Here is a 57,093-nt window from a genome sequence, read left to right as displayed (position 1 = left end):
GTGGTCCGATTGGTTCTGAGTTAGCACAAAGCTTTGCTCGTCTAGGATCGAATGTGACGCAGGTAGAGCGTGCTGAGCGAATCATGATTCGTGAAGACCAAGAAGTATCAGAATTAGTTCAAGAAAGCATGAGAGCCGATGGCGTAAACATTCTGACTTCTCATAACGCTCTGCGCTGCGAGAAAGATGGTGATGTGAAGCGTTTGATCGTTGAGAAAGATGGCGTAGAAAGCGTCATTGAATTTGATGCATTGCTTTGTGCAGTAGGTCGTCAGGCTCGTCTTGAAGGTTACGGTTTAGAAAATCTAGGTATAGAAACAGATCGTAACATCATCACGAATGATTACCTTGAAACGCTTTTCCCGAATATCTATGCAGCGGGTGATGTTGCAGGGCCTTATCAGTTCACTCATGTTGCTGCTCACCAAGCTTGGTTTGCCGCTGTGAATGCCTTGTTCGGTACATTTAAAAAATTCCGTGCGGACTATCGAGTGATTCCTTGGGCAACCTTTGTTGACCCTGAAGTAGCACGAGTTGGTTTAAGCGAGCAAGATGCGAAGGAACAAGGCATCGAATACGAAATGGTTCGCTACGAATTTGATGAACTAGATCGTGCCATTGCTGACAGTGCAACTAAAGGCTTTGTGAAAGTACTTACTGTTCCTGGTAAAGACAAGATTCTAGGTGTCACCATTGTTGGTGAGCACTCTGGTGACTTATTAGCCGAGTTCGTTCTAGCCATGAAACACGGTTTAGGTTTGAACAAAATCTTAGGCACGATTCACACCTATCCTACTTGGGCAGAATCGAACAAGTACGCCGCTGGCGAATGGAAACGCGCGCACACACCAGAACGTATTTTGAGCTGGTTGGAAAAATACCATACATGGCGTCGAGGTTAAGTAGATGAAGAACTGGCTGATTGTTTTATGTGCTGTATTGGGTTTACAGAGTGTTAGCGCAAATGCCGCTAACACCTTCGATCATTCCGCATGGAATGCGTTATTACAACAGAATGTTCATTTGCTTGAAGGTGGTAAAGCCAGCCAAGTAGATTATCAAGGGTTTGCTGATGATAAAATGTCTCTGGATGCTTATTTAGAAGCCCTAGAAAACATTAGTCAGTCTGAATTTGATGCTTGGCCGAAGGATGACCAGCTGGCATTTTTGATCAATGCTTATAATGCTTGGACAGTGGGGTTGATTCTTACCAAATGGCCTGATTTAAAATCAATCAAAGACCTAGGCAGCTTTTTTAGCTCACCTTGGAGCAAAGAATTTATTCCTTTATTAGGAAAAACGCGTTCTTTGGATGATGTAGAACATACATTGATTCGTGGTTCAGATCGCTACAATGATCCACGTATCCACTTTGCGGTAAACTGCGCCAGTATTGGTTGTCCTGCGTTATCAAACCAAGCCTTTCAAGGTGATAATCTAGATAGCTTGCTAGAGACACAGACAGAACTATTTTTAGCTGACAGCAGCCGTAACCGTTTGAATGGTAAAAAATTAGAATTGTCTTCTATCTTCAAATGGTACCGTGAAGACTTTGAAAAAGGTTGGAAAGGCTACAACTCATTAGAAGCCTTTATCAGTCATTATGCGTCTTTTATGTCGTTACCTGAAAGTGTAAAAACTGCTCTTGATAACAAAAAAGTGGATATCAAGTTCTTGGATTACGATTGGGCTTTGAATAAAAAATCATAAAGGCGGTTTATCAAGTTTCATTCTTACGTGTCATCAGATGAGTTAGAAAAGCATTTCATCATTTCCCAAAAAAGGTTGGATTGAGAACTTTGAGTCTGATGGCGTAGACGAATCATGAAAATAGGAACTTGGCTTTGAGATGTGAAATTTTCGACTTCAATCGGAATCAATTGACCATTTTCAAGTTCTGAGCCAATAATGTGTTTGGGCATCCGAGCCCACCCAAGACCATGCAGAAGCATGGTTTTTTTTGTCTGAAAATCGTTCACGTACCAACGCCTTCCTGTTGGTAAAGTGTATCTGTGTCCATTTTCTGCTGAGTTTACTGCAGTATTGCTCACTAGAATTTGTGGCAATGAATAAAGTTGCTGTTGTTTGATCTTTGCACCGCAGGCATTATTTTTTGAAACGCTAATTTGGCTATTGAGCGAAGCCAATACATCAGGACAGACAACCGTAATCATATCAATCCTATAAAGCTCAACAAAAGCGTGGCGATCATCTAGCCCATATCTTGGACCAATGGCAATTTCACATTTGTTCTTGGTGAGGGCTTCCTGAACGCCGTACAAATGATCAGTTGTGATGTCTAAAGATGTTTCTGGATATTGAGTCTGAAAAGCTTTGATTCTCATCATACAATTCTTGTTTACACCCATCTGACTGAGACAAAGGTGTAATGGCGCTTCTATACCTTTGGCAAGATCGTGACCAAGATTTTCCAATTGCTGTGCTTGAGAAATGAGCTTTTTGCTTTGCTGGAAAAAAGCATGACCTTCTGCCGTTAACGTCGGACGATAACTATCGCGATCAAACAATAAAATTCCATACTGAGCTTCCAGTGTTTTTACCGCGGCACTGATACCTGGTTGGGTTTTATGTATGGCGTCTGCAGCAGAGCGGAAACTCCCCGTTTCGACAACGGCAATAAAAGCTCTTAATTGATCTAGTTTCATAAAATTATGCAGCTTAATGATTAGTATTTATTATCGTTTTAATAATAAAACGAAATTATTTATTTTTCATTATATGTCTTATGATTCTATCCATTGAACGAGCACTTGAAATTACTCATTTTCAAACGACCGTTATTAAATTGTTATCAGGGTATGAAAGGAGGAATTAGTGGATCTCACATTGGTTGTGTTGTTTTTGGCGGGTTTGATTACCGGCTTTTCAAAGTTTTCAGTTGGCGGTATGGGCCTGCTGGTGTTACCGATCGTAATGATCGCTTTTCCTGGCCCTGAAGCACTGGGGATACTGTTGCCGCTTTATATTGTGACAGACTTAATGGCAGTGGCCAGTTATAGAAATAAAATTGCTTGGGGCGTGTTAGGACGATTTTTACCCTTAGCTTTTTTAGGTGTGTTTATCGGAAGTCAATTTCTGGCGAACATAGATGCGGATCAATTCTTAACGTTTCTTGGTATCACTATTGTCGCAATGATTGCATTAGGCCTTTATCTCGATTTTCGTCCAGCTTCATTCATGCGCAAACCAGTTACCGCTTATCTAATGGGGTTCTTTGGTGGTGTTATCAGCGTTATTGCTAATGCTGCTGGACCATTGTTCAGTTTGTTCCTACTAGAGCAAAAGCTCGACAAAGGTACTTATGTCAGCACACGAGCATGGGCCTTCTTCATTATTAATCTATTGAAATTCCCTTTATACGTTGGCCTTGGGTTACTATCTGTAGAGAGCGCAGAAACGAGCCTTTACGCCCTGCCGGGTCTAGCGCTTGGCTCGTTCATTGGCTATTACTTCTTGAAAAAAGTAAACCCAATTCAATTCAAATGGATGATTCGGATTATGTCTACGCTGGCGGCTTTTAAGTTGTTCTTATTTTCTTAAACCACTATTTTCCGAGTTTAGATAGCATTTCAGGTCGCATAAATTTATGAATGATCACCATAAATAAAATAGAAGGTATCAACAATATTAAAGCGGTAATGGACGCAATCTGATAATTCCCTTCCATGCTGGCGGTATAAAGCAAAAGTGGCAAGGTACTGATATTTGGAGCTCCTACAAAGAAAGTCCCGGTAAATTCATCCAAGGATTCTAGGAAGACAAAAATACAGCTGGCGATAAGGCCTGGAGCCGCTTGAGGAAGAACGATATGGAAGAAGGTATAAATTGGTCCTGCGCCTAAATTGCGAGACGCTCGCTCTAACATAGGATCGGTTGAGCTAAACGCCGCCACGCTAATCCAAATTGAAAACATTAAGCCATGTACGCTGTGCACTAATATCACGCCCAGTAGAGTGCCATTCAATCCAAAGTCATAAAAAATACGGGCAATGTTCATGTACACAGTAAGGTTTGGAAACGCCTGTGGAATCAAAAACAGTAACATCCAGAAGGCACGAAAGGGCATGCTTTGTTTTGCAAGCGCATAACCCGCAGGCACTGAAACCAACAAACACACGATGACGGTTAACACAGCAATTAATAAGCTGGTCAGTAACGAGCTGGAAACATCGCTGTAGGGGTTAAAGACTTGGTGCCAGTATTTGAATCCCCATTGTGTTGGCAAAGAATGGGGAAAATACCAACTCTCTGTTACTGTCCAAATTAAGAGGTTTACAATTGGACCAAACAAGACCAGTGCGAGCAGCAATATAAACAGGCTTTGTAGCCAAAAATTGAGTCGCAAAGAGCGGACTTTTATGTGACTCAATAGACTAGATGTTGGTGTAGAGATCATCAAATAGCTCCTTTTTCTTTTAGATTTTGGCGAAGATAGAACCAAGCCAAACCTGCGCAAATAGCATAGGAGACCAAACCAAGTGCATTTGCCACGTGATAATCGCCATAGGAGTTAATTCGAAATGCCATGTCCGCTGTCATCATGGTTGGTGTGCCGGTTCCTATCATCAAGGGAACGGAAAGTACGGACATAATAGTGACCGTCGATAACACCATAGCGACACCAATACTTGGTGTGATTTGAGGCAATATAATCTGAGCCAAAATACGAAAACGTGAAGCGCCTAAGTTACGTGCAGCGCGTATTTGTGAATCATCTAGTGCGGCCATAGCACCAGATATTAACAGTGTCGAAAACGCCATTTGTTTCCAAACAAAGGTGATAATAATGCCAGTCCAACCAAGGAATGACACGGTTTCCATAGGTGTTAACAGACCGGCTTCAATAAAGGCATTATTCATCAATCCGTTCTTTGCCAAAAAAGTTCGCATCATTTGGGCGGTGACAATAAAGGGAATAAACAAAGGCAAACGATAAAGAAAACTCAGTAATCTAACGAGTGAGCGAAATGGCGACAAGGTAATTAGCGCCGCAATTGTGATCGATAAAACCGCTAGAATTGATACAGAAATCAGTACAATGAAAACGGTAAAAAGCATGTCTTTAGAATACAACTCAAACGCTTTCAGTAGATGCGACAGAGTAAAGCCGCCTTCGTCTAAGGTAACGGCTGAATACAATGAGAAGCACAAAGGGTATAAAAAAAGATACCGACCATGAGCGCAGCAGGTGCAACCAACCAAAGATTGTGTGATGTCGTTTGACGCATGTTTCTTTTTCCAATAACGAACGCAGGATAAAATCGCCCTGAACAATTCTCCTCAGGAATCTTGCTCAGGGCGCTAGTCGAGTAAAACTTAAAAGCTAGTTAGAGACTTTACGCTCGTAACCTTCTTTGATGTCATCAAAGTAGGGTCCGATTGGGAAGCCTTTGCCGTACTTGGCCAAATCGCTTGGCGTAATTTCAGCAAACAGTTTTTCCCATGTTGCGCGGTCTAACTTGTTTTTTACGTGTTCTGCATCGATGCCTGGATACCAGTTAAAGCGTTCTACAATGCCTTCCGCTTGTATTGCTGGACTGGTTGCCAGTTCGATGAATTCACGAGCAAGTTCTGGATTGGCTGCTTTCGTTGGCGTGACGTAATACATAGGTTGTCCAGGCATGCCTGGTGCGATCAAAGACAGTTTCATGGATGGTGGGATTTTGCCTTGGGCTTTCCAGCTGTAGAACATGTCTACCCATACTGGCCCCATGAAAATTTCGCCACGGTTTAACATATCTAATGTGCCTGCGTTACCCGGTGTAAAAGTAATATTCTTGTTGAATTCTTTCAGCTCAGAAAAAGCTTTGTTCCAAGATGTGGCAAGATTTTTATCGTATGGTGCAGAGGATAATTTATCTGCGTTTGAGCCGTAGGCATAAATCCAGCCAGTGACAAAACTCACACCTGACATACCGTTTTTAATGCCGTTGTAACCAAAAGATTTTGGGTGTTTTTCAGTCCAAGTCACAAGTTCGTCATAAGAGGTTGGTGGATTACTGACAAAATCACTGTTGTAGGCAATCGCAGTTTGGCTATGGAACATAGGCATCACATAGCCTTCGACGTTAACGCCAAGAGCATTCTTCGCGCTATCGCGAGTCGCCATTTTTCCAGTGTTAATATCTGTGCGATATTTGGAAAGCAGACCACCTTCCACCATTTCACCGCCAATTTTTTGGTGAACCACGGCAACATCAATATCCCAAGTGTCCAAATTACTGCTGTTTTGAGCGGACAGTTTTTCTTTTATTTTATGGGAGCCTGCATCGCCAGGACCTGTGCCTACGACGTTCACTTTTACACCCGGGTGTGTCGCCTCAAATTTTGGGGCTAGGTACGATTTTACGTAATCCACCATGTTTTGATTGCCTGCAGTGACCACATTTAATGTAGTGTCTGCCTGCGCAAAACCTGAAAATTGGGTAAGACCAATGGCGGCAAGTACAGCTATCTTCGTTTTATAGAACATGATTTATCCTCATTGATTTGACTGAAATGGCATGGTTGTCTGAAACACTGAATTTTCAACGTCTTGTGCGTAAATATGCAGTGCATTGGGTAGAACACGTAAAGTTACGGGAGTCTGTTCAGGCAGATTTTTATCGTGTTCTGCCTGTATGGTGTGCTTCCCGCAGCGCACACTAATTCGGTAATTGTTGCCAAAGAAAGCACTTTGCTCGACGACGCCTTTGATGAGTAAGCCTTGTTCGCCACTTTGGGGTTCTTGAGTTGAAATACGAACATTTTCGCTGCGAAAATACAGACTGGATCGTTCGGAAGGTAAATCGATTTGGCTACCAAGGTTTAAGACAAATGCTTCATCGGATGTTGGCCATTCGATGTGATTATCTGCCCCCATGAAGTCGGCCACAAAAGGCGTGCTCGGATGATGGTAAATTTCTTCTGGTGTACCTATTTGTTCGATTCGTCCTTGGTTTAATACGGCAATACGATCTGCCATGACTAACGCTTCTTCTTGATCGTGGGTGACGATCAGAGAGGTAAAACCAAGTTGCTTTTGTAAGGCTTTTATTTCATGTCGTACGCTTAATCTTACTTTGGCGTCTAGGTTAGAGAGTGGTTCATCAAGTACTAATACATCAGGGCGAATGGCTAACGCTCTTGCTAAGGCGACGCGTTGGCGTTGTCCGCCAGACAAAGCGGTTACCTTTTCATCTTCTAATCCATTGAGTTTTACAATGTTTAATAATTCAGCTACGCGAGCGTCTATTTCTGCGCGTTTTACTTTTTTCACTTTCAAACCGTAGGCAATGTTTTGTGACACTGTCATGTGCGGCCACAGTGCGTAACTTTGAAACACCATGGTGATATTGCGTTTTTCAGCGGGCAGTTGGGAAATGGCGCGTTGACCTGCAAAAATTTCACCCTGACTCACAGGGACAAAACCACATAGCGCATTGAGTAAGGTAGTTTTTCCGCAGCCGGACGGCCCAAGTAAGGCGATCATTTCCCCTTGCTCGACGTTCAAGTTGATGTTGTTCAAGATCAACTTATTCCCGTAGCCAGCTTGTAAGTTTTCTATATGTAAGTGCGCCATGCCTTGCTCCAAGTGCGATAAAACGTTTGCCGGAGATCTTTTTTCACTTTTTTATGTAAAATGAACACGTGTTCACAGTTCTGTAAAAAAATGCAATCTATAACCGACATGATGGAGGCCTACTTTGTCGGATCTTTGTGACAATTTAATTAAACAAAAAAAATATCTTGGTGGGACTGTATGAAAATTGACGTGATTGGTTGTGGTAGTGCGTTTTCTCAACGCAACAACACTTCTTCCATTAGGATTATCGATTCACAGCAAAATCAATGGCTCATCGACTGTGGCCCAACGGTCCCAAGAGCGATTTGGCAGCGCAATATTGGTGTAAATGACATACAGGTGATTTATTTCACACACATTCATCCAGACCACAGCTCTGGATTGGCGGCACTGATAAACCAATGGAAAAGCTTTCAACGCACTGAATCATTGACGATTTTTTGCCAAGCTGAGCAGAGAAAATCATTAGAAGCCTTGGTGGCATTATCCGTCTGGCCCGAGACAGAAGTGTGTTTCGAGATTCATTGGCAAGATATTCAGGATGCTTTCGAGTGGAAGCATTGGCAGATCCGTACTGCCAATACACAGCATGAAATGGCCAATCGCGCGATTCGGGTCGAGATTGATCAACATACTTTGTTCTTCAGTGGTGATGGTCGACCTACTTCTGAGAGCCAAGCGTTAATGCAAAACGTAGACATGGCTTTTCAAGAATGTGCGTCTTTTGATTCATTGCCTGCGGATTCTTCTCATGGTGATTTACCTGATTGTGAGCGCTTACTTAAAGAAACGGGTGCGAAAGCCTTAGGGATTTATCATTTCTTTGATGGTGCGATGTCGAGCCTTTATGACGCTGCACAACAAATACCGAATTTATTTTTAAGTCGAGATGGTTTAGTGATTGATTTAGAAGATGAAGATTATCTTCAGCGAACATTTAACACGACGTTAACGGATGCCCTTTCTACGAGACAAGGAGCAAAACATTGAAGAATATTCGAAAACGGGGTTCGGTTACGGCGGAAGACGTCGCCAAATTGGCTGGTGTTTCCCGTGCAGCGGTTTCTAGAACATTCAGTAATAACGGCAGCGTTGCCAGAGAAACCCGTGAGAAAATACTCAAAGCAGCCAACGAGCTTGGCTATCAAGTAAATTTCTTAGCGCAAGGGTTAAACCGTAAGCGCAGTCAATTAATTGGTGTGGTTGTTGCCCGTTTAAGTGATCCTTTTCGCAGCAGTTTGTTGGAAGGTTTGCTTAGCGAAATCCAACGAAAAGGCTACCAAGCGTTAGTGACGGAAGTACGTGATGCCGAAGAGTTAGAAATGACCATTAGACGTTTCACGCAATTTCGTGTTTCTGGCGTTGTAGTGACATCCGGTCAGCCGCCCGCAGATCTAGTCAAAGAATGTGTGCAGCATAATATTCCTGTGGTCGGTATCAATCGACATATGGATATTCCTGACGTGGATTTTGTTTGTTCAGATAACTGTATGGCGGCGACCTTGGTCTCTGAGCAATTGATTAGCTCAGGCTGTACCCGTGTAGGTTGGTTGAATTATAAAAATTCAACTTGGTCTGGTATTAATCGTGGTGAAATTTTTCGTCGAATAATGCTTGAAGAAAATAAGATTGATGAGTCTGATTTCTTAGATATCACCACGGAGATAGATGGTTATGAAGGCGGTAGAAAAGCGGCTCATGATTTTTGTGCAAAAGGTGAAAAAGTAGAGGGTGTTTTTTGCGCTAATGCTCAGCTTGCGTGTGGGTTTTTGGATGGTATGCGTGAAAATGGTTTTGACGCACCAACGGATTTCCACATTATTGGTTTCGACAATACGCTTCAAACAGCGCAATACAGTTATCGCTTAACCACGATTCATCAGGACGTGGAACAGACCGCTCGACAGGTATTAGCCTGTTTAGAATCAAGAGGGCAAGAACCCCATATTCAGCAGCGTTTCGAAGAAATTCCTGTGAAATTAGTGATGAGACACACTTCGCCAGACCTTGCATTGATTAGTAAAAGGAATCCATAGAATGGAACATGAACACCAAATTTTAGAGTTGGCGATTAAACAGGCGGGAAAACGTGCTCAGGCAATTCGTGAAGCCGGACTGTCCGTCACGATGAAAGGAAGACAAGATTTCGTTTCTGAAGCTGACGTCAGTGTTGAAAATGAATTGAAACAAGTAATCCACTCATTGTTTCCTAATGATGGTTTTTTAGGAGAAGAAAGCGGTTTGGTTGTTGGTAATGAAAATCAGGTGAGCGGTGTTTGGGTAATTGATCCAATTGATGGCACAACGAATTATCTTCAAGGTATGGATTACTGGTGTATTTCTGTTGCGTACGTGGTTGAAAAGAGCATTCAAATTGGTTTTGTTTATGCTCCAGACAGAGACGAATTTTTCTTTGCTCAGCGTGATAAAGGTGCTTACTTAAACGGTGTAAAGTTAACAATTAATGACCCAGATGAAGGCTATGCCATCATAGGTGTTGGTCGTTCTAATCGTAGACCACTACAAGAGTATTTTGACCTTCTCTTAAAGTTAGATGAAAAGGATATTGAGCATCGGCGGTTTGGTGCTGGCGCGTTAATGTTAGCCCATGTTTCATCTGGTTTAGTGCATGGTTATTATGAGTCGCATCTGAATAGCTGGGATGCTTTAGCTGGATTGCTATTGATCGAAGAAGCAGGAGGTAAAACATCTAATTTCCTTACAAATAACGGTCTACTGGATGGTAATCTTACTTGGGCTGCTACTCCTAAGTTATGGAAAGCTTTGAATGATTTAATTGGTTGATATGGTAACCACATTCGTTAATCTTAGTGAGTGAGTGGTATAAGCAACGTACAAAAAACATACAAAAAACCTTCAGTTCAATATTGAATCGAATGGTCGATTACTTATTAATTGGAGGGCGAGCGATAAGATTGGATTTTGTATCGCAATAAGAATGCTTTTCGTGGAAATTTGTATGGAACACAACACAATAAACAATGACATTCGATTAGAAGATATTTTAAATACGACGCCGATTGCCGTTGGGTGGTCGAATGTTTCTTCTGGTCGAGTGGAATACATTAATAAGAGGTTTAATCAGTTATTCGGTTTTACGCTGCAAGACCTTCCTGATATTCGTACCTGGTGTTTACGAGTTTCTAATGATGATAATTTTTTTCAAAAGGTAATCCAGCCTTGGGTCCTAAGTAGTAATAGTGACTCGTCTGCTGAAGATCTAAAGACACAACTTCTTTGTAAAGATGGATCCATTAAACAGGTCAGTATGAGTTTCTCCACCGTTGGTGAGAAAAGATTGTGGTATTTCAACGACGTTACAGATTATTGGATTGCTGAAAAGCGATTACGAACACAAAGCGATATGCTTGAAATGGTTGCAAAAAGTTCAGCATTGAAAGATATCTTAAACGTCATAGTGAAGCAGATCCAATTAGAAAGTCCCAATTCCCTTTGTAGTGTGTTGTTATTTGATAAAACTGAGCAATGTTTAAGACTTGGTGCCGCACCTGATTTTCCTGATTTTTATAACGAAGCTGTCGATGGCTTAAAAATTGGTGTAAATGTTGGTTCCTGTGGTGCTGCGGCGTATCTAGGTAAGCGAGTTATCGTTGAAGATATTTCGACACATCAAAATTGGATACAGTTTGCTGAGTTGGCTAAAAAAGCAAATGTTGCTGCTTGTTGGTCTGACCCCATTATGTCCTCGAAGGGGGATTTATTAGGTAGTTTTGCTATTTATAAACACGAACCATCTTCTCCTACAGAGAAGGATTTTGAGCTTATTAATTTCGCGAGTAACTTGGTAAGCATAGCGATTGAAAGTTTCAAGGCGCAAGAAGAGCTAGAAAAGAGAGCTTATTTTGATCATCTTACAGGGTTGTCGAATCGAGGCAGCTTTCTCCAGCAATGCGAGAGTATTCTAAATAAAACACTTTTTGATAGCACGCCTTTGTCTATCATCATGATGGACGTTGATCACTTTAAAGATGTAAATGATGCTTATGGTCACAAGGCTGGTGACTCGGTGTTGCAAAAATTAGCTGAAGTCAGTCAATCTGTTTTGAGACAGAACGATATTATTGCTCGGATTGGCGGTGAAGAGTTTGCTATTTTATTGCCATCGACAAGGAAAGAAGGCGCCATGAAAGTGGCTGAAAAACTTAGGGTGGCAATAGAAGAAAGTATTGTATTGAGCTCTGATAACCAGGAAATTCATATTACGGTGTCTTTAGGGATTGCTTACAAAGAAAGCGGATATTGTTCCGTCGATGAGCTATTAAGCCAAGCAGATAAGGCTTTGTATCAGTCAAAAGATGCAGGGCGGAATTGTGCGCTTTCTCTAGAATGTCATGGTAATAAGTCGTTGATTTAAATGCAATTCAAAATTAATGTACTATTTTTTAGTGCAGCTTTGGGTGACAAGTTCGTAATTCAAAGAATACATTTAGTAATGTGAATAGCAGGAATCATGAGCCAGAAAGACCTGTCTAACGGCATACGAAGTTACCTCAATGGATACAGTGCTCAAGTGCAAAAGCAAGCTCAGGATTTGTTGGCCTCAGGGTCATCAGGAAACTGGCTTCTTAAAAAGTACCCTAAAGCACATAATCTTAATGGTACCCGTGGACTATATGAATTCGCTATGGATCTTAAAAGTGAGTTTATGCGTAGTTCCCCACCTATCAGCAAAGTTATTTACGACGATAAAATTCATATCATCAATAACGCGCTTGGGTTACATACTTATGTTTCGAGAAAACAGGGTAGTAAGCTAAAAGCCAAAAATGAGATTCGTATCTCATCTTTATTCCGAAAAATCCCTGAGCCTTTACTTAAAATGATTGTGGTTCATGAATTGGCACACCTTCGAGAAAAGGATCACAATAAAGCTTTCTATAAGCTCTGTTGCTATATGGAACCAGACTATCATCAATTAGAATTCGATCTAAGGGTTTATCTCAGTCACCGAGATCAATACGGTGACCTCTGGGACTGAGATTTTTCGATTAACAGCAAGCCGAGTTTGATTTTATACGTTAGACAGCTTTACTGTGGTGATTTTTTTCGTTAAATAATTAAGCAGAATGCCGTACATTGGAATGAACAAGCCAAGGCTGATAATTAATTTGAAGGCAAAGTCATTCACTGCAATTTCTTGCCAATGCTGAGCCATAAAAGGATCAGGGCTTTGGTAAAAAGCGATGCCGAAGAAAGCCAAGGTATCTAATCCATTTCCCAATAAGGTTGATGCCGCTGGTGCAATCCACCATTGTTTTAGTTGGCGAAGGCGATCAAACACTTGAATATCAAGCACCTGACCAAGTAAATACGCCAATAAACTCGCAATCGCGATGCGTGCCACAAAGTCATTCAATGACGAAAGTGGTTCAAAGCCCTGAAACTCGCCCTGAGCGAATATCACAGACAATACGTAAGAAACGATAAGCGACGGAATCATGACCCAGAAAACGATTCTACGAGCCAATGACGCGCCAAAAATTCGTACAGTCAGGTCGGTTGCAAGAAAGATAAAAGGAAAAGTGAATGCGCCCCAAGTGTTATGAAAACCAGCCACTGTAAAGGGAATTTGAACCAGATAATTACTTGATGCAATGACCAGTAGGTGGAACATAGCAAGGTAGCGCAGAGCTTTCGCTTTCTGCACAGGTGTGAAATTACTCATATTGTGACCTTTTTCGTTTGATTGGGGTGAGGGAACCCAAATAGAAATACTCATAACAGTTTAAGAATGAGCTTTCTTTCATTTTAGTTAAGTGTGTTTTGCACATCATCTGACCTCGCGGTCAAACTTGGAGCGGGATTATACATACTCCCATTGATAATTCAATTTCAATGAACAGAAAACTACATAGTAGTTTTCTCGAGTTTTAACTAAATCGAATAATGGTAGTGAATGAAGTGTAATGAATAATGCGGTTAATCGATCGTGCCTTCATTAACCGCATTATTGGAAAAGGTTATTAGAGATATACAAACAGCTAGACGAGGATTTTAGTCTTCGTCATCTGTTGCATTGATGCGAGCCAAGCGTTCTTGCTCTTCTTCAAACGCCTCTTTAATTTCTGTAAGAACAGAATCAACATCAGCCTCTTCTTCTGGTTCATCGAATTGACCTGTTAGTTCTGTTTCTGGGGTTAATTTACCAGCTTCAAATAGCGCCCAAATTTCTTTGGCGTATTTTGTTTCAAGTAACTCAGGAGCAGACATACCGTAATAATTGCGCATGTTATTAATGTCTCGCTCTAGCATCCATTCAGCATTGTTGTTTGCTGCGGCATCAACGGCTTGAGGTAAATCAATGATAACCGGACCGTGTGAATCAACTAGCACGTTAAATTCAGACAAGTCACCGTGAATTAAACCTGCGCAAAGCATACGGACAATGTCTTTTATAATGGTGTCGTGGTCGCGTCTAGCTTGTTCTGCGCTTAGAACCACGTCATTTAAGCGAGGTGCAACTTCACCGTCATCATCTGTGACAAGTTCCATTAATAAGACACCATCAAAGCAGCCATAAGGTGTTGGTGCACGCACTCCTGCCGCTGCTAAGCGATACAAGGCATCAACTTCAGCATTTTGCCAAAGATTCTCTTGCTCGTCTCGACCGAATTTAGAGCCTTTCTCCATTGCCCGTGAGCGACGGCTATTACGAACTTTTCGGCCTTCTCTGTATTGAACAGCTTGTTTAAAGCTTCGTTTCCCAGCTTCTTTATAGACTTTTGCGCAGCGGATTTCTGATCCACAACGTACCACGTAGACGGTTGCTTCTTTGCCACTCATTAACTGTCGAAGGACTTCGTCTATTAATCCATCTTCGATGAGCGGTTGTATTCTTTTAGGGATTTTCATGCGGCTCGTTATACAGTGATTAAATGAAAAATGAAACCACCAGAAATATTAATATGATTTCTATTGCTGGCGATGCGAAATCCTTTTCACCTTGTGGTGAACAAGTCTATTCGTGGTTATCACGTTTTTTAAATTCATTTCTTATTAGATACTCAATCATTTCATTGATCTTCATACCATTTTCTTCAGCTAACGCATTTAGTTTTTGTTTTGTGTTGAGTGTCATACTTATACTGTAAGGTTTTCTGCCACTCGACTTCTCGCGAAATTTTTTCTGACTCCATGCCTTCTTCATTTTATCAATGACGAGGACTTTACGGTCTACGTTATCAGATAAATCGATAGTAGCAATAACCGCTGCTTTTTTTTCTGCGTCATTAATTGGCATCCATGCTGGTTCAAGTGGCCTTTGGGTAATGTTTTGTAGATATGACCAAGCCCAAGTCCAATGGGCCGGATTGTTGTCCTCTAGCCAATTGACTATGGCTTCGTTTGAACGCACTTCTTGCCATTTTACTTTTAAGTGGTCAAGGATGTCTTCTTGTTGCTGGGCATCGGCTTCTCCTCCATAAAAAGCATTTAGAATGTCAGTTAGTCTTTCATCAGTAGTACTTCTTTCTATATTAAACGCTTTTGTCGCTAAGAGGCTCATATTGACCATGCGATCTTCTGAGTTATTCGCCTTAATGAAAACCGGTTCTTGTCCATCTTCTGGTATTTTTGTTGCGCTTTTTAGGTAACACCAAACCCAATTACACAAACGCTCATTCTTTAAATCAATCCAGCGAAAATCACTCAGAGGAAGTTGAGTCGAATTAAATGCTGCACGCATTTGAGTGGGGAAAATTTTAGGCGCTCGATTTTTTTCAATCAAACTTTCTAATTCATCATTCAGGTTTTTTAAACGTTCTGCTAAGGAGTTACCGCGTAGGTGTCTTGGTGATGCAGCTCGTATATGTTGCAACAAATAATCCGAATAAAAAGCCAACTCTCTTTCAGATCTTGCGTCCAATAAATCTGTTTTGCTTTTACTCATATCTTCATTCCTTCCTAGTGTCTTCACAATTAATAACTTATTTATATTACTGTGTAGAGTGTTCAGTAAATATTACGTGTATTTGTGTGAATTGACAATAAATTTACAGTGGATTTATTGATTTTTTAAATAATAAATAAACACCTTTAATAATAAATTTTTCGTTTTAAAAAAACAGAAAATGACTGAATTAATAAAAAATTAAGAGAGATTTATGTGTTTATGAGGAGACAAGGAAAAATGAGAGGTGAGGATAATAGCGATAAAAAATAGAAGGGGTCAGCAGATAAGGAATTATAGACGGAAGGTATTTCATAGAGTCTGTCTAATTAACAGAGCTCTATGAAATATACGATACTATGGTTTGCTATTTTTATAAGGGCGTTTACTTTTTGGTTTCTTGCTTTTGTTAGAGTGAAGACCAAGTGCTTTCGCTCTAAGTTCTTTCTTAGAAGGCTCGCGCTTTTTTTGAGAACTACTTTGCTTGTTTAAATCTGGTTCGAAGCCTGGAAGCCATTGTGGTACGAATTGCTCGCCAACTAATTTCTCAATATCAGTTAATAAATAGCGTTCTTTTTCGGTAACTAAACTAATGGCCAGTCCGGTTGTTCCCGCACGGCCAGTTCTTCCTATCCGGTGAATATAATCCTCAGCGTTGTAAGGGAGTTCATGGTTGATTACATATTGTAGTTGCTCAATATCTAGGCCTCGTGCAGCGACATCGGTTGCTACCAATGCCCGCACTTTGCCTTCCTTAAATTCCGCTAATACTCGGTCACGAGCACCTTGGGACTTATCTCCATGAATGGATTGAGTAATAATACCATCTTTTTGCATTTCTTTGGCGAGTTCATCTGCACCTTGCTTTGTACGTGTGAAAATCAGGACTTGCTTCCAGTTTTTTGAACCAATTAAGAAAGAAAGTAATGCACTTTTCTTATCTGCATCGACGGCGTAAACCGTTTGCTCGACCTGAGTTGCTGTGGTGTTACGGCTGTCTACTTCAATTAATTGTGGTTTTTTTAATAAGCTTTTGCTTAGGGAAAAAATATCGTCGTTGAAAGTTGCTGAAAAGAATAAGGTTTGACGTTCATTAGGGAGTTTTTTAAGGATACGTTGAATATCAATGATGAATCCCATGTCTAGCATGCGATCTGCTTCATCTAATACGAGCGTTTGCAAAGAGCTTAAATCGATGAGGTTTTTCATAATCAGCTCAAGCAATCGACCTGGAGTTGCAACTAAAACATCACAACCTCGTCTTAAAGCATCAATTTGTACATTAATACTGGTGCCTCCGTAGACAACAACCGACTTAATCTCTAGGTCTCTGCTATATTCTACAAAACTGGAATGAACCTGCTGGGCTAGTTCACGGGTTGGCGTAAGTACTAGAACTCGAATTTTAGATACGTCATCGTCTCTTTTTTCTAGTAAAATATTATGGATAAGAGGCAAAGCAAAAGCAGCGGTTTTCCCTGTTCCGGTTTGAGCGCCAGCCATAAGATCTTTATTGGCGAGAACCGCTGGAATCGCTGCTTTTTGTATTGGTGTCGGTATTTCATATCCTAATTGAACTACAATATTAGTAATTTCTTTAAGAAGTCCTAAAGAGGCAAAGCTCATATATGTTCTCTTTTTCTATAAACAGGTGATCTAAGTACACCTTCAATTAAGGCGTTTGAATAATAGTGCCAGTGTAACTGATTGCTAAGGCCTAGGTAAGAAAGTATAGAAGTGAAAGCATTAGGGGTTATTTTCCGACAAGCGTAAGGAATACATACTTGTCTGTCTTTTTTGGTGATAGTTAAAAGGGGTTCTTCCGGACATGGCGATTAAATCACGCTTCTTAATTTTTACGGCACTTATTTTATTGATGGCTGGTTTCTTTTCCTGGCTATCAATGCAAGTTCTGGCTGAAGGGATTATTGCCAGTTGGGTTGAGCGTTATGCAGAAAAACAAGTTAGATACGATAAAGTCCGAACCTTATTACCTTTGATTCAAGAGGTAAATTTATCCAAAGAATTTGCGCAAATAGACTCTCTTAAAGCATGGGCGCATCAGCCAAATAACGAGACTCTCGAGCAACAAGCATTGAAGGATACCGAAGCCTTCCGTTCAAGGTTTTCAGACAATTCCTATTTCATTGCCTTAAGAGGTAATGAGCATTATTACTACAGTGACGATAGCGAGTACCAAAGCACTAATAAAGATACATCTAAAAAAGATTTTTATCGCTATACATTAGAGGCGAATAAATCGGCTGATTTGTGGTTTTATGGAATTATAGATAGGAAGTTGGATCTGCATTTAAATGTAAACCCAGATATTGAGTTAGGCGTTGTAAAACTATGGAGCGATGTATTGATTCGAGACGGCGACGACATTTTAGGTGTAGTTGGTACGGGTTTGGATCTTTCGGGATTTCTATCAAAAATGGTGGAGGAGCAAGACATTTATTCTGCGATTGTTTTTACAAACCTGGATGGTTCAATTCAGCTCTATCAACAAGAAGAACTCATTGATTATGCATCCATCACTAAACAAGCAGAAAATAAAAAACAGATCTTTTACCTTCTAGATGATGATCATTCTAAGGCGCTGCTGAACGAAAGCTTTGAGCGAGCAAGATTACAGCCAGATCATGTTGAAATGGTTAGAGTGAACAAAGATGGTGTTAGTCAATTGGCTAGTGTGATCTATATCGCTGAAATTGATTGGTTCCAGGTGAACTTTATTGATATTGATAGCTTCTTACCGTTTACAGAATTTCTGGGTTTGTTGGTGGTATTTTTAATTAGTTTGATTTGTGCTCTTGTAACGATTTATTTGTTAATAACACTGATTATAACCAAACCTCTGAATGAGCTGGAACGCTCTATTTGTGCATTAGAAAAGGGTAAATATCATGCCCCTAAAGTGAGTTTTTTTGCAGGATTAGAAATCAAACGGTTGATTTCTAAGTATAAAAAAATGTCGTTATCACTTTTGGAATATCAACAAGAGTTAGAGCAAAAAGTCGCTGAGAGAACGGAAAAACTAGAGCACATTTCTAAGTTGGATCCTTTGACTAGTTTATATAACCGTCGAGGGTTTGAAGTACATATGAAAAACTATATGGATGCTTGGAATAAAGAGCGCCATTTATTCTCTCTTATTGCAGTTGATGTTAATGACTTCAAGTTGATAAATGACCAATACGGTCATTCAACAGGTGACCTTGCCTTACAAGAAATAGCGATATATTTAAAAAGTGTTGTAGGGGAAAAAGGGGAAGTGGCTCGTTGGGGTGGTGATGAATTTTTGATATTAATTAATCAAGACTGCACAAACAACACGAACATAATGGCAAAAACCTTGTTGAGTAACAAAGATGCTTTGGTTGTTAGGGCTGATGATATCGATGTACTCATTCAATTTAGTGTCGGTTGTGCTGTTGTGAAAGACAATGACACATTTGAAAATATGCTACATAGAGCCGACAAGGCTATGTACTCTATGAAGTTTTCAGGGCAAGGTTAGATTATTCAAGGACGCTTAGAACTGCGCTCGTTATTTAGGAGAGAGCAATTCTAAGAGGGTAGTTTATATTGACCAGAGAATAGCTAAACCCAATGCGGCGTAACTTAAACTGCCGACTATGACGACCATATAAATACAATTGATACCATTTGGCTTTATATAATCAGTACCGATTTGCCAGCCGGCTAAAACAGAGTTAAGGCAAATTATGATTAAGGTAATGGAAGAGTAGATCTTAAACCACATGGGTGAGAATAACCCTTTCCAATCCGCAAAAGCGGTTGTCTCTAAAGTAAGGATAAGCCCAATAAAAACAACACCCCAAAGGCAGATAGCGACATTTGATAAACGCTGGAAGATCCATTCACGTGTGCCGCTGCGCATTTTACTTGATGACATTACGCCCATACCCAAATCCCCGATACGATACAGAAACAACCCGCAAGAATAGCAACAGACAAGGCAATTTTCTTACCTGATTCTAGTTCTTCAAAATGACCGAAATCTTGGGCGATGTGTTTCACTGTTGCACACATGTAATAGCCGAAAGCAGACAATAACCCCCAGACCATAAACTGCCCTAGTGGATTCTGAGAAAATAATGAGACTAAACTGTCAAAGTTTTTTTCTGACAAAAGTGAAAAATAAACAGCAGGCAGAAAAATAGCCATGCTGGCCCATAAAATAACAGAAGATATTCTGTGCAAGATGGATACAACGGCCGTTATTGGCAAATTGATGGTCTTGATATCAAGATTAATCGGACGCTCTTTGTTCATGCTTTTCTCCTAAGGGGCGATTGAGTTATACAAGAAAACTGGTTATAGGCCATGTCAGAATACAGATAGTTATTGGGTGTATGATGTTATCTATCATTATAAAATTAATGAATTATGGGGCGATTTTAATATTAATGGGGTTCATATAATCGAGTCCCCTGCTTTCCTTAATATAACTCAACTCAGTAAAGAAAGTGCAAAAGATTGAATTGTATAAACCTAGCCTCATCAAGTGACTATCCTTGGTATTGATACCGAATTATTAAGAACCTTATTTTGGAGTTAGCAGTGAGTGCAACCGACAATATGTTATTTAACCCTGTTCAATTGGGTGATTTAGAATTACCAAACCGTTTCATCATGGCTCCACTGACGCGCACACGTGCGCCAGGTCATCTGCCAAATGCCTTGATGGCAGAATATTATTCTCAACGTGCAAGCACCGGCCTTTTAATTTCTGAATGTACTATGGTGACAGAAGGCACGTCTGCTTTTGGTGATGATCCGGGCATTTACTCTCAAGAGCAAATTGAAGGTTGGAAGCTAACAACAGAAGCTGTTCACAAAGCGGGCGGTCGCATTTTTATGCAAATCTGGCATGCAGGTCGCGCGGCTCATCCATTATTAAATGGTGGTAAAGAAGCTGTTGCACCCAGTGCGATTGCTATCGAAGGTGAAACTCATACGCCAGAAGGCAAAAAGCCTTACACAGTGCCTCGTACATTAACAGTCACTGAAATCAAAGCTATCGTAGGTGATTTCCGTCAAGCGGCAATGAATGCCAAAGAAGCAGGCTTTGATGGAGTAGAGATCCATGGTGCGAATGGTTACTTAATTGACCAGTTTTTACGGGACAGCGCCAATCAGCGTACAGATGAATATGGTGGCTCTTTTGAAAACCGAGCTCGTTTTTTAAGCGAAGTCATTGAAGCGGTTACAGATGTTATGGGCAGTGGTCGAGTTGGCCTTCGCCTTTCACCGTTAAACAGTTTCCAAAGCATGAAAGACAGTGACCCATTAGCATGGACACGCTTTTTGGCGGAACAACTTAATCGTTTCGACTTAGCGTACTTGCATTTAATGCGAGCGGATTTCTTTGGTTTGCAGCAAGCAGATGTTGTTCCTGTCGCTCGTGAAGCTTACAAAGGTCATTTGATGGTAAACATGGGTTACAGCCCAGAAGAAGCAAGCCAAGTAATTGCAAACAAACAAGCAGACAGTGTGGCATTTGGTACTGGCATTCTTGCCAATCCTGATTTTGTTGAGCGTGTTAAACAAGGTGCAGAATTGAATACACCGAATCCTGATACCTTTTATACACCAGGTGCAGTTGGTTACACTGACTATCCGTTTTTAACTCAGGCTTAAAATAGCGCTGCTATTTCTAGTGTGTAAAAGCCAAGGCAAACGCCTTGGCTTTTTTATGTCTGACACTTGAATGAATTAAATGTATTCGGTTAGTTATATAGGGATCAGCGAGATATGAGGAAAGAGTGTTGACGCTTTAGGCATAAGGTGCGACCTTTGCATACCTATTGATAACTCCAATGACTTCTTTATTTTAAGGTAATCCAGCGTGACTATTGTTTCAAAATTGCCCACTGTCGGCACCACTATTTTTACTAAAATGTCGGCTTTAGCAATGGAAAAAGGCGCGATTAATTTATCCCAAGGGTTTCCTGATTTCCCGCCTGATTCACGATTGTTACAGCGAGCATCAAATGCCTTGCTGACAGGTAATAATCAATACTCTCCAATGACAGGCCTGCCGATTTTAAGGGAAGCTATCGCTGGTTTAATTGATCGCCATTATGGTCGTAAAGTGAATGTCTTAGACGAAGTTACGGTCACCAGTGGTGCATCTGAAGCGATTTTCGACACCATCGCGACGCTTGTTCGCCAAGGTGATGAAGTGGTTTTGTTTGATCCTGCTTATGATTTGTATGAACCCGCGGTGACTTTGGCTGGTGGTGTGTGTCGACGAGTCGTATTAACCGCCCCAGACTTTCGTCCAGATTGGAATGCTTTCGAAGCGTTACTGACAGACAGAACCCGTTTGGTGCTGATGAATACACCCCATAACCCAACGGGAAGTTGTTGGTTAGCGGAAGATTTAGACAGCCTTTGGCAAGCCATTTCAAGCCGCGACATTTATGTACTATCAGACGAAGTGTATGAATTCATTCATTTTAGCAGTGACTCAGTAAGTATTCACAAACATGCAGAATTACGCGAACGCAGCTTTGTTGTCTCATCATTTGGTAAGAGCTTTCACCTCACAGGTTGGAAAGTCGGCTACGTGATCGCGCCTGCCGCACTCACAGCAGAGCTTCGTAAAGTGCATCAGTTCATCACCTTTTGTACAGCAACACCTCTGCAACAAGCATTGGCTGAGCATCTCAATGAATGCCCAAAGGAAAGTCACAAACTGGCTGCCTTCTATCAAAAAAAGCGCGATGTACTCAGAAATGCATTAGCTGACAGTCGCTTTAAGCTTTTGCCATGTGAAGGCACGTATTTTCAGTTGTTGGATTACAGTGACATCAGTGATTTAGATGACGTGGCATTTTGTGAAAAACTGGTAGATCAAATCGGTATCGCTGCGATTCCCGTTAGCGTGTTTTATCAAGAGGCGCCAAAAAATCAACGATTGATTCGTTTATGTTTTGCCAAAGAAGAAAGCACACTAATTGAAGCGGCTCAGAAATTGTGTGAGCTATCGTCTTTGTCTTAATATCTTTGCCGATTTAGCGCTTCACAGTTTTAGCATTAATAAAAAGCCAACATTACAGTGTTGGCTTTTTTATTGGTGCTTCTGTTGAGCTCAAACTGTCTAGGTAGGCATTTGCTCAAAACAAGGAATGTCGTTTAGTACTTCATCCCAATTGCCTTTGCTGTCTGTAAAAATGTGCGCTTGTGGCGTTATTGTGACGTCTGTATCCAAACAACCTGCTGGCATAACAACTATGTCTCCTGTTTTAACGTGAATAGGAAGCAATGAGCTGCAAGTCGAACAAAAATTGCGAGCGAATCTAGTGCCTTCCAATCGGTAAAAGCTGATGTTGTCTTCGCCGCTCAGCCATGTAAGTTTTGCACCTGGGGCAAACAGATTCGCACAATGAGCGGAGCCAGACATTTTTCGACAACGACTACAGTGACAGAAGAAAAACTTCTTAAATTCGCCTTCCATTTCGAATTTAACGCTGCCACAAAGACAGGATCCAGTATGGTTTTTTTCCATAGCATTGCTCTCTTATTCGTTATTTTCTATTTAAGTTCTTACCAAATTTTTCGAGAGCCGAAACCCTGAAATTATTTATAATGTACATCATATTTATCTGTAAACTAAATACACTTCAATGCTTTTAGGGTGTTTTCAATTGCAATATCTATAGGTGTTGTGGGCTCATCCGCTATAAAGGTCAGTAGTTTTTCGTTGTTCATCTGAACAGGTTCTTGCCATAGATACTGCATTTCCATTAATTCCCGAAGCGTTTCTTGGAAAGGAGAAATAAGACGCATAATCCACCAAGGGGTAGGTCGTACCCTTGGTTTTTTTCCTGTATTTTTCTGTACAACTCGGCAAATAGCATTTGTCATTTGTTGACCATCGTCATCCCAGAAACCCTTTGTATGAAAAGTTGAAAATGGGTCTAAATAGCCTCGCTTTTCAATGAGTGTGACCATAGTCTTTGCCACGTCTGGAAGGTAAGACCATTGATGACCAATATTTAAGCTTGCAGGGTTATGAATGATGTTTATAGGCTTGTTTGGTTTGATGAGTCCTTGAGAAAACCAGCTGTTAACAGCGCTTGGACCAAAGAAATCTCCTGCTCGAACGATAATAACTTGCCCTCCTGAATGGGCAAAACGTTCTAGATCTTGTTCCATTTTTACACGAATCTTTCCTTTGCGAGTGAGTGGTTTTTGGGGAGAGGATTCAGAAATAAGAGGGAACGAGTCAGGGCCGTAATTATAGATAGTTCCAGGTAAAACAATTGCTGCATTTAGCTTCTTGGCAACTGAAATCGTATTTTGCAGCATTGGTAATACAAGCCCTGCCCAGTTTTTGTAGCCTGGTGGATTAACTGCGTGAATAATAACAGAGCAACCTTGAGCAGCCCGCTCGATATCTGTTTCGTTTAAAGCGTCGCCTTGAATCCAAGTTATTTTCTTTGATTCTTTGATGTATTGATCTTTATTTAATTTTCGAGCTAATCCATTGACTTGCCACCCTAATGATATTAGTTGGCGAGCGACTTCACTGCCAATTCCGCCCGTTGCTCCAAGAACAAGTGCTTTTTTAGGGGGAGTGTCTAAATGAGTGCTTGTTAGATTCATCTTACTTCTCCAAATTGGTAGATTGATTCATCAAGCTTAGATACTCTGTCGACTAAAAGAAATTGTCGAAAACAATAGATTAGGTATACATATTTGTATGGATAAAAATATAGGATGGGAATTATATAGGTCGTTTCTTTCGGTTATGAAGGAAGGGTCCTTATCTGCTGCTGCGCGAGCTATTGGGTCTACTCAGCCTACGATAGGGAGACACATTACTGAGCTAGAACATCTTCTGAAAATCACCTTATTTATTCGTAATCGTGATGGGCTGACTCCGACAGATGCCGCTCAAATGTTACTTAAACCTGCCACTGAGATGGCAAATTTAGCGGAAAGCATGTCTCGAGCTGTGAGTATGCAAAACAATGAGTTTCAAGGGCGGGTATGCATTACAACCAGTGATCTAGTTGCGACTGAAATATTACCGGAAATACTGGCGACACTGAACCAAGAGTATGAAAAATTAAAAGTTGAGCTTTTATTATCAGATAAGCCTCTCGACCTATTAACTCGAGAAGCGGATATTGCGATTCGTTTGTTTCAACCTAAGCAAAGTCAACTGATTGCACGGCGTGTTGGCCGAATTGAAGTCGGTCTTTATGCCCACAAAAGTTATATAGAAAGAAAGGGGAGCCCCGAGTCCTTCGCTGCATTGGAACAACATACTTTTATTGGCTTTGATAAGCTGACTACTTTTATTCGAGACGTGGTGAAGAACTTACCTATTGAATTGAAAAGGGAATGGTTTAGTTTTCGAACGGACAGTAATGTGGCGCAACTCGCCCTACTTCGTGCCGGTGTCGGAATCGGTGTCTGTCAGACATTAATTGCTAAGGAAAATACTAATCTTGTTAGGGTGTTAGCAGACGATTTTTCTATCGAAATGGATGTCTGGATCACAATGCATGAAGACTTAAGAAAAAGCCCAACTTGTAATCTAGTATTTGACCGTTTAGCAAATGGGCTATTAGCGTACTTATCAGAATTAAAATGATTGCTAGCGTATGGGACGCTTAATCAAGGTGGCGCAAGATAAGACATACAAAACAATGAGTAAGGCTGAGAAAAAGCTTGGTGGAATGCCCCAATATAAGCTAATGGGGCGAATCATTAATAAGCTAATGGCAACCGGAATAATCAACAAGAACATACGACTCATACTGAGTGTAATGGTAAAACCTTCATCGCAAGATGGGCAAGGCTGTGGACGGCGAACACTTTTTCTAAGCAAGGAAAGTGACAGCTTAGATTCACAATGTGGACATTTCATAAAACAGACCTAACAAGGTTTAATACTTCAGTAAAAAGACTAATAAAACATGGCTTTAGAGTGTGCATGACTCTAACGTTTGATACAAGTTCAGGACACTTCAGGCTTGTTGGCTTTTCGTAATAGAACAAAAAATTCCTTCAAAAAAACTCTCCAGAAATAATAAATTTCGTTTTAGTGGCTTAAAAATGGGTTTTGTAACCCGTGAATGGCATGTATTATGCGGAACTTTATTTTTTGGGGCTGACATTTTGTCAGCATTTTAAACCAATTTTACTGGTTAATATTAGAGAGAATAGTATGAATACAACCTATAAAGTGTTGCTAGGGATGGCACTTGGTATTGTGGTTGGGTTAATCATTAATTTTACTGGGCTTAATACCTCAGGTTCATGGGCGAACGGTTACCTTACTAATGGTCTGTTCCATATCATTGGCACCATGTTTGTTAATGCGCTTAAAATGCTTGTTGTTCCATTAGTCTTCTTTTCATTGGTATGTGGTGTATGTGGCATAGGTGATATTAAGCTGCTTGGAAGAATTGGTTCAAAATCCTTCTTTCTTTATCTACTGACAACAGCGATTGCTATCGCGTCTGCGCTGCTTATTGCTTCCGGTTTAGGGATTGGTGAAGGTTTACATATCGAGACTGACTCTAACTTCTCAGGGAAAGTTGCTCCACCTCTTTCATCAGTTCTTATTAATATAGTGCCTTCCAACCCTATTAGTGCGATGGCCAAGGGGGAAATGCTGCCAGTTATTTTCTTCTCAATTATTTTTGGTGTCAGCATTTTATTGGTGGGTAAAAAAGCCGAGTCTGTGAGCAGCTTTATTGAAGCGCTTAATGAAATCATGATGAAGATGGTTGGTGTGGTTATGGCTGTTGCGCCTTATGCTGTGTTTTGTCTTATTGCGAGAGCCATTGCTAATCTAGGTATGGATTTGTTAGCCCAACTGCTTGGTTATGTCTTGGTGTTAGTGGGTGTGTTATTACTGCATTTGTTTGTGACATTACAGCTGATTTTGAAAGCCTTATCTGGTTTAAGCTCAATAACTTTCATAAAGAAAATGCGCAGCACACAAGTTTTCGCTTTTAGTACGTCTAGCTCCAATGCGACTATTCCAGTGACATTACGTACCGTTACAGAAAGAATGGGTGTGAAAAACTCAGTTGCTTCTTTTACCGTACCATTTGGCGCGACCATCAACATGGATGGTACTGCGATCATGCAAGGTGTGGCGACAGTCTTTATTGCAAATATTTATGGTGTTGATCTTGGTATCATAGGGTACTTAACTGTTGTTTTTATGTCTGTTTTAGCCTCCATTGGCACGGCTGGTGTACCAGGTGTAGGTCTTATTATGCTGTCTATGGTGTTCGCCCAAGTTGGCTTGCCGATAGAAGGTATTGGTTTGATTCTTGGTGTAGATCGATTGTTAGACATGATACGGACTGCTGTAAATATATCTGGAGACGCAATGGTTTCAGTAGTTGTTGCGAAGAGCGAAGGGCAATTGGATGAAAGCATTTATAATGATCCAGAAGCGGGGAATCAGTTAGAGCTTCATACAGAACATAAAGTCTAATTGGTTTGTTAAATTTATTTGGCTTTAGATAAACAGGCAGGAAAAAATAAAAAGAGCCCTAATAAAGTGTCCAACTTTAATAGGTCATTTTATAAAGGCTCTTTTTTTATGATATGAAAAGCTTATAGAACTTAGTGTTCACTAGTGAATTTTAAAGAAGTCCATCATGCGTTTAAGCTGTTCAGCTTGAACCGTCATTTCTTCACTCGTACTGGCAAGCTCTTCACTACCACTGGAGTTTTGTTGAGTGATTTCATCTAACTGCTGCATCGAGAGATTTATTTGTTCTACTCGGGTGTTTTGTTCGATACTCGTGCTGGCAATAGACTGAATTAATTCAGATGTTTGGTGGATCTGCGGAACAACTTCTTTTAATAAGTTTCCAGCATGCTCACTTATTTTGACACTGTTCAGAGTGATGTCGCTGATTTCCTGAGCGGCTTTTTGGCTTTTTGCCGCTAAAGCACGGACTTCATCTGCAACCACCGCAAATCCTCTGCCATGCTCTCCTGCACGGGCTGCTTCAATGGCGGCATTCAGAGCTAAAAGATTGGTTTGTTCTGCAATGTCTTCAATAATACTGATGTTATTGGCAATGTCTCTCATAACCGTCATTGTCTTATCAACGGCTTCGCCACCTTGTACGGCTTTATTACTGGCATTGAGGGCGATGTCATTGGTAGATGCGGCACTTTCTGCATTTTGGCTGATGCTGGTGGCTATCTTATCGATCTCAGCTGTCGTGCTTTTAAGGTTGTCTGTCATTGACACTGCGCTGGTTGATAAATTCTGCGCAGTTATGCTGACCTGAGAGCTGGCCGCTGCCATTTGATCCATGGCATTCTGGGTTTCAACGATAGTGTTTTTGAGTCGGTCGATCATCCCATTTGTGCTGTCTTTGATCGTAGAAAAATCCCCAATATAGTCTTTTGTGATTCTGACTCGTAGATCTCCTTCTGCTAATGCGGACATTTTTTCAGACAAGTCATGAACGATATCTTGAATGATATCAGCCATCTTTTTCATACTGGCTTTTAGACTGTTTTGATCGCCGGCGTTAAGCTGAATAGAAATACTGGTGTTGCCTTGTGCAATTTGATTAGCAATTTCAGCCACTTCTTGAGGTTCTCCTCCGAGAGAGCTCATAATATTTCGCAGAATCATCATTCCGACAGTAAAGACCAGAACAATGACCGCAATGGCAATGCTGACCTGAATAACAACGGCTTGCCAAATGGCGGTGAGAGCATTCTCTGCCCCGTTTTTACCTAGTTCTTCGTTAAACGCTATGTGCTCATCAAGTGCTTGAGTTAACTGCTCTGCTTCTTCTGTTGTATAAAGCAATACTTTGGTAGCTGCGGCTTGAATGTTCTTACGGGATAATGAAATGGCTTTTTCTCTTTTTTGGTTATAAACCTCAAATGCTTTAATTTCATTTTCCAATAAAGTGCCATCCTCATCACTATTCACTAAAAGCTTATAGTTCTCGAACTCTTTATATACTTCATCGACTTGACCTTGTAATTGCTCATCTATTTTGAGCTTTTGGTCTTTGTCTCTTTCCAATACATGTACATAGGATAAACGACGTACTTCACTGATGGCTTTGCTGATGCTTAGCATGACCTCGATGGAGGGAACGACCTTAACGTTGACATAGTTAGAGGAGGTATAAACATTGTTTGTTTGGTACAAACTCGACCCAACTAGTGCTATTAAGCCAATGATTGCACTGCTAATTAATATCAAAAGTTGATATCGCACACTCATTTTTTTAAGTCTCATATTCACTCCAGTGAAAACGTAAATTAGTTGATGGGCCATAGTTACCTATATGAGTCATCCAATGGTCCTAATAGGGTTTACTTGCCGAGTTTGCATCCATGCTGCCACTGTTTAAGCTGTATATAATAAGCCACATGCAGTGAATTACAAAAAGATACATAGTTTTTGAGTGAAATTTAAGTCAGAAAGATGTTGTTAGGAAGCTCTATTTTGGAATATTGTCAGGATTACTTCGATGACAAGCTTTAACTGTGCGCAATTAGGTCATTTATAGCCCGTGAGATCAGCGTTTTTTTCACTAAGGTTGGTTTCACAGGTTTCTCGAACCAGAAGTTCATTGGTTGGTCAAAGCCGATACCATGCATGTAGTTATAGAGCGCTTTACGTAAGCCTTCGCCCAGCATTTCATGGTTTGTGCCCGTTGGATCAGTGAAGTCCACATCATTTTCAGCAAACAAAATATCAGGACGTTCGGCTAGCGTAATACCGAACTCTTCAGGGTTAACGCCAATTGGGCTATGAACCGTGGCAGCGAATCGATGCCAAAATGCAGACTGGAAACACCCTTGTGCCATCATCTGGCGTACCATTTCTAATGCATCAATGGTTTCTTGCTCTGTTTGTGTCGGGAAGCCATACATCAAATAGGCATGAACCAGAATATCTGCGTCACTGAATGCCTTAGTTACTCGGGCCACTTGCTCGACACTCACACCCTTTTTCATCAGTTTCAGTAATCTGTCTGATGCCACTTCAAGACCGCCACTGACGGCCACACAACCAGAATCCGCCAACAACTGACAACGTTCTGGAGTGAAGGTTTTTTCAAAGCGAATATTGCCCCACCAACTGATGACAACGCCACGTTCGATCAGGCGAGTTGCCAATGCAAACAAGGCTTTTGGTGGCGCGGCTTCATCGACAAAATGGAAACCGGTTTGGCCTGTTTCTTCGATAAGTTCTTCGATTCGATCCACCAAAATATCTGCACCAGCGGCATCGTAACGGTCGATGTAATCTAGAGTTACATCACAAAAGCTGCATTTGCGCCAGTAACAACCGTGGGCAATAGTTAGCTTGTTCCAGCGGCCATCGCTCCAAATTCGGTGCATAGGGTTGAGCATTTCACACAAAGAAAGGTATTCGCCCAATGGCAAACCATCGTATATAGGCGTGCCCACATCCGTTTGTGGAATATCGTGAAGTTCGGCGTTTTCATTGTAATGAACGTATTGCTCGCCATTGTCATCTTCTGCGAGGAAATAGGTTCGCACTAAATCGTCTATTTCCCGCTGTCCGTCAAAGTATTCTAGCAGGGTCATAAAAGGACGTTCGCCGTCATCCAAACAAATGAAATCGACAAATTCAAAAATCCGTGGGTCTTTTAGAGCACGCAATTCGGTATTTACAAAACCACCGCCCATGACGATAGGAAGGTCAGGGTTAATCGCTTTACAGGTTTGAGCAATTCGCAAAGCGCCTAACACATTACCAGGAAAAGGAACCGTTAGTGCAACGACGCTGGGTTGGGTTTCTTCTAAATACAGCTCGACTAATTGTTCTAGAATTTCAGAGCTGAAACTGGAGTCGCCCATGAGGGTGTCGTAAAGATTATCAAAGCTCGGGTTTGCCGCTGCCAGACGTTCGCCATAACGGCTGACTTCAAAATAAGGGTCAACACCTTGAGTAATTACCGCTGATAAATCATTGATAAACAAGGTCGCCAAATACTTGGCTTTGTCCTGTAGACCTAAACTACCAAATGCCGTTTTCAGAATATCGCCAGACACAGCTTCCATCTGAGCAATAGCATCAAACGCTGGGCCTTCAGGCAAAAAACGACGAGACACAATGCGCAATGCAAGGCTTGGGTCTTTACCCTGTAGAAAACGAATCACAGGCTCAACACACAGGCGATAGCGGTCAAATTCCGCCATAAAAGTGTAGACAACATCTGGCAGTTCATCGTCTTCAAACGCCTCGAAATTATCTTCCACATGCTGACGGATAATATCCAACGCCGGCATGGTCATCATCTCAAGGAAAAGCTCAATGGCAGGGTCACGCTGCACCGCTTCATAACCACGAGAGCGCAAAAAGCCTGTTAAATACGCGGTCGCTGGATACGGCGTGTTTAGCTGCGTCATTGGTGGCGTCATTAGAAGAACGGTCATAGCTTACCTTGGTATTAAATAGAAATTAGAATGGCGAGGATTCTAGCACTTTACCTCAAAAAGAGGGCAGAACCTTTTACTCTAGAATGGCTTTTAGGTGGCCGCTGCCCAATTGTTGCATTTGCCGCTCAACCCAAATCACCCTTTGGCCAAGATAAAAGGTCAATGCATTGGCTTGTCTCGTACGAGGGCTTGGTAACATGACCGCTAATCGCGCGGCTTGGTTCTTGGTTAAGCGACTTGCTGAGCGTTTAAAGTAATGTTGACTGGCTGCCTCGACACCATAAATGCCTTTGCCAAACTCTGCTACGTTCAAATAAACTTCCAATATGCGCTTTTTACCCCAAATGACTTCGAGGCCGAGAGCTAAAACGGCTTCCATACCTTTACGTGCAAAACTTCGCCCCGGCCACAGAAAAATATTTTTAGCCGTTTGTTGGGTAATGGTACTCGCACCGCGAAGACCTTCGCCATCACCATATTTATCAAGGGCTTTACGAATCGAAATGAAATCAAGACCTGAGTGTGATGGAAAACGCTGATCTTCAGACGCCACCACAGCCAACGGCATGTGAGCTGGAAGCTCATCTATACTGATCCAATCCTGTGAAACAGGATAAGGACTTTGCAACATAAACGCCGTTGTTGGCAACGGCATAAAACGGAACAAGAGCAAAACCAGCGCTAACAGCAGTAAAAAACGCCACAGGACAAACCATACCCAACCGAAAATACCTCGTTTACGTTTTGCCATGTAGAGTCTCTTATTGAATAACTGCTGCTAAGTATAGCAAGCTGGACGTTGTGCTGTTTATGAAAGTTAGGGTATAGGAAGAACATACTGAAAATTAAACCAGCTTACATTTTTAAGCGCATAAAAGTGTAGATTTTTACTTTTTAATGCGCATAAAAGTGTTATTTAGTTGAGGGGTTAAATTGTTTTTAACAAACGGAAAGGAGTAGATATTGCAATCTAAACCATTATTAGTTATTTTACAGACACAACTTATCCTTCTTCCACGCGTGGCGACATACAGACCCCTGGAGTTGGACGATTAAGCCGACCTCGTGTCGGTTTTTTCACTTCTACAGCCATGAAAGGCATTAATAAACAATGGATACGGAAAGTCCTTACCACTCTTATTTTGTACCTTTGGTATTAGACTCACCAGTCATCATGACATCCAAGTAATTGGACAAAAAGTATGAAAACGAGAGTGTATATTGATGGTTACAACTTATATTTTAGCTGCTTAAAAAGCACGCCCTATAAATGGCTAGATCCAGTCTCACTAATACAAACTTTGTTAGTACGTTCTGACGCTCCAGAATCCGTTCTTGATGAACTGGCGGTTAAGTTTTTTACCGCTGAAATTTCTGAACGTGCGGCGTCAGACAGCAACTCGTTAAACGACCAACGCTCTTATCATCTTGCTTTGAACAACCATTGCCAACATAGGTTACAAACCATAAAGGGTAACTATTCCATTGATAAAACCAAATTTCCAAGAGTAGAGCGAGATGAGAGAGGCAAAGAAAAAGAGCCCAGATCCTCTGAGCGAGTAAAAATCTGGAAAATGGAAGAGAAACAAAGCGATGTCAATGTGGCTTTAGAAGCTGTTTACGATGCCGTAACAGACCTAGCACTTGAACACATTGTCTTTGTTAGCAACGACACAGACATCATTCCAGCACTACAGAAAATCCAATATCACAACGGATTGAGTTTACGCTCGCCAGTAAAAATAGGTTTGATTATTCCTACAAGAAAAGACGACTCTGAAAGGAAGGGTAATAAAAGCTTAAAAGACTGTGCAGACTGGACGATCGAACACATACATGAGGAAGAGCTTCAAACAGCGCAAATGCCATGTCGCGTTTTGGGCTTGAGGAAAACAGCCTTAAAACCTATCAGCTGGTTTAAGTATCCAAAAAAAGTCCAAAAAATCCTGAGTATCCTAAGTCAGAAAGGCGTTGAAGGCAGTGTTCCAAAATCGTGGAAATGGCTAGAACGACCATTACATCACGCTGAAGGGTTAGCAAACATTGACGATACCCCAGCCGAACACATGGATAATGAAACCGCATTAGACATTATCCATCAACATGCGAAAGCTTCTGCAGACTATAAAAAGCGAAGTTGATGCATTCCGGTGTGATTAATTTTCTTTTGACCCCAATTGTTATTTAAATCTTAAGGTCTCGAATAGGGGGCTTTAACTCTAACGCCGTCAAAACCTCTTAAAGCGCACCTTATAGTTGCTAGAATCCTTTACTAACTCATCATGAAAAGTGCGGCTTTCGACAGATAAAAACTTAGAGTCTTGATATTTCTTTGCTAATTCTGGCGAAAGGCAAAATTCTTTAAATATCTGATTAACATCGTGTATAAAGCAGCTAATTTCTTGAGAATAGACAACATCTCCCTTATCAAAGAAACGACCATCCTCCTGATAGGTCTCTTCTATAGAATCACCCTTATAATTCTGAACGTATAGTAAAAGACGCGGCAACTCTGAAAACTCATCTAACGCTTCTTTATACGAGTACACACCTTCAGCATAACTCTTTTCAGCAGTTCTAAAGTTTTCAAACGCATCAATCATTTTGTGAAAATAATTTTTAGAGTCACTGTTTCGTGGACTACTCATTTCATCGGCATAGAAGTCGAATGACCGATAATCATTTTCAGTAAATATGACATCATAAAGTAAATCAACATCTTCGAACTCAAACTTATAGCGTCCAGATAAGCGATTTATAAATTCATTGAACAGCTCTCGATGCTTGACGCAGTTTTCAAATGCATTTTTTCGCTCCGTCGTTTCTATTTGTTTATCTGTACGCTCAATTTGAGCCGCAGTTTGAACTGACCTGTGATGGGAGGCATAGAAACCCGCAAACGGCAGAGACAGCGCCGCAATCCAAAGCGGGATTTTGAAATACTCATAGGCATTATCGAAGCCTTCCTTAGTAGTCATCCAATCAGGATATCCAAGGCCTTTAAAAATGCAGAGCCAGACGAAAACAGCAACAAATATCGGGAGTAATACCGTCGCCCAGAAAGGCCTCAGCTGGAACAAAGGTGGGTGGGGGTACTGGGGCCCTTTGCAGAGCCACCGCCAAAAGCCACAAAGCTTTGTAAACAGCCACTTAAAAGGTAGTATTTTCATAGTCCTCTTTGCTCTTGAATGCGTCGAACGCTTTGCCAGGGAGCATATTCATATCCAGCTTATCTCGACCAGATGATGCATCCATTGAAAAGTCGATAAGACGAGCAATATAGTCCGCCATGATTCTATCCACTGCCATCGATTCAGCAATTTTAAACCTATTCTTACCTTCCTCTTGGGCCATAATAAGGCGCTTCCCTTCATAGTTAATAGCAACGATATTTAAATGACGGGCAATGGAGCGTAATGCAGCACAATAATTCTTGGCCTCTTCTTCACCAAACTCTTTCCTAGTCGGATACTCCCTAAGATTATTAAAATTAACTATAACCAACTCGAGTAAGCCGATATTGGGTGAATCCCAACCAAAGCCTGCATATTTTTTCAACGGCCTTGCTCTTGGTGAAAAATCCAACGGCGAATTCCCATAAAATATCTCTCTGTAAATCTCCATTTGATCAAAGACTTCAATCCGCTGAATGCCATCATGATCGGTAAAACCTTTTATCATCATCTGGAATTGCTCTGTGTGATTAAAATATTGATCAAACGTGTTTTTCTCTGAAGTTATTGCGATTTGTTTTTGAGAGTTTTTTATTTGCTGATCCGAACGATTTATTTGAGCAGCTGTTTGAACTGAACGATGGTAGGAGGCGACTAACGCCACCAGAGGAAAAGCCAGCGATGCAATCGCCAAAGGAAATCTTAAGCGGCCAATAGCATTATTAATATGCGTAGAAGACAGCCCCCAATCCAAAGCCTGTTGGCTGTTGTCCCAGACAGCAATGATCACGGTAAAAAATACTGCTGTAGTAATCGGTCCCCATAGAGCCCATTTGAACCACTTCAGTTGAGTGAGAGTTTTGTTGTGTGCCATGCCACTTCCTTGTTGGTTGATGTCAATAGAATATCAGCGTTTTGGTGGATTACTGTCAAGGGATGGTGTGGTAATTGTGATCCGTTTGACCTAATATCGATCAAATGGATAATTTAAACCAAGGATAGATCATGTCAATAGACTCATCTTTTACTTCAGAGCAACGCGACAGCATCAAGATTAAAAGCTTCATTTTTCACATCATCGAAGTAGACAAAAAGCCTGAAAACAAGTCTGTTTCCGTCGTTGAGATAGACAAAGTGACTCTTGCTTCAGCTCAAGAAAAGTTCTTTACAGATCACTTCAAACACACAGCTGAAGGCACTCAGTTTCTGTTCACAACCTATGGTGGTAATCTGAAAGATAAAGGCTTAGATCTCATTCAAAATCCGTCTAAATTCCTACAAATCTCCAAAGATGCTGCCCGCGAATTTACCGGGCATCACAGGACACAGATGTCGGATGGTGTATTTGTGTTTTCTTTGGTGGAGTACGACTTTGCCCCGGGCCAACCGGAACATGCCTTGTTTTTACTAAAAATTAATAAGCAACCAAGCTTTCCTTACAGTTACAAACCTGATCCAAAAACAGGTGAAATGGTCGCTACTGTCGACGCGTCCCATACATCACTTGTTCAAGATAAGAAGGCCATCAGTAAGAGTGCCATCATAGACCTCACGGATGAGTTTACATGGGATGTCTTAGCAGTTGATACAAAAGACGGCCCAGGAATAACGGACTACTTTCGAGAGTTCATGGAAGTTACGCCAAAAGACAAAGGGGAGATTCTTACAGATAAAGCAAATAGAACAGTAAGAAAGTGGGCTAAAGCTGCGGAGATAGCAGACTCTTTTTCTGATGGAGAAAACTACAACACAGTCTGTGGCAGATCGTTCGAATATCTCAATAGCAATAGTACATTTAAAACAGATGACTTTATAAAATACGTTGTCAAAGACAGCAGCCCCGCTAAAGAAAAAGCTTTGAGGAACACTCTCGAAGAAAAACTCAAAAAGGAAGGGGTCTATGGTCAAAGCTTTAGCATCGTTCCTGAGGCAATACGATCAGGTGATAAAGCGGTAAAATACGTTACAGATGAGGGGGTAGAGATCAGCTATACTGGCGATCAAAGTAAGTCTCGAATTGAGATCGACTACCAAGAGAATCAGACGGTTATGACCATCACGACTAAAAAACTAAAGGCCAATGTTAAGTAAAGATTTCTTCGATCTATATAACGCTATTGCCAGTAAATTCTCCGAGATTTCAGAGGATGCAAGCCTATTTTTTGGTCAGGTAAACGCTGAAGATGAAGCGCTAATTTCATTCTTGCAGGCACTGGATCGGGATGGGATAGACACGCCTAAAATAGACGCGATGTATGATACAGATAGTCAACACTCGTTCGACATGGAGGATTTAGATGATGCTGAGATTTATGAAGGCACCGGTCCTTGGATGATTACATTAAGTAAAGATGATATTGCCAAGAAATTGTCTGATGTGGTAGACGATACTCGCCTCTTTTTCAGCCAGGAGACTTTTTTCTCATTTCTAGAGCACCTCGATCCGTTTCATAAAGACAGCCATTGTTATGATAATGAGACGCGACTTTTTTTGGTAAATGGGCTGAAGCAGCCATTAGGTGGCGAAAACTTCTATGCAACGGGGATAAATTCTAGTTTTCCCGACCTTGAGACTACACTTCCTAGCTCTGACGATGTTCATAACCTCGTTCATGTAAACACCACCGAATCGGTGCGTGTGTGCCCTCGCTCTATTTCTTTAAATAGCACTGGTCCAAAGCTCGATGATATTCCTAATTTAAAACGAAGTATTGCTAAGCTCCTTGCAGCGTGTCTCGTGCAAGAGCTGAAAACGGTCGATGGTATAGAAAAAGTCACTGTGAAAGGCAGCAAAAAGCAAATAGCAGACTTGTCTAACGGTACGGAAAAGATCTCAAACGAACTTTTAGACGAATTGAATAAAGCTGTCATTTGGGTCTACGAAGAGCGTTCTGAGACGCGTTTACAGTTGATAATGGATCGTCTTTCTCTTGATATGAACGACTCAGACAGCTATCTAGCATCTCTGGAGAAGTACTTAGAGCGAGCGTTAGAACAGGCCAAAGACTCTTATGCATTTGTCATCCTTGATCGAAAAGATGACTACCACAAAGAAGTTCGAGATCTAATCAAAGACATGCGAACGCAAGCGGATTTGTATGCGACAAAAACCCGCTCACTTGTAGGCAGTCTTGCGAGGGACACACTGGGCATCTTGGTATTTCTGAGCTTTTCATTCATGACCAAGGCTCAACGCATTGAGATAGAACCCCTTCTTACTAACAATACAATGTCACTCATACTTAATGTAATGAGTATTTATTTATTTGTATCGATTTTCTTACAAATTTTGGTACATATGAGGGACGACTACCTAACCCAGCTAGAAAATCAGCATTGGTTGAAAGTACTGCAAAATTACACTCGAACAGATGACCAACAGGAAAACTTTTTAGAACCTATAGAAAAGCGCCGAAAGACATTTCGCTTTGCTATGCTCGTCATTGCCCTATTTTACCTTGGTTTAATTTACGTCGTTTCTAACTTGCAGAGTATTCTCATTATTGCCCTAGGTCCCATAACGTAAAAAGCTCTCAACTGAAGGCTTTTTCTATGCTGCGTGACTGGCCGCGATCGGTCGCTTCTTTTCAGCGGGTAGGTCTTTTTCAATGTATGAGGTGATGGTGCTATCTCTTTTTAATCAAGGTACTTAATGCGCCTTGTCCCAGTTGTTCCCAACCCCAGCTTCCACAAGTGAAGGCACGTCGACCTCTCTACTGGTTTGCATAGCCTCGGCGATTTTCTCTTGCGCGGCCTCTAGATCGGTTTCGGCGAGCTATTCAAGCTTGTTGATTGTCACGTCTTCTTTGACTTCAATATCGCGATCATAGAAGGCCATGCTTAGCATGGCTTTTTTCGTTTTAGGACTACGATACGGGCTTTAATGCGCCTCGTCCCAGTTGTCTCCAACGCCTGCTTCTACCAATAAAGGTACGTCGATTTTGCTGCTGTTTTGCATGATGTCGACGATTTTGGTTTGTGCGGCGTCTAGGTCTTTTTCGGCGATTTCGAAGATAAGTTCATCGTGTACTTGCATGATCATTTTCACGTCTAGGTCTGTGCTTTGTAGCCAGTCGTGCATCTTGATCATGGCGCGTTTGATGATGTCGGCGGCGGAGCCTTGCATTGGCGCGTTGATCGCGGTGCGTTCGGCGGCTTGTCGCATCATGGCGTTGCTGGCTTTGATGTCTGGCAAGTACAAGCGACGACCATAAATGGTTTCCACGTAGCCTTTTTCTTTCGCGCCTTCGCGGGTGTTTTCCATGTATTGCTGTACGCCTGGATAACGTTCGAAGTAGCGTTTAATGTATTTCGCGGCTTCTGGTCGGCTGATATCAAGCTGTTTCGCGAGGCCAAAAGCAGACATACCGTAGATCAAACCGAAGTTGATGGCTTTGGCGCGGCGGCGTTGTTCGGTTGTCACTTCGTCTAAGGCCACTTCAAATACTTCGGCGGCGGTGGCTTTATGCACGTCAGCGTCTTTGGTGAAGGCATCGAGCAAGCCTTTGTCTTGGGACAAGTGCGCCATGATACGAAGTTCCACTTGGGAGTAATCGGCCGCGAGCATTTTGTAGCCAGTTGGTGCGATAAAGGCTTGACGAATACGACGACCTTCGGCGGTACGAATCGGGATGTTCTGCAAGTTTGGATCAGTGGATGACAAGCGGCCTGTGGCAGTAATTGCCTGATGATAAGAGGTATGAATACGACCTGTTTTCTGGATCATTTCTGGTAGCTTATCTGTGTAAGTGGATTTCAACTTAGACAAACTACGGTGTTCCATGATCAAACGTGGCAACTCATAATCTTGCGCCAGTTCTTGTAAAATAGGCTCGGCGGTTGATGGCTGGCCTTTTGGCGTTTTCTTGATAACAGGCAGTTCGAGTTTTTCAAACAAGATGACTTGCAGTTGTTTTGGCGAGCTCAAGTTGAAGCTTTCACCGGCCACTTCGTGAGCTTTTATCTCTAGTTCTTGCAATTTCGCGGCAATTTCACTGCTTTGTGCGTGCAAAAGTTCTGGGTCAATCAAGGCGCCAGTTTGCTCCATGTTCGCCAAAACAGGAATAAGAGGGCATTCAATGTCTTTAAAAATGCTCACCAATTCTGGTGTTTTTTCGACTAGCGGCCAGATAGCTTGGTGAAGGCGCAAGGTAATGTCCGCGTCTTCGGCGGCGTAAAAGGCCGCTTGTTCAAGGTCGATTTCATTGAAAGTTTTCTGCTTCTTGCCTTTGCCTGCTAGCTCTTCAAAGCTGACACAGGTGTGACCGAGGAATTTCTTAGCCAGCGTGTCCATGTCATGATGAGAGCTCACGGAGTTGTACACGTAAGACTCCAGCATGGTGTCGTATTGGACGCCACGAAGTGTGATGTCGTAGTTATTCAGTACGTTAGCGTCGTATTTAAGGTGTTGGCCGACTTTCGCTTTGCTGTCGTCTTCCAACCAAGGTTTGAGCTGTTCTAACACCCAATCACGGTCAAGCTGCTCTGGTGCGCCTTCATAGTCGTGGGCAAAAGGCACATAAGCCGCAACGCCCGCTTCCACCGAGAAAGACACGCCAACCAGTTCTGCCGCCATGTAATTTAGGCTGGTGGTTTCTGTGTCGAATGCAGTTAATTCAGCGCTTTGGATTTTGTCTAACCAAGTATTGAACGCATCTTTGTCCAAGACGGTTTCGTAGTTCACTTCGATATTCGAAGCCACTGGTGCATCCACTTGACCATCATTGTTTACCGTATCACTGGCGGTTTCTACGCTTGGTGCTTTATCGAGATCGGATAGCCAAGTTTTGAATTCTAATTTGGTGAACCATTCACGCAAGACATCTTTGTTTGCTTCGCCATTTTTCAATTCAAGTGAATTAAAAGGCAACTCTACATCACATTTGATTGTCGCTAATAAATAGGACAGCTCGGCCATGTCTTTGTTGTCTTCCATTTTTTGCTTCATGGTTTTGGAACCACGGAAGCCCAAATCGGCAATTTCATCTAAGCGGGTGTAGATTTCTTTGATGCTGCCCAAACCTTGTAACAAGGCTAAAGCGGTTTTTTCGCCAACGCCCGGAACGCCCGGAATGTTGTCCACTTTGTCACCCATGAGCGCGAGGTAGTCGATAATCAATTCTGGCGGAATACCGAATTTGTCTTTTACGCCTTGAATGTCCATCACTGTGTTGTTCATGGTATTCACAAGGGTGACTTTCTCTGTGACCAATTGCGCCATGTCTTTATCGCCTGTGGAAACAATGACTTCGCGTCCAGATTCGCCCACTTGTTTGGCGATGGTGCCGATCACGTCGTCCGCTTCTACACCATCAATAATGACCAGCGGCAAGCCCATGGCTTCCACCATGCGATGAATCGGTTCGATTTGTGGGCGCAAGTCGTCAGGCATTGGCGGACGTTGTGCTTTGTATTCGCTGTAGATTTCGTCACGGAAGGTTTTACCCTTGGCATCAAAAATGATCACCATGGGTGAATCAGGGTAGGTTTTAATTAGGCTGCGGATCATACTGATCACACCGCGCGTGGCGTTAGTCGGGTGTCCATCACTGGTATGCATCGGTGGAATAGCGTGGAAAGCTCGGTACAAGTAAGACGAGCCGTCTACCAAGATCATAGGTGTGTTGTTTTGTGTTGATGAATCCGTAGCCAAAATGAAACCTCTTTATATGGATTGGCGATAATTATTGTCTATTCTAAGCGCTTGCGAGTATTTTTACAGTCTAAAAGGCAACTAATACGAATTGACCTTTTGTCGCTTATTGTGGAGCATAGAGGTTTTCTTATTCACGTCCTCTTTTGACTGTAAATAGAGTCTCTTGATCATAATTATAGGTAACACAACTTGGCTGTTTACACATCCCTTTCTGAATCCGACATGCGAGCCTTAGTGGCAGATTATTACTTAGGTGAGTTGGTTTCGTTCCAAGGCATCTCTGGTGGTGTAGAAAACACCAATTATTTTCTGAATACAACGACAGGAAAATACGTTGTAACTCTGTTTGAAGAATTTGATTTAGAGGAAGTACCTTACTTTTTGGACGTTGTCGCACATTTGAAACACAAAGGTTTTAATGTGCCAGCGGCCTTGATTGATATCCATGGTGAACGATTACGCGAAGTAAATGGTCGCCCTGCTATCATTGTAGATTGTTTTCCAGGTAGTGAGCTGAAAAATACAGATGTTACCTCTTGTCGTTTAATGGGCGAAGCATTGGCGAAATTACACATTGCTGGGGAAGACTTCCCAGAGCATCGTGATAGTCACCGTGGTGTTGCTTGGTGGCATAAAACCAGTAAAGCGATTGAATCTGAATTAGAACCTGAACAAGCACAATTGCTAACTTCGCAAATTGCGGAGTTTGATGCTTTTATTGTAAAACATGCTAATTTGCCGAAAACGACAATTCATGGTGATTTGTTCTACAACAATACCTTGTTTGAAGACGGGAAATTGTCAGCGATTATTGATTTTTATAACGCCTGTCATTCTTGGGTCATGTATGATTTGGCGATTGTTGTGAATGATTGGTGTACGGATACAGAGACGGGCGAATTGGATATGCTGAAATATCGCGCGTTATTAAAAGCTTATTTGCACGAACGGGAAGCGACTGACGAAGAAGTAATCGCTTGGCCTTATATGTTAAGGATTGCTGCGTTACGTTTCTGGTTGTCTCGTTTAGAAGCTTGGCATGGTGCAAAAAATGATCCAGTACGTTTAGCACAACAACATGATCCGCTTGAATTTCAGCGTATTTTAGAAGCTAGCATTCGTTATGCGCCCAGTTTAGTCGGGTAAAAGGTCGGGTGGGATAAAATGATTCGTTTTTGGTTGAGTTTATGTTTGTTTATTAGTGCCAACTTTTTTCTAGTTAATAAGGTGATGGCTCATCCTCATGTTTGGGTGGATTCTCAGTATCGGGTAACAGTAAATCAACCAAAAATCGATGAATTAGAAGGGACATGGAGCCTTGATCTTTTTACCTCGATCAGCTTGATCGCCGAGTATGATGTAGATTCTGACGGTGAGTTTACTGGCCAAGAAAAAGTAGAGATGATCGAGGTTCTAAAAAGCTTCGAGAATTATGGTTACTTCATTAAGATGAAGCAAGATGGTTCAGAAATAGTGCCAACAGGCGTGCGCATTCTTGATGTGCGTATTCGCGATCAAATGTTATGGGTTCGCTTTGCTATTGCTTTACCTGAGCCAGTTAATCTTGAAACTTCGACGCTGAGCTTGGCATTTGGCGATGACGAATTGTACTTCGCCATGGAGCCATTAGAAGAAGGCTTGGTACGTTTGTCGGGGGCTTTGTCTGAGGTATGTACACCCATTAAACGTGAAGGAGAAGAAATGTCCGTAGCGTCTTGGGTGGATTTGACCTGTAAGTCTTAAGGTTTTTTAAAACGTTTTTTTAGTATTTTTTTAAGCCCTTTTATTCAGTTGTAAGGTAAAGGAAGTCTCAGATGATAGAGCATTTTCAATGGTTACCCTTTTTGTTGGCGATTTCCGTTCTTACCATGAGTCCGGGCGTAGATACCATTCTAGTTATGCGAAATGCTGCGACAGGTGGATGGCGTTTGGGTTTTTTAACTAGCTTAGGTATTTGCATGGGATTGTTTGCTCATGCGACCTTGTCTGCTTTAGGTTTATCGGTGATCTTATTAGGTTCTGCGGGTTTGTTTACCGCGTTTAAATTTGCCGGTGCAGCGTACCTTGTGTATCTAGGTGTGCAAGCTTTGCGAAGTGCGATGAAGCCGGTGGGGATGACCTTCAGTGATAAAAAAATGTCTAAACCATTAACTGCTTGGGGTGGTTTTCGTCAGGGTATTTTGTCTAATGTACTGAATCCAAAACCGATTATTTTCTACATGGCCTTTTTACCGCAATTTATTGATCCTAGTTATTCTGCTTTGGGTCAATCTCTTTTTATGGCTTCCCTTCACTTTATTATAGCTATGGTGTGGCAAACGTTTCTTGCGCTTATGGTTCATAAAGCGCGAGTGTGGCTGGCGCGACCAAAAGTGGCGCAGGTCTTAGACGGCTTAACTGGCTTATTGCTGGTGGGCTTTGGTGTAAAACTCGCATTAAGTCAGCGCTGATCGTGTTGCTAAGTGCTTTTCAGGTAATTGCCTAAATGAGTTTATTGATCTCGACTTGGATTAAGTTTTTCTTTTTATTCGCGCCGTTTTTTGTGCTGTCGATGTTTCTTGCGCTAACGCGCGGAGAGTCTTCAGCATCAAGAAAGCAGGTAGCGAATAAAGCCATTATCGCTTCTACTGTGATTGCGATTGTTTTGTTATTTTTTGGTGGCAGCTTGTTTGCTGTACTAGGTATAACATTAGATTCTTTCAAAATCGGCTCGGGCGTTTTGCTGTTTTTATCGGCGTTAAGTTTGGTTCGAGATGGTACGCGCAATCATGCTGTTGGAATGCCGAGTGAAGAACGAGACGATGTGTCTGTTGTTCCTCTAGCAGTGCCAACAATTATTGGTCCTGCGACAATTGGTACGATTCTGGTTTACGGTGCCGAGTTACAAGGTTGGGATTTGATTCTAGGTTTGATGGGCTTGCTATTGGCGCTTGGAACCTTGGCATTAATTCTGTATTCCGGCTCTTTGATCGAAAAAATGTTGGGTCGTACTGGGTTGAATGTATTGTCTAAAATTACCGGTCTGATTTTGGCGGCTATGGCTGCACAAATTTTCATGAGTGGTGTAATGGGCTTTTTAAACCCAATCGCTGCTTAGTGTAAAATCTCACTCGATTAAATACGGCGTTTCTTGGCTTTGGCTTCTCCTTAGGATTGAGTTGTTATATCATAACAAAATTCAATTTATTATTAAGTGAGAGCCTTTTATGGCGAAGAACGCCGTTTTTTTATTTTTGTTTTTCTTCTTGTTTAATTCTCCTCTTTACGCTGCGGTAGACCTGTCGTTTTATCAAGACTTTATTCAATGGATTATGGGTCAGCAGGCAAATTTTCATCGTGAGTTGGTGACCTTGGTACGTGCGATTAGCAAAGAAGGCAGCGCCGCTTTACTGTGGGGGCTGATTACCACGAGTTTCTTTTATGGTGTGTTTCATGCCGCAGGCCCGGGTCACGGTAAAGCTGTAATTTCCGCTTATATGTTAGCCAGTAAAGCCCCGTTACGTCGTGGTATCAGTTTGGCCTTCTTATGTGCTGGCGCGCAGGGATTGATGGCTGTCTTGGTGATTCTTGTGTTGAGTCAGGTCTTTTCATTAGCCGGTAAAGCAATGCAGATTGGCCGATTTTTTGAGGTGGCGAGTTTTGCGGCGGTTGGTTTGATTGGCGTTTGGATTCTTGTACGACTATTACGTGGTAAATCTAGCTGTGGACATGATCATTCTCAAGATCATTTGCATGGTCATTCTTTAGAGCACGAGCACTTACACGATCATTCACACAGCGATAACCATACGCACGACCATTCACACGACGATGCTAATTCTTCACATGGGCATGCTTGCTGTGCCCATAAGGAAGCGCACGATGCGGAGGAAGCAAAAACCGCTCGTCGTAGTATATGGGCAATGACCCTTGCCGTTGGTATTAGGCCTTGTACTGGGGCAATTTTGGTTTTGTTATTTTCTTTGAGTACGGGCATTTTTCAATGGGGTTTGGCGGCGACGTTTGCTATGTCATTAGGCACAGCAATTACGGTGGCATCCTTGGCTGGTGTCAGTGTGTTTGTTCGTGATACCGGTTTTATATTGAGTCGAGAGCATCAAGTCTGGCGACAACGAGTGTCTCGCGGCTTCGGTTTTATTGCGGCACTTGCTTTGATCGTCATTAGTTCCTCTATGATTTTGAGCTACATCAGCAATGCTGGAAGGGCGTTTTAAATGAAAAAAATACTTCACATAACCACGACCATCATCATGGTGATCAGAGCGCTCATCATAACCATAATGATTGTATTGAGAGTGCCTTAGCAACCGCAGAAACCTTATGCCTAGAGCAAAGTCAACGTCTTACCAAGGTGCGTCGTCGAGCTTTAGAGTTGATTTGGGAAAGCCACCGACCACTTGGTGCTTATCAATTATTAGCGAAATTGGCAGAAGAAGGTTTTAACTCGGCGCCACCGACTGTATATCGTGCGTTGGATTTTTTATTAAGTGCCGGTTTGATTCACAAAGTGGAATCCATGAATGCTTATCTGGGCTGTGCTCATGCTGACAAAGAGCATAAGGGCTATTTTCTGATTTGTGATGATTGCCACAATGTTATGGAATTTGATTACCAAGACATTCACGCAGCATTGATTGAAAAAGCCGCTCAACAAGGGTTTGAACTTCGCGCCGAAACGATTGAGTTAACCGGATTATGTTCCGCTTGTAAAAGTCATCCAGCAGGAGCACATATATGAATAAAAAATTAGTCGCTTTTGAAAAAATCGGTATTTCATTTGATGGTCGAACCCTGTTAGACAGTATCGATATGAGCATCAGTGAAGGGGAAATTGTTACGCTGATTGGCCCAAATGGTAGCGGGAAAAGCACTTTAATTCGTACCTTGTTGGGTTTGCAAACAGCTACATCTGGTAAGGTTATTCGACATAAAACACTGCGTATTGGTTATATGCCGCAGAAGCTTCATATTGATCCTACTTTGCCTTTAACCGTAAAGCATTTTTTGGCCTTGGTTCGTGGTGTAGATAAACGTCAGATTTTGCCCACATTAGAAAAATTAGGTATCGCACACCTTATTCATTCCCAGGTACATGTGTTATCAGGTGGTGAGACTCAGCGAGTCTTGTTGGCCCGAGCTTTGTTAAACAAACCTAACCTGCTTGTATTGGATGAACCTGTACAAGGCGTGGATGTGAATGGTCAGGTTGAGCTTTATAACTTGATTGAGGGCATTCGTGATGAACTAGGTTGTGGCGTTTTAATGGTATCTCATGACTTGCATTTGGTGATGGCGAAAACCGACACTGTAGTGTGCATTAATCAGCATGTTTGTTGTTCAGGTAGTCCGCAGCACGTGACTGGTCATCCGGCTTATCAGGCACTATTTGGTGTTCCGGGTGCGGATGAATCTATTGCCATTTATGCCCATCAGCACGACCATGTTCATGGCGAACATGGCAGTATTTTATCTGGCGATGATGACGCTCACGTCAATTGTAACCATTAAGACTATTCCAGTTTGGAGTCAGTAGTACCATGTTAGATCTGTTGTTTAGAGCCTTGTTAGGCGGATTGGGTGTGGCGGCCGTTGCTGGGCCGTTAGGCGCATTTGTTGTTTGGCGTCGTATGGCGTATTTCGGAGATACCTTGGCGCATTCTGCCTTATTGGGGGTGGCGCTTGGTTTTTTGTTCGATATTAATTTGAATCTTGCGATTATCGTTTTGTGTGTTGGTTTGGCGTTGGTTCTGGTAACGCTACAGAAGAAACACATTATTGCGACGGATACCTTGTTGGGTATTTTAGCGCATTCTGCTTTGTCACTAGGGCTGGTTGCCGTGAGTTTTCTCGATAATATTCGTATCGACTTAATGGCGTATTTGTTTGGTGACCTACTTGCGATCAGTCAAACCGATGTCTATTGGATTTACGGTGGCGGGTTGGCAGTGATTAGCTTATTAATTATTTTTTGGAAACCTTTGTTGGCGATGACGGTCAATGAAGAGTTAGCAAAAGTAGAAGGCTATCCAGTGGAAGCGATTCGTTTATTGCTGATGTTGTTGGTGGCTCTGGTAATTGCTGTGGCGATGAAAATTGTCGGGGTGTTATTGATTACTTCCTTGATGATTATTCCTGCCGCAACGGCACGGAAACTGTCTAAAACACCGGTGCAAATGGCTTCTATTGCAAGTGTGATAGGCTGTTTATCAGTCTGTGGCGGTTTGTGGGCATCTTATCAATGGGATACGCCAACTGGGCCAAGTGTGGTCGTGTGCGCCGCATTCTTATTTTTAATAGCCTATACTTCCCCAATACAACGAAAAATGTAGCTCTTTGCATCGTTATGTTAGGTTACTGTAATAAAAGTTACGTGCTTTACGACTAATGTTAAGGAAGAATGGAACATCTGTTTAACATGTTATTTCAAAGATTATTAAGGGTAGGTTTATGTTTGGTTTTACAACGATTCGAGGTCGATTAACGGCCAGCTATTTGGTGCTGTTGATATTACTATTGGTCGTCGTGGGCCTTTCTGCAACTCGCTTTCAATCATTGTCTAGCAATATTCGAGGCATTGTCGACGAAAACGCAGCACTGGTTGAGCTGACTGGTGAACTGAACGTAAATGCTGAAAGCTTGGCGAGTCGCCTTTTATTATTGTTTGTATTAGAAGAGCGAGATCAGCGAGTCGCGATTTATAAAGAAATTGATGAGCGTAATCGCAACATGGATGCTAGTTTAGAAACCATGACAAATCTCGTTACCTCTGAGGAAAATAAGGCCGTAGTTGAAGCACTTAAAACCCAGCGAGGCATTTATCAGGCAGCGTTGCAATCTACTGTAGAGGCTTTGGAGTTTGGTGAGCTTAGTGACGCTAAGGCTCAAATGGCCGGAGCTACTCGCGATGAATTGCAAACTTTTCTCAATCAAACAGAAGCGCTTGCTGAAAGTGAGCGGAACATGATGCAAGTGCGCCAACAAGCAACCTTGTCTGAATCCGAGATTGCTATTTTAATGATCATCGGAGTTGGTGTTTTTGCTATTTTGATTGGCTCTGTGATGTCAGTACTGATCACTCGGAGTATCGTTAATCCACTGGGAAAGGTGGCATCTTTGCTCGATTGTGTCGCCAAAGGTGATCTATCCCACAGTATTGATATCCAATCAAAAGGTGAAATAGGCAAATTAGTAAGTAGTCTTAAAAGCATGCAGTCCAGCTTAGGCGGTGTTATTAGCCGAATCGATATGAGTGCTCAAACTGTTGTGGATTCAGTGGGAAATATCCGAATGAGCGTAATAGACGTTCAACAAGGATCTGGAAAACAAGAATCGATGGCAAGTGATATTCAAGGCTCGGTGGAAGAACTGTCTAGTGGCGCGAAAACCATGGCCGAGCATGTGAGCGTATCGCGTAACCAAGCGGAAGCGGCTCATGATTTAGCCAAGCAAGGTAAACAAATTATCAATACGGCAGCACAAGACATCACCTCTGTTGCAGCTTATATAGAAGAAACATCACACTCAGTTGCTAAGCTAAAAGAAAGTGCGACAACGGTATCCGAGTTTGTTAATGATATTCGTAATGTAGCTGACCAAACCAATTTGTTGGCATTGAACGCGTCTATTGAAGCGGCCCGTGCAGGTGAAGCTGGTCGTGGTTTTGCTGTTGTGGCGGATGAAGTGAGAAATTTAGCAAGTAACACAGCTAAGGTCACAGAGTCTATCGATCAGGTGATTACATCGATTGCGAACTTATCTGTGCAAATATCGGATGAGATGGAGCAAGGCCAAGAGCGTATGCGCAATGGCGTGAAACAAATAGAAAACGTAGTTGTGCCATTGAGTCAGTTAGAAAAAGACTCTGAAATATCCTTGAGAAGTCTGGATGAATTGTCTGCCTTGGCTCAAAGCCAAGCAGCAGAAGCCAATGAAATTGCATTACATATTATTCAGATTGTCGATGTAACTGTGAATAACAGCCAAACGTCTCTGCGTTTAACATCATTAACCGATGCCTTGTCTGGATCTGCAGAGCAAACGAAGCAGGCAACGTCTACTTTTACGTTACCAGTAACCTCTTAGCTTTTTAACGAAATGTGTCTCGTCCTAAAAAAGCCTTTCCACTGAGAAAGGTTTTTTTGGGGGAAGTCGAGTCATTAGAGCTTTTGTTAGTTAGAAAAGTATTTCTAGTAGAAGTAAAGCGATTGATTAGCGATTTCTTCTTAATAAATGATCTAGAGAGAATGACCCTGCGCCTTTGTACATGAGTAACAAAGCGATTGCTAACCAAGTAGCATGAGTTGGATAAGCTTCTGGATAAACAAAAAGTTGAATCACCAATGTCATGCCAGCGATACCAAAACCAGCGAGACGAGTAAATAATCCACCTAAAATAAGAATTGGCAGAATGTGTTCTGCTAGTGTTGCAAGTACAGCCGCAATCATGGGGGGAATCAGTGGCAAGTTGTATTCGTATTCAAATAAGAAGCCAGTGGATTCGGCCAATCTTGGTAAACCGAGCTCCATTTTCATTGCGATAATATCTAGAGAAAATCCATCGATTTTGGTTTGTCCTGACTTCCAAAATACAGCCGCAATGGCGAAACGGGCCACAAACAAGACTAAAGATTCTGGAAGCTTTTTAAATACCGCCTCACTTTTATTATTGATAATAGACAGCATAAATAATCTCCTGATTTTCGTTAATTCGTTTGGTTGCTATAAGTTACTTTACAATGGAATGTTGTATTTCAGAGTGGTTTTTTTGTTTGAACTTGTGTCACATTCGTTAATATTTTCCACTCAATCAATTTTGCTAAAGTCTCACCCAAGTTGAATGAGTCTGACTCAGGTACAGCGTTTCCAAGTGTCTTTTCTTGCATTAGATTTTTGATAAAAACAGCCTCTTCTTTATTAATCACATGGAGTTGTGCGTAGAGATGGGACTTAACAAGCAGCAAATATTCACTTTTATTGATCTCGACTTGGTTAAGTCGTTGATGACCATCACTGAAATGAGCTTGGTATAAAGAACCAATAGCAAAAGGAGAAACAAGAATCTGTGTGGTTGGCGGTACACAAAGCGATAAGGTGCTGGGATCTTCTACAGAGGTAAACACATCAGAAACGGTTTCTTGATCAAGCATGTCGTATTCTTCGCTGTGCGTGAGCGTTAGCATGGCATGTTCAAGGGCCGCAAGGTCGGCTAAGTAAGGTAGACTTTCTGCTGGTTCAAAATTACGAATGAAATCTGAAAAATTTTGACCATATTCACGAATAATCGGAGAATTTGGTGGGTTGTTTAATAAATAGATTCGAGCCATAGCATGAAAGAACTCATCACCGACAATGGCTTCAGTAACGGGAAATATATCGCATAAAGCCTCAATTAGAGACACTGTGACATTGTTTCGGTAAACATTCAGACGCACTTCTTGTTCTTCCATTGAAGAGGCTTTTATTTCGTCATAAAAGCGAGTGTCTTCCGTGAGTAGTGCCGCTTTAAATTGCGTGTTCACGGAGAAACTCCTGTTTGTTAACTTCTCGAATGCTGTCAGCAAGATGCGCTTCTGCTAATAACTCACCAATTGGTGGTAGGTTGCCATCTCGCTCAATCAGTGTCGGACAATCACCCGTTAATGAAAGTGTATGTTTATACAAAGCCCAAACATTATGTGAAACCGCTTCGTCATGGCTGTCTATTTTTAATGGCACAACCGCATTACTGTCTGTGGTGTGTCCGGCCAAATGTATTTGCCCAACAGCGGTGACAGGAAAGTTATTCAAATACTGGTAAGGGTCATGACCATGGTTAAAACAAGAGACTTCAACATTATTTACGTCTAATAATAAACCGCAGCCAGTGCGTTTTACCATTTCTGTGAGGAAGTCGGTTTCGCTCATTTCACTGCGATTAAACTCGAAATAGGTTGATGGATTTTCAATGAGTACTTGGCGTTTTACGTGAGATTGAATGTGATCAATGTGCTCACAAACACGGCGCAAAGTAGCTTCATCATAAGCAACCGGTAGCAAATCATTTAGGAAGGTGTTGTCGTGGGACGACCAAGCCAAATGCTCAGAGAATATCTGAGGTTGAACTTCATTAACCAGTTGTGAAACACGTTCTAGGTGTTGTTGATTAATGGGGTGTTCACCGCCAATGGATAATCCGACACCATGAACGGTAATAGGATAGTGCTGGCGAATTAGGTCTAAATAATGGCGTGCTGGCCCACCTTTACTCAAATAGTTTTCTGCGTGGATTTCAAAGAAACCTATCTCAGGAAAAGAGGACAAAATAAGCTGGTAGTAAGCAGGTTTTAGGCTAATACCAGAATGGGATAAAAAACGACTCGCAAAGCTCGAAGGTAAAGGGGAACCCTCGGCTTGCGGGTGTTTTTGTTCGCTAGGAACACAAGACATAATATAAAGAGTCTGTTGTCTTAGAACGCTTTCAATTGGCCGTGGCCAGTTGAGGAAGTTTTTGATTCCAAATCAACACAAGTGCCAGCAGGGACTAGTTTCCAAGCGTTGCTTTGGAAATCCGTTTTAGAGGTGCCTGCACAAGAAGTGCCTGGGCCAGCTGCGCAATCATTTTGGCCCGCTAAAGAAACACCGTAGCATTTTTCTTTGCTTGCTGCTTGAGCTGGAACAGATACAGCGGAAATCGCCACTGCTGTACCAAGTGCTAGTGCTAATGCTGCTTTTGTATTTTTCATAATGAAGATCCTGTTTAAGTTACTTTTGTTTATTCGGTGTGGCATAGATGCCTAGTTCTGATTCTAAAAAACCGTAGTTTTTGTTTACCTATTTTTGACGCAAGATAGGTCGAGTTTCTTACAAAAATAAATAATTATTTTTCTGAATCAGTTTTTTTATTCACATAAAGCTTTGATATATCTCGTAATTCTTCCATTTGAAGGCCGAATTGACGACAAGGTGCACACATAGTTGTATGTATTCCAAGCGAGATTTTTTCTTTAGTCTGAAGCTGTCTATCGAGCTTTTCTGACATCAACTGGGTCGCTTGTTTGCAATTCATCATGTTAACGCTTCCTTCTGGTACCAGTTATCTTCTAGACACTCTCGTAACCGAAGTCGAGCACGATACAAGGTAACATTAAGATTACTGACGGTCAGCTCTTCGTTGTGGCAAATCTCAGTGGTGTCCATTTCTAAGAATTCTCGCATCATAAAGAGCCTAGCGTATTTATCGGGTAATCCATTTAAACAAGCATCAAAGACTCTCCAAAAATGTTCGTTTTCAACCCCATGTTCCGGCTGATCCCATTTCTGTGGTCGTTCGTGTTTGTTCCAATGGCCATTTTCTTTAAACAGTGTATCCAGAAGCTCGTCACCATTAAGGGTAGAGCCATCTTCTAATTGGCTTGCTGCTGTATGGCGTTTTTCTTTACGTAGAAGATCGATGACTTTATTTTTTAAAATCGAGAAAACCCACGTTTTAAAGGCTGACTTTCGGCCAAAGCGATCGATGTTCTTGTAGGCTGAAATCATGGCTTCTTGAACCGCATCTTCCGCGAGTTGACTGTCTCTGACCTGTAATTGCGCAAATTTAATCATTTGGCTACGTAGGTCTTCCATAAAAACAACGTCGTGAAAGATATCAGTGCTAGGTGAACCATTCATATCAGAGGAAAGGTTTGCATCAATCATTTGAGCCTCAGCATTTCGCTTCTAGTGTTTAGACGAAGAAGAGTGAAATATTCTTACACTTTTCATTAAGTATTTTTTTACGGGTTTAATATCAGTCTGTTTTTTTACTAAGAAGTTCACTCTCAGCTAGGTATTCATCTTTTAATTTGACGTAATTTAATCCAGCATATTGGAAATATTCGATTTCTTTTTCACTGAGTGGGCGAGCTTGCTTTACTGGAGAACCCATATATAAAAAGCCAGATTCAAGACGTTTCCCTTGTGGTACCAATGAGCCTGCACCAATGATAACTTCATCCTCGACAACGGCTCCATCAAGAATGGTTGTGCCCATGCCGATTAAAATCTTGCTACCTATAGTGCAGCCATGAAGCATTGCCATGTGGCCAACGGTAACATCGTCACCAATGGTTAACGGATGACCATCTGGCTTATAGGCACTGGCATGGGTAATGTGTAGGCAGGAGTTATCTTGAATACTTGTGCGAGCACCAATTCGAATACGATGCATATCGCCACGAATGGCAACTAAAGGCCAAACAGAACTGTCTTCGCCAATGACGACATCGCCGATCACAACAGCGCTATCATCAACCCAAACTCGGTCGCCTATTTGAGGTGTGTTACCTCGGAAAGATTTCATGACCATAAATCCTCTCTTACGAGACATCTTGCGTTATAAATGAAGGAACTATTAGTACAATAGTTATTTGTGCATTGAAAAAAGCCAAAGATCACATATCTTATTAAGCATAGCGTCATTAATACATAGTCATTAGGTTACGTTTGTTCAGGTTTTGTTACTCTATTGAAACGTACTAGCGCCACTTTGGCTTTTATTATAAGTACAATTAATCAGTGCTTGATAATAAGAGCCAAACGCTCAACTTTTATAAAAGGATATCATGATATGTCACAGTCTGTATGGGACGCGACAAGCTTACCGGATTTTACGGGTGTTGATGTTTCTAGCATCGAAACAGATTTAGAAGCTCTACTTAAACGCAACCAAGCAGCAATTGATGCTTGCGTGAGCGAGAACACCAACCCAACGTGGGAAAGTTTGGTTTTACCGCTTGATCAACTGGATGATGACCTGAACAATTTTTGGTCGCCAATTGGTCATTTGAACTCGGTTAAAAACACACCTGAGATTCGTGCTGCCTACAATGCGTGTTTGCCAAAATTGACTCAGTTTTATACGGATCTAGGCCAAAATAAAGCCTTATACCAAGCTTATAAAACATTAGCTGAAAGTGACACCGCAAAAAATCTGACTCAAGCGCAAAAAGAATCTTTAACGCAAACTATCCGTGATTTTGAATTGTCAGGCGTTGGCCTTGAAGGTGATGCAAAGAAACGTTATGGCGAAATCAGCCAGCGTTTATCTGAATTGAGCAGTCAATTCGGTGAAAATGTATTGGATGCAACCCAATCGTGGAGCAAGTTGATCACCGATGAAAGCGAATTAGCTGGCTTACCAGAATCGGCGCTTGCGCAAGCGAAGCAAATGGCTGAAGCAAAAGAAAAAGATGGCTGGCTATTTACTTTAGATTTCCCGTCTTACATGCCTGTTATGAGTTATGCGGATAATGCTGAACTACGAGAAGAAATGTATCGTGCCTTTGCCACACGCGCATCAGATCAAGGTGGTGATATCAAATTTAATAACGCTCCATTAATTGATGAAATCTTATCTTTACGTCATGAAATGGCGCATATCTTAGGATTTGAAAACTTCGCGGAATTGTCTGTTGCCACCAAAATGGCAGACAACGGACAGCAGGTTATCGACTTTCTCGAAAACCTAGCAGAAAAATCAAAAAGCTCCGCAAAACAAGATCTTGCGCAACTTATCGAGTTTGCAAAAGAAGAGAGCGGTGTGGAAACACTGAACGCTTGGGACATGACCTATTACGCAGAAAAATTACGCCAACATAAGTACAGCATTTCACAAGAAGAGCTTCGCCCTTACTTTCCAATGAACAAGGTTTTGTCTGGATTGTTTCACGTGGCACAAACATTATTTGGCGTAGATATTCGTGAAGAAAAAGAATTTGATAGTTATAACAATGAGTTAAAGCTTTTTACTATCAGTAAGGATGGCGAAGACGTTTCGCGTTTCTACCTAGATCCTTATGCACGTGAAGCAAAACGTGGTGGCGCCTGGATGGATTCTTGTCGTACGCGTCGTCGTTTGAGTGATGACCGTTTGCAGCTTCCTATCGCGTATTTGGTGTGTAACTTCACACCACCGATTGGCGATAAGCCAGCTTTGCTGACACACGATGAAGTCACAACTTTATTCCATGAGTTTGGTCACGGTTTGCATCACATGCTGACCCAAGTTGATGTTGCGTCTGTATCAGGTATTAATGGCGTAGCGTGGGATGCTGTTGAACTGCCAAGTCAGTTCATGGAAAACTGGTGCTACGAACCAGAAGCCTTGGCCTACATTGCCGGTCATTATGAAACCAATGAGCCATTACCGAAAGATTTATTAGATAAAATGCTGGCTGCAAAAAACTTCCAGTCAGGCATGCAAATGACTCGTCAATTAGAGTTCTCTCTATTCGACTTCCGTTTGCACATGGAATATCAACTAGACATTTCTGTTCAATCTGTTATTGAAGATGTTCGCAACAAGGTTGCTGTTATTACACCACCGTCGTTTAACCGTTTCCAAAATAGCTTTTCGCATATTTTTGCTGGTGGTTATGCTGCAGGTTATTACAGCTACAAATGGGCTGAAGTCTTGTCTGCCGATGCCTTTTCAAAATTTGAAGAAGATGGCATTTTCAATTCAGATACGGGCGCGCACTTCCGTGATACCATATTGGCCAACGGTGGTTCTCGTCCTGCAGCTGAGTTGTTTGCTGAATTCCGTGGTCGTGAACCAAGCACTGATGCGCTCTTAAGACACAGCGGTATTGCTGCTTAAACATTAATCGATTTGAAAATTGATGTCACAATAAAGCAGTGTCTTGTCTCATGACTTCTAAGTAGATGGTTGAGATGAACACTGCTTTTTTATGTGCTTTTTAAAGGTAGTAAGGTTATGACAGTAAAACGCTTTATCGCCGGTGCCGTGTGCCCGCGTTGTAGTGAAATGGATAAAATCCGTGCATGGCGTGATGATGAGGTTGAAAAGCAATATCGTGAATGTATTTCCTGTGGCTACACTGATGAGCAATCTACGGTAATACAGGCTCAGCCTACTGAGATTCCAACGCGTGTGAATACACCACACAGCAGTGCTCCAGAAGCAGAAGAAGTGGTGATTAACTTTATTCCAAATCCAGGAATGACAAAGCACTGATTACAGAGTTTTGTGACTTCCTATATGGTGAAGGTTTAACAGGACAATGACGTTTATTTGTCGTTATCTGCGTAGCCACTGCCTATTGCACTGAATGGCATATCAAGTCCTAGTTCAGGTACTTGTAAACCGACCCAAGTTGGGAAGGTGTTGCTGTTTGGCCCAGGGAAAATAGTGTATTCATTTGCCCAAGGGTAACGTGCAACCACTGCGGTAATTTTTGGAATCAAAGCTTCGGCTTTCTCACCGGTTATCGATAATATTTTCTCCGGCTTAGAGCCAAACCAATAGCGGTCTGGCGTGCTTGTTTTGTATTCATATAAAGCAGGTAAGCCACGCTTTACACGCCAGCCAGTTACTTCATATACCGTATATTCAGACGCCCCTTTTTCTTTTGTTGCGACCCACGAGTGGACGGCAAACCAACCACGCCAACTAAAAGCGTCGGCTGCATAGAACTCAATAACGGCTTCAGAGACTTCTTTTGGATTTGGAGCGATGCCTGCTGGTTCACGGCTTGCAGTTCGCCAGTCATCGTTAGAACAAGCATTTAATAACAATGCAGTAACTAGAATTCCCAAGTACTTTTTCATTTGCTTGTCCTAAATAAAATGTTCATATCAATTATTAATACCATAATTGCTGATTAAAAAAGGGGCAGAATTTAGGAAGGTGTGTATATTCTATACGAGTCGTCTATTTATTTCGGCTTAATCCAAAAAGGTGCGAACTGTCATGAATTGATCTTGATTGGCGCATTATTCTAAATAGCTCATTTTTATATCTTCATTTATTCGCTCGGAATTGTCCAATTCTAATAATCTTAGGTGAGTCATTTTTATGGCATGAAACCTGCTTTTCATAATTTACAAAAAAGAAACATTAATTTCATGAATCGAGGCAATTACTTATGAGTCAAGTTCCTAATGCTGAAAACGATTCTCTTGCTCCTATTGGAGAAGAGCAAAAGACCTGGAAATGGTTTGAGATCTTTAATATTTGGGCTAATGATATTCAGAGTTTGTTTGGCTACACATTAGTGGCTTCTTTGTTTATTGCTTATGGTGTAACAGGCTGGACGGCGTTTGCAGGTTTGATCGCGGCGGGTCTGTTAGTGATGTTTTTAGTTAATATTTCAGGTAAAGCTGGCGTAGATTATGGCATCCCTTATCCTGTATTAGCTCGTGCCAGCATGGGCACACAAGGCGCAAAGTTACCCGCTATGCTACGAGCAATTGTTGCAGTGTTTTGGTTTGGTGTTCAGACGTATTTCGCTTCAACAGCGCTTAA

Annotated in this window: 56 protein-coding genes (2 of these 56 cut by a window edge); 28 read left to right on the top strand and 28 right to left on the bottom strand. The window is 41.7% G+C overall.

Features of this window, described 5'->3' with window-relative positions; all coding sequences use genetic code 11:
• A protein-coding gene (locus AC0L3Y_RS04990; RefSeq protein WP_473469507.1) for an FAD-dependent oxidoreductase crosses the window boundary here: on the top strand, positions 1–902 show its end. 1,249 nt of this gene lie to the left of the window's left edge; the window shows 902 of its 2,151 coding nt (coding positions 1,250–2,151); the start codon falls outside the window, past its left edge; the stop codon is at positions 900–902.
• A gap of 4 nt (positions 903–906) precedes the next feature.
• A complete protein-coding gene (locus AC0L3Y_RS04985; protein WP_473469505.1) occupies positions 907–1,710 on the top strand; it encodes a DUF547 domain-containing protein in 804 nt (267 codons plus the stop codon).
• Between the two features lie 23 nt (positions 1,711–1,733).
• On the opposite strand, the gene AC0L3Y_RS04980 is transcribed toward AC0L3Y_RS04985, so the two are convergent.
• Positions 1,734–2,666 (bottom strand): LysR family transcriptional regulator, encoded by a 933-nt coding sequence (locus tag AC0L3Y_RS04980; protein ID WP_473469503.1) that lies wholly within the window; start codon positions 2,664–2,666, stop codon positions 1,734–1,736.
• A 169-nt stretch (positions 2,667–2,835) separates the two neighbouring features.
• Here AC0L3Y_RS04980 and AC0L3Y_RS04975 point away from each other — a divergent pair, with 169 nt between their 5' ends.
• On the top strand, positions 2,836–3,561 hold the full coding sequence (locus AC0L3Y_RS04975; protein WP_473469500.1) for a sulfite exporter TauE/SafE family protein: 726 nt from the start codon (positions 2,836–2,838) through the stop codon (positions 3,559–3,561).
• A 4-nt stretch (positions 3,562–3,565) separates the two neighbouring features.
• Here AC0L3Y_RS04975 and AC0L3Y_RS04970 read toward each other — a convergent pair whose 3' ends face one another.
• From AC0L3Y_RS04970 to AC0L3Y_RS04955, 4 genes are all read right to left on the bottom strand, one after another.
• Entirely contained in the window at positions 3,566–4,417 is an 852-nt protein-coding gene (locus tag AC0L3Y_RS04970; RefSeq protein WP_473469498.1) for an ABC transporter permease, read from the bottom strand.
• The gene (locus AC0L3Y_RS04965) at positions 4,417–5,160 is read right to left on the bottom strand and encodes an ABC transporter permease (protein WP_473469496.1); all 744 of its coding nucleotides are present in this window, start codon (positions 5,158–5,160) and stop codon (positions 4,417–4,419) included. Before AC0L3Y_RS04965 ends, AC0L3Y_RS04970 begins: the two co-directional genes overlap by 1 nt.
• A gap of 184 nt (positions 5,161–5,344) precedes the next feature.
• Entirely contained in the window at positions 5,345–6,493 is a 1,149-nt protein-coding gene (locus tag AC0L3Y_RS04960; protein ID WP_473469494.1) for an extracellular solute-binding protein, read from the bottom strand.
• Positions 6,494–6,502: 9 nt separating this feature from the next.
• On the bottom strand, positions 6,503–7,582 hold the full coding sequence (locus tag AC0L3Y_RS04955; protein ID WP_473469492.1) for an ABC transporter ATP-binding protein: 1,080 nt from the start codon (positions 7,580–7,582) through the stop codon (positions 6,503–6,505).
• 180 nt (positions 7,583–7,762) lie between these two features.
• Here AC0L3Y_RS04955 and AC0L3Y_RS04950 point away from each other — a divergent pair, with 180 nt between their 5' ends.
• The 5 genes from AC0L3Y_RS04950 (at position 7,763) to AC0L3Y_RS04930 (ending at position 12,605) form a co-directional block, all read left to right on the top strand.
• Positions 7,763–8,575: an MBL fold metallo-hydrolase gene (locus AC0L3Y_RS04950; protein WP_473469489.1), complete on the top strand. Its 813-nt coding sequence runs from the start codon at positions 7,763–7,765 to the stop codon at positions 8,573–8,575.
• Positions 8,572–9,621 (top strand): LacI family DNA-binding transcriptional regulator, encoded by a 1,050-nt coding sequence (locus AC0L3Y_RS04945; protein ID WP_473469487.1) that lies wholly within the window; start codon positions 8,572–8,574, stop codon positions 9,619–9,621. Before AC0L3Y_RS04950 ends, AC0L3Y_RS04945 begins: the two co-directional genes overlap by 4 nt.
• Position 9,622: 1 nt before the next feature.
• A complete protein-coding gene (locus AC0L3Y_RS04940) occupies positions 9,623–10,390 on the top strand; it encodes an inositol monophosphatase family protein (protein WP_473469484.1) in 768 nt (255 codons plus the stop codon).
• Positions 10,391–10,565: 175 nt separating this feature from the next.
• Positions 10,566–11,981, top strand: a complete 1,416-nt coding sequence (locus AC0L3Y_RS04935; RefSeq protein ID WP_473469481.1) for a bifunctional diguanylate cyclase/phosphodiesterase — start codon at positions 10,566–10,568, stop codon at positions 11,979–11,981.
• A 96-nt stretch (positions 11,982–12,077) separates the two neighbouring features.
• Positions 12,078–12,605 carry a M48 metallopeptidase family protein gene (locus AC0L3Y_RS04930; protein WP_473469479.1) on the top strand — a complete coding sequence of 176 codons (528 nt, stop codon included), beginning with the start codon at positions 12,078–12,080 and terminating at the stop codon, positions 12,603–12,605.
• A gap of 33 nt (positions 12,606–12,638) precedes the next feature.
• Here AC0L3Y_RS04930 and AC0L3Y_RS04925 read toward each other — a convergent pair whose 3' ends face one another.
• From AC0L3Y_RS04925 to AC0L3Y_RS04910, 4 genes are all read right to left on the bottom strand, one after another.
• Positions 12,639–13,292, bottom strand: coding sequence for a 7-cyano-7-deazaguanine/7-aminomethyl-7-deazaguanine transporter (locus tag AC0L3Y_RS04925; protein ID WP_473469477.1), 654 nt, complete (start codon positions 13,290–13,292; stop codon positions 12,639–12,641).
• A 329-nt stretch (positions 13,293–13,621) separates the two neighbouring features.
• The gene (locus AC0L3Y_RS04920) at positions 13,622–14,479 is read right to left on the bottom strand and encodes a PA4780 family RIO1-like protein kinase (RefSeq protein ID WP_473469475.1); all 858 of its coding nucleotides are present in this window, start codon (positions 14,477–14,479) and stop codon (positions 13,622–13,624) included.
• 106 nt (positions 14,480–14,585) lie between these two features.
• The gene (locus tag AC0L3Y_RS04915) at positions 14,586–15,515 is read right to left on the bottom strand and encodes a hypothetical protein (RefSeq protein ID WP_473469473.1); all 930 of its coding nucleotides are present in this window, start codon (positions 15,513–15,515) and stop codon (positions 14,586–14,588) included.
• A gap of 357 nt (positions 15,516–15,872) precedes the next feature.
• On the bottom strand, positions 15,873–17,141 hold the full coding sequence (locus AC0L3Y_RS04910) for a DEAD/DEAH box helicase (RefSeq protein ID WP_473469471.1): 1,269 nt from the start codon (positions 17,139–17,141) through the stop codon (positions 15,873–15,875).
• A 202-nt stretch (positions 17,142–17,343) separates the two neighbouring features.
• Here AC0L3Y_RS04910 and AC0L3Y_RS04905 point away from each other — a divergent pair, with 202 nt between their 5' ends.
• On the top strand, positions 17,344–19,038 hold the full coding sequence (locus AC0L3Y_RS04905) for a GGDEF domain-containing protein (protein WP_473469469.1): 1,695 nt from the start codon (positions 17,344–17,346) through the stop codon (positions 19,036–19,038).
• A gap of 63 nt (positions 19,039–19,101) precedes the next feature.
• Here the strand turns inward: AC0L3Y_RS04905 and sdhD are convergent, their stop codons facing one another.
• Together sdhD and sdhC are read right to left on the bottom strand one after the other, a co-directional pair.
• Positions 19,102–19,446, bottom strand: coding sequence for a succinate dehydrogenase, hydrophobic membrane anchor protein (gene sdhD / locus AC0L3Y_RS04900; RefSeq protein WP_473469467.1), 345 nt, complete (start codon positions 19,444–19,446; stop codon positions 19,102–19,104).
• Positions 19,437–19,817 carry a succinate dehydrogenase, cytochrome b556 subunit gene (gene sdhC / locus AC0L3Y_RS04895; protein ID WP_473469465.1) on the bottom strand — a complete coding sequence of 127 codons (381 nt, stop codon included), beginning with the start codon at positions 19,815–19,817 and terminating at the stop codon, positions 19,437–19,439. The genes sdhD and sdhC overlap by 10 nt, the downstream gene beginning before the upstream one ends.
• A 306-nt stretch (positions 19,818–20,123) precedes the next feature.
• Between sdhC and AC0L3Y_RS04890 the strand changes: the two genes are divergently transcribed.
• Both AC0L3Y_RS04890 and AC0L3Y_RS04885 read left to right on the top strand, forming a co-directional pair.
• Positions 20,124–21,185, top strand: a complete 1,062-nt coding sequence (locus AC0L3Y_RS04890) for an alkene reductase (protein WP_473470589.1) — start codon at positions 20,124–20,126, stop codon at positions 21,183–21,185.
• A gap of 208 nt (positions 21,186–21,393) precedes the next feature.
• The gene (locus AC0L3Y_RS04885) at positions 21,394–22,551 is read left to right on the top strand and encodes a methionine aminotransferase (RefSeq protein ID WP_473469463.1); all 1,158 of its coding nucleotides are present in this window, start codon (positions 21,394–21,396) and stop codon (positions 22,549–22,551) included.
• Positions 22,552–22,650: 99 nt separating this feature from the next.
• Here the strand turns inward: AC0L3Y_RS04885 and AC0L3Y_RS04880 are convergent, their stop codons facing one another.
• Entirely contained in the window at positions 22,651–23,058 is a 408-nt protein-coding gene (locus AC0L3Y_RS04880) for a GFA family protein (RefSeq protein WP_473469461.1), read from the bottom strand.
• Between the two features lie 104 nt (positions 23,059–23,162).
• On the bottom strand, positions 23,163–24,158 hold the full coding sequence (locus tag AC0L3Y_RS04875) for an SDR family NAD(P)-dependent oxidoreductase (protein WP_473469459.1): 996 nt from the start codon (positions 24,156–24,158) through the stop codon (positions 23,163–23,165).
• A gap of 97 nt (positions 24,159–24,255) precedes the next feature.
• Between AC0L3Y_RS04875 and AC0L3Y_RS04870 the strand changes: the two genes are divergently transcribed.
• Positions 24,256–25,155: a LysR family transcriptional regulator gene (locus tag AC0L3Y_RS04870; protein ID WP_473469457.1), complete on the top strand. Its 900-nt coding sequence runs from the start codon at positions 24,256–24,258 to the stop codon at positions 25,153–25,155.
• Positions 25,156–25,158: 3 nt separating this feature from the next.
• On the opposite strand, the gene AC0L3Y_RS04865 is transcribed toward AC0L3Y_RS04870, so the two are convergent.
• Entirely contained in the window at positions 25,159–25,431 is a 273-nt protein-coding gene (locus tag AC0L3Y_RS04865) for a hypothetical protein (protein ID WP_473469455.1), read from the bottom strand.
• 300 nt (positions 25,432–25,731) lie between these two features.
• Between AC0L3Y_RS04865 and AC0L3Y_RS04860 the strand changes: the two genes are divergently transcribed.
• Positions 25,732–27,018 (top strand): dicarboxylate/amino acid:cation symporter, encoded by a 1,287-nt coding sequence (locus AC0L3Y_RS04860; protein ID WP_473469453.1) that lies wholly within the window; start codon positions 25,732–25,734, stop codon positions 27,016–27,018.
• Between the two features lie 141 nt (positions 27,019–27,159).
• Here the strand turns inward: AC0L3Y_RS04860 and AC0L3Y_RS04855 are convergent, their stop codons facing one another.
• The 3 genes from AC0L3Y_RS04855 to mtgA all read right to left on the bottom strand — a co-directional run bounded on the left by AC0L3Y_RS04855 (position 27,160) and on the right by mtgA (position 31,731).
• On the bottom strand, positions 27,160–28,803 hold the full coding sequence (locus AC0L3Y_RS04855; protein ID WP_473469450.1) for a methyl-accepting chemotaxis protein: 1,644 nt from the start codon (positions 28,801–28,803) through the stop codon (positions 27,160–27,162).
• Positions 28,804–29,048: 245 nt separating this feature from the next.
• A complete protein-coding gene (locus AC0L3Y_RS04850; RefSeq protein ID WP_473469448.1) occupies positions 29,049–30,977 on the bottom strand; it encodes a B12-binding domain-containing radical SAM protein in 1,929 nt (642 codons plus the stop codon).
• Between the two features lie 76 nt (positions 30,978–31,053).
• Positions 31,054–31,731, bottom strand: a complete 678-nt coding sequence (gene mtgA, locus AC0L3Y_RS04845; protein ID WP_473469446.1) for a monofunctional biosynthetic peptidoglycan transglycosylase — start codon at positions 31,729–31,731, stop codon at positions 31,054–31,056.
• Between the two features lie 451 nt (positions 31,732–32,182).
• Between mtgA and AC0L3Y_RS04840 the strand changes: the two genes are divergently transcribed.
• Positions 32,183–33,121: an NYN domain-containing protein gene (locus AC0L3Y_RS04840; RefSeq protein ID WP_473469444.1), complete on the top strand. Its 939-nt coding sequence runs from the start codon at positions 32,183–32,185 to the stop codon at positions 33,119–33,121.
• An 87-nt stretch (positions 33,122–33,208) separates the two neighbouring features.
• On the opposite strand, the gene AC0L3Y_RS04835 is transcribed toward AC0L3Y_RS04840, so the two are convergent.
• The gene (locus AC0L3Y_RS04835) at positions 33,209–34,150 is read right to left on the bottom strand and encodes a hypothetical protein (protein WP_473469442.1); all 942 of its coding nucleotides are present in this window, start codon (positions 34,148–34,150) and stop codon (positions 33,209–33,211) included.
• Positions 34,131–35,027 carry a hypothetical protein gene (locus AC0L3Y_RS04830; RefSeq protein ID WP_473469440.1) on the bottom strand — a complete coding sequence of 299 codons (897 nt, stop codon included), beginning with the start codon at positions 35,025–35,027 and terminating at the stop codon, positions 34,131–34,133. The genes AC0L3Y_RS04835 and AC0L3Y_RS04830 overlap by 20 nt, the downstream gene beginning before the upstream one ends.
• Positions 35,028–35,158: 131 nt before the next feature.
• Between AC0L3Y_RS04830 and AC0L3Y_RS04825 the strand changes: the two genes are divergently transcribed.
• Both AC0L3Y_RS04825 and AC0L3Y_RS04820 read left to right on the top strand, forming a co-directional pair.
• Complete coding sequence (locus AC0L3Y_RS04825) at positions 35,159–36,244, top strand: nucleoid-associated protein (protein WP_473469438.1); 1,086 nt, start codon at positions 35,159–35,161, stop codon at positions 36,242–36,244.
• On the top strand, positions 36,234–37,679 hold the full coding sequence (locus AC0L3Y_RS04820) for a hypothetical protein (protein ID WP_473469436.1): 1,446 nt from the start codon (positions 36,234–36,236) through the stop codon (positions 37,677–37,679). The genes AC0L3Y_RS04825 and AC0L3Y_RS04820 overlap by 11 nt, the downstream gene beginning before the upstream one ends.
• 354 nt (positions 37,680–38,033) lie before the next feature.
• Here AC0L3Y_RS04820 and polA read toward each other — a convergent pair whose 3' ends face one another.
• Entirely contained in the window at positions 38,034–40,769 is a 2,736-nt protein-coding gene (gene polA, locus AC0L3Y_RS04815; RefSeq protein ID WP_473470588.1) for a DNA polymerase I, read from the bottom strand.
• 228 nt (positions 40,770–40,997) lie between these two features.
• Between polA and AC0L3Y_RS04810 the strand changes: the two genes are divergently transcribed.
• From AC0L3Y_RS04810 to AC0L3Y_RS04770, 9 genes are all read left to right on the top strand, one after another.
• Positions 40,998–41,954 (top strand): homoserine kinase, encoded by a 957-nt coding sequence (locus AC0L3Y_RS04810; RefSeq protein WP_473469434.1) that lies wholly within the window; start codon positions 40,998–41,000, stop codon positions 41,952–41,954.
• 18 nt (positions 41,955–41,972) lie between these two features.
• Complete coding sequence (locus AC0L3Y_RS04805) at positions 41,973–42,551, top strand: DUF1007 family protein (protein WP_473469432.1); 579 nt, start codon at positions 41,973–41,975, stop codon at positions 42,549–42,551.
• 71 nt (positions 42,552–42,622) lie between these two features.
• A complete protein-coding gene (locus AC0L3Y_RS04800; RefSeq protein ID WP_473469430.1) occupies positions 42,623–43,258 on the top strand; it encodes a LysE family translocator in 636 nt (211 codons plus the stop codon).
• A 35-nt stretch (positions 43,259–43,293) separates the two neighbouring features.
• Positions 43,294–43,905 (top strand): MarC family protein, encoded by a 612-nt coding sequence (locus tag AC0L3Y_RS04795; RefSeq protein WP_473469428.1) that lies wholly within the window; start codon positions 43,294–43,296, stop codon positions 43,903–43,905.
• 109 nt (positions 43,906–44,014) lie between these two features.
• A complete protein-coding gene (locus AC0L3Y_RS04790) occupies positions 44,015–45,022 on the top strand; it encodes a nickel/cobalt transporter (RefSeq protein WP_473469426.1) in 1,008 nt (335 codons plus the stop codon).
• Between the two features lie 74 nt (positions 45,023–45,096).
• The gene (locus AC0L3Y_RS04785; RefSeq protein WP_473470587.1) at positions 45,097–45,546 is read left to right on the top strand and encodes a Fur family transcriptional regulator; all 450 of its coding nucleotides are present in this window, start codon (positions 45,097–45,099) and stop codon (positions 45,544–45,546) included.
• Entirely contained in the window at positions 45,543–46,316 is a 774-nt protein-coding gene (znuC, locus tag AC0L3Y_RS04780) for a zinc ABC transporter ATP-binding protein ZnuC (RefSeq protein ID WP_473469424.1), read from the top strand. Before AC0L3Y_RS04785 ends, znuC begins: the two co-directional genes overlap by 4 nt.
• A 29-nt stretch (positions 46,317–46,345) precedes the next feature.
• On the top strand, positions 46,346–47,137 hold the full coding sequence (gene znuB / locus AC0L3Y_RS04775) for a zinc ABC transporter permease subunit ZnuB (RefSeq protein ID WP_473469422.1): 792 nt from the start codon (positions 46,346–46,348) through the stop codon (positions 47,135–47,137).
• Between the two features lie 118 nt (positions 47,138–47,255).
• On the top strand, positions 47,256–48,890 hold the full coding sequence (locus tag AC0L3Y_RS04770; protein WP_473469420.1) for a methyl-accepting chemotaxis protein: 1,635 nt from the start codon (positions 47,256–47,258) through the stop codon (positions 48,888–48,890).
• A gap of 126 nt (positions 48,891–49,016) precedes the next feature.
• On the opposite strand, the gene AC0L3Y_RS04765 is transcribed toward AC0L3Y_RS04770, so the two are convergent.
• The 7 genes from AC0L3Y_RS04765 to AC0L3Y_RS04735 form a co-directional block, all read right to left on the bottom strand.
• Entirely contained in the window at positions 49,017–49,490 is a 474-nt protein-coding gene (locus AC0L3Y_RS04765) for a DoxX family protein (protein ID WP_036158097.1), read from the bottom strand.
• Positions 49,491–49,558: 68 nt separating this feature from the next.
• Positions 49,559–50,326 (bottom strand): HvfC/BufC family peptide modification chaperone, encoded by a 768-nt coding sequence (locus tag AC0L3Y_RS04760; RefSeq protein WP_473469417.1) that lies wholly within the window; start codon positions 50,324–50,326, stop codon positions 49,559–49,561.
• On the bottom strand, positions 50,310–51,233 hold the full coding sequence (gene bufB, locus AC0L3Y_RS04755) for an MNIO family bufferin maturase (RefSeq protein ID WP_473469415.1): 924 nt from the start codon (positions 51,231–51,233) through the stop codon (positions 50,310–50,312). The genes AC0L3Y_RS04760 and bufB overlap by 17 nt, the downstream gene beginning before the upstream one ends.
• Before the next feature lie 20 nt (positions 51,234–51,253).
• Positions 51,254–51,529: a BufA1 family periplasmic bufferin-type metallophore gene (locus AC0L3Y_RS04750; RefSeq protein ID WP_473469413.1), complete on the bottom strand. Its 276-nt coding sequence runs from the start codon at positions 51,527–51,529 to the stop codon at positions 51,254–51,256.
• 134 nt (positions 51,530–51,663) lie between these two features.
• The gene (locus tag AC0L3Y_RS04745) at positions 51,664–51,855 is read right to left on the bottom strand and encodes a zf-HC2 domain-containing protein (protein WP_473469411.1); all 192 of its coding nucleotides are present in this window, start codon (positions 51,853–51,855) and stop codon (positions 51,664–51,666) included.
• Positions 51,852–52,484 carry an RNA polymerase factor sigma-70 gene (locus tag AC0L3Y_RS04740; RefSeq protein ID WP_473469409.1) on the bottom strand — a complete coding sequence of 211 codons (633 nt, stop codon included), beginning with the start codon at positions 52,482–52,484 and terminating at the stop codon, positions 51,852–51,854. Before AC0L3Y_RS04740 ends, AC0L3Y_RS04745 begins: the two co-directional genes overlap by 4 nt.
• A 91-nt stretch (positions 52,485–52,575) precedes the next feature.
• Entirely contained in the window at positions 52,576–53,133 is a 558-nt protein-coding gene (locus AC0L3Y_RS04735) for a gamma carbonic anhydrase family protein (RefSeq protein WP_473469407.1), read from the bottom strand.
• Between the two features lie 261 nt (positions 53,134–53,394).
• On the opposite strand from AC0L3Y_RS04735, the gene prlC reads away from it, so the two are divergent.
• Both prlC and AC0L3Y_RS04725 read left to right on the top strand, forming a co-directional pair.
• Positions 53,395–55,425 (top strand): oligopeptidase A, encoded by a 2,031-nt coding sequence (gene prlC, locus AC0L3Y_RS04730; protein ID WP_473469405.1) that lies wholly within the window; start codon positions 53,395–53,397, stop codon positions 55,423–55,425.
• Positions 55,426–55,542: 117 nt separating this feature from the next.
• Positions 55,543–55,803 carry a YheV family putative zinc ribbon protein gene (locus AC0L3Y_RS04725; protein WP_473469403.1) on the top strand — a complete coding sequence of 87 codons (261 nt, stop codon included), beginning with the start codon at positions 55,543–55,545 and terminating at the stop codon, positions 55,801–55,803.
• A gap of 53 nt (positions 55,804–55,856) precedes the next feature.
• Here the strand turns inward: AC0L3Y_RS04725 and AC0L3Y_RS04720 are convergent, their stop codons facing one another.
• On the bottom strand, positions 55,857–56,396 hold the full coding sequence (locus tag AC0L3Y_RS04720; protein WP_473469401.1) for a DUF3750 domain-containing protein: 540 nt from the start codon (positions 56,394–56,396) through the stop codon (positions 55,857–55,859).
• A 317-nt stretch (positions 56,397–56,713) separates the two neighbouring features.
• Here AC0L3Y_RS04720 and AC0L3Y_RS04715 point away from each other — a divergent pair, with 317 nt between their 5' ends.
• Positions 56,714–57,093: the beginning of an NCS1 family nucleobase:cation symporter-1 gene (locus tag AC0L3Y_RS04715; protein WP_473469399.1), read on the top strand. 1,021 nt of this gene lie beyond the right edge of the window; the window shows 380 of its 1,401 coding nt (coding positions 1–380); its start codon is at positions 56,714–56,716; its stop codon lies off the right edge, out of view.

This window comes from Marinomonas sp. GJ51-14 (genome assembly GCF_055808695.1).
The sequence above is the reverse complement of the archived record's forward strand: the minus strand, read 5'-3'. Positions and strand labels throughout refer to the sequence as shown.

Excerpts from the sequence above, each read along its gene's own strand:
- AC0L3Y_RS04720 (WP_473469401.1), bottom strand. The coding sequence starts at position 56,396 with ATGAAAAAGTACTTGGGAATTCTAGTTACTGCATTGTTATTAAATGCT.
- AC0L3Y_RS04805 (WP_473469432.1), top strand. The coding sequence starts at position 41,973 with ATGATTCGTTTTTGGTTGAGTTTATGTTTGTTTATTAGTGCCAACTTT.
- AC0L3Y_RS04935 (WP_473469481.1), top strand. The coding sequence starts at position 10,566 with ATGGAACACAACACAATAAACAATGACATTCGATTAGAAGATATTTTA.
- polA (WP_473470588.1), bottom strand. The coding sequence starts at position 40,769 with ATGATCTTGGTAGACGGCTCGTCTTACTTGTACCGAGCTTTCCACGCT.
- AC0L3Y_RS04740 (WP_473469409.1), bottom strand. The coding sequence starts at position 52,484 with ATGATTGATGCAAACCTTTCCTCTGATATGAATGGTTCACCTAGCACT.
- AC0L3Y_RS04875 (WP_473469459.1), bottom strand. The coding sequence starts at position 24,158 with ATGAATCTAACAAGCACTCATTTAGACACTCCCCCTAAAAAAGCACTT.
- AC0L3Y_RS04910 (WP_473469471.1), bottom strand. The coding sequence starts at position 17,141 with ATGAGCTTTGCCTCTTTAGGACTTCTTAAAGAAATTACTAATATTGTA.
- znuB (WP_473469422.1), top strand. The coding sequence starts at position 46,346 with ATGTTAGATCTGTTGTTTAGAGCCTTGTTAGGCGGATTGGGTGTGGCG.
- AC0L3Y_RS04970 (WP_473469498.1), bottom strand. The coding sequence starts at position 4,417 with ATGATCTCTACACCAACATCTAGTCTATTGAGTCACATAAAAGTCCGC.
- AC0L3Y_RS04980 (WP_473469503.1), bottom strand. The coding sequence starts at position 2,666 with ATGAAACTAGATCAATTAAGAGCTTTTATTGCCGTTGTCGAAACGGGG.
- AC0L3Y_RS04750 (WP_473469413.1), bottom strand. The coding sequence starts at position 51,529 with ATGAAAAATACAAAAGCAGCATTAGCACTAGCACTTGGTACAGCAGTG.
- AC0L3Y_RS04940 (WP_473469484.1), top strand. The coding sequence starts at position 9,623 with ATGGAACATGAACACCAAATTTTAGAGTTGGCGATTAAACAGGCGGGA.
- AC0L3Y_RS04950 (WP_473469489.1), top strand. The coding sequence starts at position 7,763 with ATGAAAATTGACGTGATTGGTTGTGGTAGTGCGTTTTCTCAACGCAAC.
- prlC (WP_473469405.1), top strand. The coding sequence starts at position 53,395 with ATGTCACAGTCTGTATGGGACGCGACAAGCTTACCGGATTTTACGGGT.
- AC0L3Y_RS04925 (WP_473469477.1), bottom strand. The coding sequence starts at position 13,292 with ATGAGTAATTTCACACCTGTGCAGAAAGCGAAAGCTCTGCGCTACCTT.
- AC0L3Y_RS04770 (WP_473469420.1), top strand. The coding sequence starts at position 47,256 with ATGTTTGGTTTTACAACGATTCGAGGTCGATTAACGGCCAGCTATTTG.
- sdhC (WP_473469465.1), bottom strand. The coding sequence starts at position 19,817 with ATGAACAAAGAGCGTCCGATTAATCTTGATATCAAGACCATCAATTTG.
- AC0L3Y_RS04800 (WP_473469430.1), top strand. The coding sequence starts at position 42,623 with ATGATAGAGCATTTTCAATGGTTACCCTTTTTGTTGGCGATTTCCGTT.
- AC0L3Y_RS04830 (WP_473469440.1), bottom strand. The coding sequence starts at position 35,027 with ATGGCACACAACAAAACTCTCACTCAACTGAAGTGGTTCAAATGGGCT.
- AC0L3Y_RS04955 (WP_473469492.1), bottom strand. The coding sequence starts at position 7,582 with ATGGCGCACTTACATATAGAAAACTTACAAGCTGGCTACGGGAATAAG.
- AC0L3Y_RS04860 (WP_473469453.1), top strand. The coding sequence starts at position 25,732 with ATGAATACAACCTATAAAGTGTTGCTAGGGATGGCACTTGGTATTGTG.
- AC0L3Y_RS04840 (WP_473469444.1), top strand. The coding sequence starts at position 32,183 with ATGAAAACGAGAGTGTATATTGATGGTTACAACTTATATTTTAGCTGC.
- AC0L3Y_RS04835 (WP_473469442.1), bottom strand. The coding sequence starts at position 34,150 with ATGAAAATACTACCTTTTAAGTGGCTGTTTACAAAGCTTTGTGGCTTT.
- AC0L3Y_RS04880 (WP_473469461.1), bottom strand. The coding sequence starts at position 23,058 with ATGGAAAAAAACCATACTGGATCCTGTCTTTGTGGCAGCGTTAAATTC.
- bufB (WP_473469415.1), bottom strand. The coding sequence starts at position 51,233 with ATGTCTTGTGTTCCTAGCGAACAAAAACACCCGCAAGCCGAGGGTTCC.
- AC0L3Y_RS04855 (WP_473469450.1), bottom strand. The coding sequence starts at position 28,803 with ATGAGACTTAAAAAAATGAGTGTGCGATATCAACTTTTGATATTAATT.
- AC0L3Y_RS04920 (WP_473469475.1), bottom strand. The coding sequence starts at position 14,479 with ATGAAAATCCCTAAAAGAATACAACCGCTCATCGAAGATGGATTAATA.
- AC0L3Y_RS04765 (WP_036158097.1), bottom strand. The coding sequence starts at position 49,490 with ATGCTGTCTATTATCAATAATAAAAGTGAGGCGGTATTTAAAAAGCTT.
- AC0L3Y_RS04795 (WP_473469428.1), top strand. The coding sequence starts at position 43,294 with ATGAGTTTATTGATCTCGACTTGGATTAAGTTTTTCTTTTTATTCGCG.
- AC0L3Y_RS04735 (WP_473469407.1), bottom strand. The coding sequence starts at position 53,133 with ATGGTCATGAAATCTTTCCGAGGTAACACACCTCAAATAGGCGACCGA.
- AC0L3Y_RS04745 (WP_473469411.1), bottom strand. The coding sequence starts at position 51,855 with ATGATGAATTGCAAACAAGCGACCCAGTTGATGTCAGAAAAGCTCGAT.
- znuC (WP_473469424.1), top strand. The coding sequence starts at position 45,543 with ATGAATAAAAAATTAGTCGCTTTTGAAAAAATCGGTATTTCATTTGAT.
- AC0L3Y_RS04905 (WP_473469469.1), top strand. The coding sequence starts at position 17,344 with ATGGCGATTAAATCACGCTTCTTAATTTTTACGGCACTTATTTTATTG.
- AC0L3Y_RS04850 (WP_473469448.1), bottom strand. The coding sequence starts at position 30,977 with ATGACCGTTCTTCTAATGACGCCACCAATGACGCAGCTAAACACGCCG.
- sdhD (WP_473469467.1), bottom strand. The coding sequence starts at position 19,446 with ATGGGCGTAATGTCATCAAGTAAAATGCGCAGCGGCACACGTGAATGG.
- AC0L3Y_RS04930 (WP_473469479.1), top strand. The coding sequence starts at position 12,078 with ATGAGCCAGAAAGACCTGTCTAACGGCATACGAAGTTACCTCAATGGA.
- AC0L3Y_RS04915 (WP_473469473.1), bottom strand. The coding sequence starts at position 15,515 with ATGAGTAAAAGCAAAACAGATTTATTGGACGCAAGATCTGAAAGAGAG.
- AC0L3Y_RS04985 (WP_473469505.1), top strand. The coding sequence starts at position 907 with ATGAAGAACTGGCTGATTGTTTTATGTGCTGTATTGGGTTTACAGAGT.
- AC0L3Y_RS04790 (WP_473469426.1), top strand. The coding sequence starts at position 44,015 with ATGGCGAAGAACGCCGTTTTTTTATTTTTGTTTTTCTTCTTGTTTAAT.
- mtgA (WP_473469446.1), bottom strand. The coding sequence starts at position 31,731 with ATGGCAAAACGTAAACGAGGTATTTTCGGTTGGGTATGGTTTGTCCTG.
- AC0L3Y_RS04870 (WP_473469457.1), top strand. The coding sequence starts at position 24,256 with ATGGATAAAAATATAGGATGGGAATTATATAGGTCGTTTCTTTCGGTT.
- AC0L3Y_RS04890 (WP_473470589.1), top strand. The coding sequence starts at position 20,124 with ATGTTATTTAACCCTGTTCAATTGGGTGATTTAGAATTACCAAACCGT.
- AC0L3Y_RS04865 (WP_473469455.1), bottom strand. The coding sequence starts at position 25,431 with ATGAAATGTCCACATTGTGAATCTAAGCTGTCACTTTCCTTGCTTAGA.
- AC0L3Y_RS04725 (WP_473469403.1), top strand. The coding sequence starts at position 55,543 with ATGACAGTAAAACGCTTTATCGCCGGTGCCGTGTGCCCGCGTTGTAGT.
- AC0L3Y_RS04825 (WP_473469438.1), top strand. The coding sequence starts at position 35,159 with ATGTCAATAGACTCATCTTTTACTTCAGAGCAACGCGACAGCATCAAG.
- AC0L3Y_RS04960 (WP_473469494.1), bottom strand. The coding sequence starts at position 6,493 with ATGTTCTATAAAACGAAGATAGCTGTACTTGCCGCCATTGGTCTTACC.
- AC0L3Y_RS04820 (WP_473469436.1), top strand. The coding sequence starts at position 36,234 with ATGTTAAGTAAAGATTTCTTCGATCTATATAACGCTATTGCCAGTAAA.